The organism is Mesorhizobium sp. M0778 (assembly GCF_040320105.1).
In the GTDB taxonomy this organism is placed as follows: domain Bacteria; phylum Pseudomonadota; class Alphaproteobacteria; order Rhizobiales; family Rhizobiaceae; genus Mesorhizobium.
The window spans coordinates 1-54,771 of record NZ_JAMYPA010000023.1 but is presented as its reverse complement, the minus strand read 5'-3'; the positions used below and the strand labels follow the sequence as shown (position 1 = coordinate 54,771).

The following is a 54,771-nucleotide window of genomic DNA, read 5'->3' as shown; positions in this document are numbered from 1 at the left end:
AACTTCACCAGGCACGAGCCTTCCGCATGCTTGGAGACGCCGCGCTCGAAGGAGATGGGGCGCATTTCGTCGAACTGGCGTTTGGAAGGGCGCATTCAGGCTTCTTTCTTTCTTCGGGATCTTGGCCGGCTTGTAGCCGCACGGGGCGTGAGGCGCAAAGGAAAATGGACCGGTTGCGCCGACGCCGCGGAAGTCTATATCTTCGGGCCGGAGGTTTTTGGCTCGAAATGACCAAGGCAGTCGATCCCGGTTCGCAATCGCACGTGCTCCCGTCGCACGCGCTGCAATCGCCCGCGCTTCAATCGCTCGACATGCGTTCGCGCGACATCTTCCGGCGCATCGTCGATTCTTATCTGAGGGATGGCGAGCCGGTCGGCTCGCGCAGCCTGTCGCGCATCCTGCCGTCGTCGCTATCGCCGGCCACCATCCGCAACGTGATGAGCGACCTCGAGCATCTCGGCCTGATCTATGCGCCGCATATTTCGGCCGGCCGTCTGCCGACCCAGGCTGGCCTGCGCTTCTTCGTCGATGCGTTCATGGAACTCGGTGACCTCTCCGACGAGGAGCGCCGCACCATCGAGGCGCAGGTGCGCGCCTCCGGCTCGGGCGCGACGCTGGAGCATATGCTGACCGAGGCCAGCCAGATGCTGTCCGGCATGTCGCGCGGCGCCGGCCTTGTGCTCGCCGCCAAGAACGAGGTGGCGCTGAAGCACATCGAATTCATCCAGCTCGAGCCGACCAAGGCGTTGGCCGTGCTGGTCTCGCAGAACGGCGACGTCGAAAATCGCGTCGTCGATCTGCCCGCCGGCATCACCGTCTCGCAATTGCACGAAGCCTCCAATTTCCTCAACGCCCATATTCGCGGCCGCACCCTGGCCGAAGCGCGGGTCGAGATCGCCCGCATCAAGGAAGAGACCAGGGCAGCCCTCGATACGCTTTCACAGGATCTGGTCGAGAAGGGCCTGGCGGTCTGGGCAGGCGCCGAAAGCGGGGTGCCTGGGCGGCTTATCGTGCGCGGCCGCGCCAATCTCCTGGAAAACGTCACTGCCCAGGCCGACATCGAATTGCTGCGGCATCTCTTCGAGGATCTCGAAACCCAGGACGGACTGATCCAGCTCCTCGACCTCGCCGAGGAGGGCCCGGGCGTGCGCATCTTCATCGGTTCGGAAAACAAGCTGTTTTCTCTGTCGGGCTCATCACTGGTGGTGGCACCCTATCGCGACAAGGACGCCCGCGTCGTCGGTGCGCTCGGCGTCATCGGGCCGACGCGGCTGAATTATGCGCGCATAGTACCGATGGTCGACTATACCGCGCAGCTGATTTCGCGCATGCTGCGCTAGGAGCCGCCGCGGCCTGCCGCAAGGAGAAAAAGAATGGCGCTGGAATCGTTCAAGGCCCAGATCAGCCTGCTGCTCGAAGAAATGATCAACCAGCCAGAGGATCAGCACGAGGTGCAAGAGCAGTTGCGCGAGAAGCTGCAAGAGATGCGGGCCATGGGCTTGCCGCTGCCGGCCGATCTGGTCGCGCTGGAAAAGCGCCTCGACGACGATTTCTACGCCGCCGGCAAGTGAATCGGGGTTCGGCTTCAAATCCTCGTGTGCTGGACGGCCGCTTGGAACGACCAATGCCTCATCCCGTTTGCCCTTTTCGAGGCGAATCCCGGAGGACGTTGATGATCCGATCTGGCGGCTTTGCGGCCATTGCCGCTGCTCTCCTTGTTGCGACACCGGCAGCCGCCCAGCAGGCGGATCAGAAGGTGCTCAAAGGCGAAGCCGCTTTTGGCGATTGGCACGCCGACAGGCCTGGCACCCGCCGCCTGATCGGGGCGCAAGACATGCCGCCAGCCGATCCCGCCCAATCCGCTTCGAACGGCGCCGGCGTGGCGGAACGGCCCGAAAGCGCCAAGCCAGATTTGCCGCCGGGCTTTTCGGCCGAACTGATCGCATCCGGCATCGTCAATCCGCGCGTCGTGCGCGTCGCTCCGAATGGCGACCTGTTCGTTGCCAACAGCCATGCCGACCAGATACGTGTCTACCGTCTCGCCGAGGACAGCGCCAAGCCCATCGAGAAAGCGATCTTCGCCAAGGGGCTCAGTTATCCCTACGGCATCGCCTTCTATCCGCCAGGAGACAAGCCGCAATGGGTCTATGTCGCAAACAGCGACAGCATCGTCCGCTTTCCTTATCGCGACGGCGACCTGAAGGCATCCGGCAAACCAGAAACCATTGTCGCGGAAATCCCGTCGGGTGGTCACACGACCCGCGACATCGCCTTCTCGCCGGACGGCAAGACGCTTTATCTGTCGGTTGGCTCCGCGTCGAACGTCGGCGAGGACATGGAGGAGCCGGATGATGGCTTGGACGCCTGGGTGAACTCAAAGCCGCTCGGTGCGGCCTGGGGCTCCGAGGACGGCCGTGCCGATGTGCTCGCCTTCGACCCGGATGGGAAAAATCCCCGAACTGTCGCCACCGGCCTGCGCAACTGTACGGGCATGACCGTGCAGCCCGCCACCGGCGCATTGTGGTGCGTCGTCAATGAGCGCGACGAACTCGGCGACAATGTGCCGTTCGAATTTGCAACTGCAGTCAAGGACGGCGGATTCTATGGTTGGCCTTGGTACTACATCGGCAATCACGAGGATCCGCGCCATCAGGGCGAGCGGCCCGACCTCGCCGGCAAGGCCACTGTCCCCGACGTGCTGATGCAGGCGCATTCGGCGCCGATGAACATAGCCTTCTACGACGGCAACAACTTTCCGGCGGATTATCAGGGTGACGCCTTCGTCACCATGCATGGTTCGTGGAACCGTGGCGCCAGGACCGGCTACAAGGTGGTGAGGCTCAAATTCAGGGATGGCAAGCCGACCGGCGAATATGAGGACTTCATGACCGGCCTCGTTATCTCGAACGACGCCGTCTGGGGCCGCCCGGTCGGTATCGCCATCGCCAAGGACGGCTCGCTGATCGTCACCGAGGACGGCAACGGCACCATCTGGCGCGTTACCTACGAAGACGGCCGCTCTTGAACGGCGGTGTCGCCTGCTGCGCTGGCGCAATCGAATCCGGGCCGAGGGAATTCACCCAACTTCCACATTGTGCGACAAGCGCGAATCATGACGCTCACCGGGTTCCTCGCCTATAGTGCTGCCCTCGGCATCGCCGCAGCCATCCCCGGCCCCGGCGTCACCGCGCTCGTTGCGCGAGCGCTGGGTTCGGGCTTCCGCGCGTCGCTGGCCATGTCCTTCGGGCTGATGCTCGGCGACCTGACCTATCTCACGGCCGTGGTGCTCGGCCTGGCTTTCGTCGCACAGACCTTTGGCATGGTCTTTCTGGTCATCAAATGGCTGGGCGTCGCCTACCTCGCTTTTCTTGGCTGGCGTTTCTGGACGAGCGGCATCACGCCCGAAACGGTGGAGGCGAAGAAAGGCAAGGGCGGGTTGGCATCCAGCTTTGTAGCTGGTCTCGCCGTCACGCTCGGCAATCCGAAGACGATGATCTTCTACCTCGCCATCACCCCGACCATCGTCGATCTGAAGACGATCACGCTGGTCGATTACGGCATCCTTGTCGCGCTCACCATCGTCGTCCTGCTCGTGGTGCTGGTGCCTTATCTGGCGCTCGCGGCCAAGGCGCGCTGGTTCCTGAAGTCGCCGCGGGCGCTGAGGGCACTCAATCGCACCGCCGCCGGTTTCATGATCGGGGCAGCGGCAGCTATCGCCGCCCGCCAATAGACCTCTTTCGCCAAGCCGGCCAGGAATTGTCACACCTTTCCAAGGCGGGGTATTCGGCACGAACTTCACTCGGATATTTTCGATCGACAGCCTATCTTGCGCGGCGGATGGCTCTATCTTATGCCCGCCCGACTCTTGCCGCTTGACCTCTGGGAGGAAAATCAATGAACAAACCCGCCACCCCCACACACGTGCCCGGCCGCGGCCGCATCTATAATTCGATCACCGAGACGATCGGCGACACGCCGTTGGTGCGGCTCGACAAATTCGCCAGGGAGAAGGGTGTCGTCGCCAATCTGCTGGCCAAGCTCGAATTCTTCAACCCGATCGCTTCGGTCAAGGACCGCATCGGCGTGTCGATGATCGAGGCACTGGAGGCTTCTGGGAGGATTACGCCCGGCAAGACCACGCTTATCGAGCCGACCTCGGGCAATACCGGCATCGCGCTCGCCTTTGCCGCCGCCGCCAAAGGCTACAAGCTGATCCTGACGATGCCGGAAACCATGTCGGTCGAGCGCCGCAAAATGCTGGCGCTGCTCGGCGCCGAGCTGGTGCTGACCGAAGGGCCGAAAGGCATGAAGGGCGCCATCGCCAAGGCCGACGAGCTGGCCGCGACGCTGCCCGATGCCGTCATTCCGCAACAATTCGAGAACCCGGCCAATCCGGAAATCCATCGCCGCACCACAGCCGAGGAAATCTGGAACGACACCCATGGCGAAGTCGATATCTTCGTTGCCGGCATTGGAACCGGCGGCACCATCACCGGCGTCGGCCAGGTGCTGAAGAAGCGCAAGCCCTCGGTGCATGTCGTCGCCGTCGAGCCGGAGGCCTCGCCGGTACTGTCCGGCGGCCAACCCGGCCCGCACAAGATCCAGGGCATTGGCGCCGGCTTCGCACCAAAAATCCTCGACACGACGATCTACGACGAGATCGTCAAGGTCTCGAACGAGGATTCGGTCGCCAATGCACGGCTCGTCGCCCGTCTCGAAGGTGTACCGGTCGGCATCTCGTCGGGTGCCGCCCTGCAGGCGGCGATCGTCGTCGGCTCGCGGCCGGAGAACAAGGGCAAGAACCTCGTCGTCGTCATCCCCTCCTTCGCCGAGCGCTATCTCTCCACGATCCTATTCGAGGGATTGGGTGCTTAGAGTCTGGACAGGAGTTTTTGGCCGGTTCGTAGCGATCCTTCGCGCTGCCCCTCCGGCATAAAAAGTTCTGTTTCGACGCTTCGGCGTGGACTGCTGAAAAACCACCTGTGGCGGGCGTCGTTCGCTTGAGCGGCGAGTCACTTCCATATCAAATCGTCGCTGCACCGGCAGGTGGAGGACTTCATGTACAAGCTCTATACGCGTGCCAATACCGGCGGCTTTGTCGTCGAGGCGGCGCTTGCTTTAGCGGGAGTGCCTTTCGACCAGATCGATGTTCCAAAAGGCCGACCCAACCAGGCCTTCCTCGACATCAATCCCTTGAACCAGGTCCCGGTCCTGGTCTTGCCGGACGGGCATTCGATGACCGAGTCGGCGGCAATCTGCATCCTGCTCGCCGAACGCTATCCGGAAGCAGCTCTAGCGCCGGCAGCGAACACACCTGACCGTGCCGACTTCCTGCGCTGGATGTTTTTCATGTCCTCCGTCATCTATTCGGCTGACCTGCGGTTCTTCTACGCTCATCGCTACACGACAGGTCCCGGCGGCGTGGAAGCCGTCAAACAGGCGGCGGTCTCGGAAATGGATCGCGGCTTCGCCATTCTCGATGCCGCCCTCGAAGGCCGCGACTGGCTGGTCGGCGACCGGCTCTCGCTGGCCGACATCTATCTCGTCATGTTGGTGGCTTGGCATCCCGAGGTCGCGAAGATTCCAACCGCTTGGCCGAACATCGAACGCCTGTGGGCCAATTTGCGGGAACATCGGGTGATAAAGAGGCTGAATGCTTCCCACGACATGTGGCCGGCCTAAGCACTCCGCCTTGTCTCAGTGTCTTTCCGCGCGGTCGAGACCTGCCCGTCGTTCCTGCAGGAACCGGCGCACGGCCGGATCGCGTTCGAGGCCGATAGCCCGGTCATAGGCCTCGCTCGCTTGCGGAACTCTGCCGAGTCTTGCCAGCAGGCCCGCTCGGGCGGCCCAGTAAGGTTGATAGTCATACAGCCGCTTGTCGCCGCTGAGTTGATCAAGGGCGCCCAATCCTGCCGAAGCACCTTCGGCCTCGGCAATCGCCACCGCACGGTTGATCGACACCACCGGCGAGCCGGCAATCACCGACAGCGCGTCGTAGAGCTCCTTGATCGCGACCCAGTCGGTGCCGCCGGTCAGCCGCCTTGTCGCATGGGCTGACTGCACGGCGGCCTCGAGCTGGTAGCGGCCGACCACGCCCTTGGCCGCGGTGCGCCCGAGCAGCATCTCCGCTTCGTCGATCATTGTATCGTCCCACAGTGCAAGATCCTGCTCCGCTAGCGGCACATAGTCGCCTGCCGCATTGCGCCGCGCTGCGCGCCGCGCTTCGGCGAACAGCATCAGCGCCAGCAGGCCGAGTGCTTCCGGCTCATCCGGCAGCAGCGAGGCGACCAGCCGGCCGAGCCAGATGCCTTCGGTCGCGAGATTGCGCCGCTGCGCTTCGGTGCCGGCGGGGTCGGACCAGCCTTCGGCAAACGCCGCGTAGATCGCTTCCAGAACGGTGCCCAGCCGCTCGCCGAGTTCGGCCCGCTCCGGCACGCGGAACGGAATGCCGGTCTCGCGGATGCGGGCCTTGGCGCGCACCAGGCGCTGGCTCATCGTGGCCGGCGAGACAAGAAAGGCCGAGGCGATGGTCGCTGCGTCGAAGCCCAGAACCGTCTGCAGGATCATCGGCGCGCGGATACCGGCCTCGATCGCCGGATGAGCGCAAGCAAACATCAGCCTGAGCCGCTCGTCCGGCAGGTCTTCGTCGGCCATGCGTGCCTCCATCTCCTCCGCGATCAGCCTGAGGTGGTCGCGGCCCGCCTCGCTTGTCAGCCGCCGTCTGAGCGCGTCGACGCGGCGCCGGCGCGCCACCGCCAGCAGCCAGGCTTCCGGCTTGTTGGGCACGCCCGCCTGTGGCCAACGCTCGAGCGCCGCTGCAAAGGCATCGGCCAAGGCGTCCTCGGCAGCGGCCACGTCGCGCGTGCGTGCGGCGAGATAGGCGACCAGCTTGCCGTAGCTTTGCCGGGCGGCCGCTTCCGCCGCCGCCCGTGCGGTGTCGGGCAGTTCAGGCATCACATGGTGAGTTCCCAGATCGGCCGCACCTCTACCGTGCCGGTGCTGGCGCCCGGGCAGCGCGCCGCCCAGGCAATAGCCGCGTCGACGTCCTCCGCTTCGATCATATAGAAACCGGCAAGCTGCTCCTTGGTGTCGGCATAGGGGCCGTCGAGCACGTTGGTCTTGCCATTGGCCATCCGCACCGAGGTAGCGGATTGCGTCGGCTTCAGCCGGTCGCCGGCGAGCCAGGCGCCCGATTTCTTCAGCGCTTCGGTGTAGGCGACATAGGCGCTCGACATCTGTGTCACCGCATCTGCCGGCGCGGCCGCCATCCCCGCTTCGTTTCCGTAGATCAAAAGCATATATCGCATGGTCTTCTCCCGTTTCTCGAAGGCCGCATCGTTGCGAGCCGGACGTATGTCGCGCGGCCCTGCCCGATTTCGACAGGCGCTGGAAAAATCTTTCGGCCGCGATGCGATCTCGCGCAAGCGCCGATGTGTTACGGCATCGCCTAGCCGTTCGTCTAATCGCTGCTATTGCGGGTTGGCATTTCCCGCCCGCTGTCTAAACTCGCTTCGCTTCGTGCCGCTGAGGAGGGCACGGCGGCGCATTTTCAGGGAGGAAATCGCATGCTCAATTTCAGGACGAAATTTGTTGCAGCCGGCGCGCTGGCGCTGTCGCTTGGCCTTGGCGCGGTATCGGTCAAGGCACAGGAATTCATCAACGTGCTGACCGGCGGCACGTCGGGCGTCTACTATCCGCTCGGCGTAGCGCTGTCGGAGATCTATGGCAAGGGCATCGAAGGCGCGCGTACCCAGGTGCAGGCGACGAAAGCGTCGGTCGAAAACCTCAACCTGCTGCAACAGGGCAAGGGCGAGATCGCCTTTGCGCTCGGCGATTCCGTCAAGCTGGCCGCCGAGGGCAATACCGAAGCCGGCTTCCCAGGCAAGCTCGACAAGCTGCGCGGCATTGCCGCCATCTATCCCAACTACATCCAGATCGTCGCCAGCAAGGAGTCCGGCATCAAGACGCTCGCCGACCTCAAGGGCAAGAGCCTGTCGGTCGGCGCGCCGGCCTCGGGCACCGAGCTCAACGCCCGCACGATCTTCGCCGCTGCCGGGCTGAAATACGAAGACCTCGGGCGGATCGAATATCTGCCCTTCGCCGAATCGGTGGAGCTGATCAAGAACCGCCAGCTCGACGCTACGCTGCAATCGGCTGGCCTGGGCGTTGCCTCGATCCGCGACCTCGCCACCTCGGTCCCGGTCAACATCGTTGCCGTGCCGGCGGAGGACGTCGCCAAGATCGGCTCGCCCTATCTTTCCGTGGTCATCCCGAAAGGCACCTATGAGGGCCAGACCGATGATGTCGCGACCGCCGCCGTCGGTAATTTCCTGATCACCAGCGCCGATGTCTCCGACGAGACCGCCTACCAGATGACCAAGCTGCTGTTCGAGCATCTCGACCAGCTCACCGCTGCCCATGCCGCCGCCAAGGCGATCGACCCGGCCAAGGCGCTCGACGGCATGCCGGTGCCGCTGCATCCAGGCGCCGAGAGGTATTACAAGGAAAAGGGATTGGTGAAGTAAGGCGCCATCCCTCCCCCTTGAGGGGAGGGTGGCCCGCAGGGCCGGGAGGGGTCCTCGGCGACGCGCTCCATCGTTCAGGCAAAGGTCGAGGCAGTTGAGGTTACCCCACCCGTCCATCCGCCTTCGGCGGCTGTCCACCCTCCCCTCAAGGGAGAGGGACGCCCCCCAGGAACCCCGCCAATGACCGAAACCCCGACCGTTCTTTCCACCACAGCCGAAATCGCTGTCGAAGGCCTGCCACCGGGCTTCGGCGAAGGCATCGCCGGCAAGGCGGCTTTTTTTATCGCCGTCGCCTTCTCCATCTTCCAGATCTACATCGCCGCCTACGGCAGCCTGCCGAGCCAGGTCGTGCGCGCCATGCATGTCGGCTTCCTGCTGCTGCTCGGCTTTGCCCTGATCGCCAATCTGCGTGCCAAAGGCGTCCCGGCGAAAGCAGTCTTCTGGACTCTCGGCGTGCTCGGCTTCGCCACCGGTCTGTACAACTGGGTATTCTATGCCGACCTCATCCGCCGCTCTGGCTTCCTCACCACGCCTGACCTGATCGTCGGCGCGGTGCTGGTCGTGCTGGTCTTCGAGGCGGCGCGGCGGTTGATGGGACTGCCGCTTGCCGTTATTGCGTTCATCTTTCTCGCCTACGCATTTGCCGGCAATCATCTGCCACCGCCTTTCATCCATCGCGGCTATGATTTCGCCCAGCTCGTCGACACCTTCGCCTATGGCACCGAAGGCATCTACGGCACGCCGATCTATGTCTCGGCCGCCTACATCTTCATCTTCGTCGTCTTCGCCGCCTTTCTCGAACGCGCCGGCATGATCGCGCTGTTCAACGATTTTGCACTTGGCCTGGTCGGCTCATGGCGCGGCGGCCCGGCGCAGGTCTGCGTGCTGTCCTCGGCGCTGATGGGCACCATTTCCGGCTCCGGCGTCGCCAACGTGGTGGCCAGCGGCCAGTTCACCATCCCGCTGATGAAGCGCTTCGGCTTCCGCTCGGCCTTCGCCGGAGCCGTCGAGGCGACCTCGTCGATGGGCGGCCAGATCATGCCTCCGGTGATGGGTGCGGTTGCCTTCATCATGGCCGAGACGCTGACCATTCCCTATGCCGCGGTGGTCAAGGCGGCGATCATTCCGGCGCTGCTCTATTTTGGCGCCTGTTTCTGGCAGGTGCATTTGGAGGCCGGCAAGGCCGGCCTGCACGGCATGGCCAAGGCCGACCTGCCCAATCCGTGGGATGCGGTGAGACAACACTGGCCGCTGGTACTGCCGCTCGCAGCACTGATCTATCTGCTGTTTGCCGGCTACACACCGGTCTTCGCCGGCACCATGGGCCTGGCGTTGACCATTGTGCTTATCCTCGGCACGCCGCTGGCGGCATCGATCGGGCCGCTCGCCTTCCGCGTCGTCTTCTGGCTGGCGCTCGGGCTTGCCGCCGCTTCCTTCATGAAGTTCGGCGTCAACATCCTCAGCCTGGTCATCGCCGTGCTGGTCGTCGCCTGCCTCACCTTCAAGGGCGGGCGCGAGACACTGCGCATATGCGTCGATTCCCTTGCCGAGGGAGCAAAGAACGCGCTGCCGGTCGGCATTGCCTGCGCCATCGTCGGCATCGTCATCGGCACGCTGACGCTCACCGGCATCGCCTCGACCTTCATCGGCTGGATCATCTCGATCGGCGAGAACAATCTGTTCCTGTCGCTGCTTTTGACCATGCTCACCTGCCTGGTGCTCGGCATGGGCATCCCGACCATTCCCAATTACATCATCACCTCGTCGCTAGCCGGGCCGGCGCTTCTGTCGCTCGGCGTGCCGCTGGTGGTCAGCCATATGTTCGTCTTCTATTTCGGCATCATGGCTGATCTCACCCCGCCCGTGGCGCTGGCCGCCTTCGCCGCCGCACCCATGGCCAAGGAAAGCGGCCTCAAGATCGGCATCCAGGCCACCAAGCTTGCCATTGCTGGCTTCGTGGTGCCGTTCATGGCGGTCTATACCCCGGCGCTGATGCTGCAGGACCCCGGCCCGATCGCCGCCCAGTTCGGCTATCCCGTCGAGGTCGCCTACATCGTCATCAAAGCCTGCATGGGCATCGTCCTGTGGGGCGCCGCCGCCGTCGGCTTTCTCGCCCGGCGCATGGCCTGGTGGGAACGCCTCGTCGCCTTCGCCGCTGGCGTGCTGCTGGTTGCGGCGCTGCCGCTCACCGACGAGGCGGGCTGGGCGCTGTCTCTTGCCTGGATCGGGTGGCACTGCTGGCGCGCGCGGCAGGCGTCACTGGCCAATTCGGCATGAGCCTCTGCATCGTCGCGGCCGGCAAGACGATGACGCTCGCGGTCGCCGCCTTCACGCTCTCCTGGACGCATTCTGTGGAGAAGACCCAGTGGCAGGAAGACTGGAAGGTGCTGCCGTCCGGCCTGCAACTCGTCGAGGCACGAATCAAGGGCTCGGGCGCCGGCATGGAGCCGCCGCAAGGCTCGGCGCTGCGCGACGGCTGGTGGGTCTATGCGCTCCGGGTCGGGCCACAGCGGCGCCTGGTGCTCGCCGCCTCGGGCGCCACGGGTCAAGGCTGGACGCTGTGCACGGCTCAGGACTGCCGCGAATTTGGCAAGGTGGCAGGCGACACGATCTCGCTGGAGCCGTGCGGGTCGGAAGGCTCTAGCCAGCCACGGTAGCGGGCGATCATGCCGGCAAGCGGATGCGAGATATCGACATGGAAGCGGAAGCGGCCATCCTCCACCGTTTCGTAGGAAGTCGAGCGTGGACCGAGCCAGATCGGCAGCGGCAAGCCAAAAAAGCTCCAGCGGCGCAAGACCAGTGCCAGCCGGCCGTCCTCGGCAACCAGTGCCATCGCGAAGGTCAGCGGGCCGAAGCGTTCGCACAGCAGGCGCTGCGATCGACCCCGGCCTGCGAACTGTAGGCTCGAAAAACTGTGCTTGCCGAATGTCCGCGTCCAGGTCTCGCCGCCCTTGTCGGTGTCGAAGCGGACATGAACCGGGATGTCCTCGCTTGCTCCGGGGAAGCCGACCATCCAGGCCATTAGCCGGCCAAGAACATTGTGCCCGCGTTCTACGCTAGCGCGGCCTGCGGCCGTGATCGTACGGTCATGCATTGACCGAATTGCCTCGGGAAGGCCTTGCCAGGCGGCACCGAGCAGCTCGGTATAGAGCGGCTTGTCCTCGTCCGCGGCCCCGTTCCTGAAGCCGGTGTAGATCGTCCGCCCGGCGAACAGGGCCTCATAGTCCCGGAGCTCTAAATCGCGCACCGCCGCCCGTGCGCCCGGCGCGGGCTGATGTCCGGCCAGCACTTTGCGGACCAGCGCTTCAACCGCCATCGACGGGATCAGCGGCCCATCGTTGCCCTCGGCCAAGAGATGCCACGAGCGCTTGCCGGTGGCGCCCGCGCGGTCCGATCCCTCCACCTCGACGAACATGCCGCCGCGATGCTCGCCCCAGCGCAGCCGGTTCGTCGCCTGATGCATCAGCGGCGCCAGCGGCGAAAGCGAACCGATCAACCCGGCGCGCACCAGCCAGGCGAGGCCGATCAGGGCGCGGTGCAGCACCTCGGGTACCGGCCCGGCTCCCATCCAGATGGTCCTCGCCTCCGGCCAAAGCTCGGCCAGAGCACGCAGGTCCGGAACGTCGACCAGCGAGAACAGCGTGTTTCGAAGCGGCAGCTGGCCCGGCGGCGCGATAGTATAGCGCAGCTGCTCGGTAAACGGACAGCCTTGTTCGGGACGGCCATTACGAACAAGGCGCACCGGCTGACCGGTGTAACCGGCGATAGCGCGAATGACGTTTCCGCCGACACCGGCGAAGGGCGACGGCGCGATGCCGCCGCGAATTCCGTCGACCCGCGTCAGGTCCGAAGACAGGCGGCGCACAACCGCCGCCGTCAGCACCGGAAAGCTCGAGACTCCGGATAGCACGAAGACGCCGGCGTTTCGCGCCGCCTCGTCGAACGCAGAGACACCGGCGACGAAATCCGAGCCGTCGGCAAGATCGAGATAGTTGACGCGCCGGGCGATGCATGCCTCGATCAGGCCATAGCATCCCTCGCCATAGGCCTGGAACGGACCGCTCGCGTCGACCACAATATCAGGCTCAAATGCAGCGAGTTGCACGGCGAGATCGCCGTCACGGTCGAACAGTGCCGGCACTAGTTGCGCTGCGGTCGGGGCGCGCTTCTTGCAATACGCGTCAGCCTTGGCGAGCGAGCGCCCGGCGACGAACAGGATCAGATGGGGCTCGCCCTCCAAAAGCTCGACGGTGCGACCGCCAAAGGTGCCATAACCGCCGACGACAAGAACCTTCATCCGCAGTTCCCCCAAAATGCCCCGCGCCGCTCCCGGCCACGGCGATGAGCCTAGCCGATCAATCTTGCCCTCACCTCGGCGGAAGGGATTTCACAATTGTCCTTCTTGCCGAACAGGGCGTAGCGGTTCTTTGCGATGCGATCGTAGAGCCAGTCGCGAAGCGGGCGCGGCAACAACAGCAGGATCCGCGCCGCTCGCCATGGCCAGCCGAGTTCGGCCATGACGGCAACGAAACTGTCCAGGCGTGTGAAAGCCGCGCCATCGACGATGACGAGATTGGTCTCGTAGCGATCCGTCTGCAGCCCGTATTTCTTGAACAGCATCTCGCCGAGCGGCGATTGCGCCGTTACGAAATGGAAGTGGCCCTTGCGGTCGAGCTTTACCACCGTCCGCACAAAACCCGAGCACAACACGCAGACGCCGTCGAATACGATCAACGGGCGACTTGATTCGAATTCTGGCGGCTCAGGAGAATGGTTCGGCTTGACGATCACGTGGCGCCCGGCAGCTGGTGTCAGGCGACACTAAGCCTGCCGGCGGCTGGATCAAAGCCCGGAATGTTAGAGGCTTGGCGTTGTCGCCCGCCGTCTGTCGGTCAGCGCAGGGCGCTCGGCGCGATAGGTCGTTGACCGGTTGTCGGCGTCGGGCCGGCAGATACGGCTGTCGTGACGGCTTTCCCTGGTCATCATCAGTGCACGCTGATCCCAAGCGTGTTGCCACGGCGCGCGCAGGCGGGGCCTGGGCCGCGCATGTAATAGCGCTCGGGCCGATAGGTCGGCGCGACGAATTCGCGAATGGCGGCGGCATAGCCGGCGATTTGATTCCAGAAGCTCATTTTACTCGGTCCCTGTCCCGTTTCGGATGTCCCTTCCGAATTGCGGGGATCATAGCGTCCAGGCGTGAATAGTCGGTGAACGCGATGTTAATCTCTGGTCGAAAATGCCTTTGTTCATGGCTGCAATGCGGCTGATTCGCGGTGTTTCCGTGCTGTCCGTCGGCATTTCGCCCAGTGTGACTTTTGCATCACATATGTTTCGCCTGAATGTCGCCGAGGCGCGCGTTTGTTTCACTTTTGCTGCCACGGCGAAATTTCCGTGCACGTGGTCGAAAAACCAGGAACCCGCCCGTCAGCCGCACGTTGATTTCCCAGTGCCGGGACGAACCGGCTGCGCGGGCTGCAGCTTCCGGCTGGAGCCGCAGCCAAAAATCCGAAACAGCAAGAGCAATGGAAAGGCAAAGGCCATGGGCTTCTTTTCGAAGGACATCAAAACACTCGACGATCTCTTCGTGCACACGCTGCGCGACATTTATTACGCCGAGAAACAGATCGAGAAATCGCTGCCGAAGATGATCGACAAGGCGAGTGATCCGCAGTTGAAAGCCGGCTTTGAGAAGCATCTCGCCCAGACCAAGGGTCATATTCAGCGTGTCGAGCAGGTGTTCGAGCTGCACGGCGTGAAGGCCAAGGAAGTCGACTGCCCGGCCATCGATGGCATTCTCGAAGAGGCCGATGAGGTCAGCGGCGACATCGCCGACAAGGAGGTCCTCGACGCTGCACTGATCGCGTCCGCCCAGGCGGTCGAGCATTATGAGATGACCCGTTACGGCACCTTGATTGCCTGGGCCAAGCAACTGGGCCGCAGCGACTGCGCCAATGTGTTGGCCAACAACCTCAAGGAGGAACAGGCAACCGACCGCAAGCTTACCGAGATGGCGGAAAGCAAGATCAACCTGCAAGCCGCCGAGTAGGGCCGCGATCGAGAATGGAGTTCAGGCAAGGCTGGGCCGAAAGCCCGGACTTGCCTTTTGCGCCGCCGGAACCGGAACGGACTTTGCCCGTTCTCGGTTGAACGTTGTCGCGCAGGGAGTTTGTCATGGCGCCGCGCCCCGCCTGGAGAGGGTACCTCAAGCTTTCGCTGGTCACCTGCGCGGTCGAAGTGACCAATGTCGTCACCCAGGCCGAAAAAGTTTCGTTCCGCGTGCTCAACCGCAAGACTGGCAACACTGTCAGGCGCGTCTATGTCGATTCGGCAAGCGGCAAGCCGCTCGATGAAGGCGACGAGATCAAGGGCTACGAGATCGGCGACGGCGATTTCGTCCAAATCGAGGAGGAGGAGATCGAAGCCGTCCAGATCGAATCCTCGCATACGATGAGCCTCGACGGGTTCATCGAAAAATCTTCGATCCAGCAGATCTATCTCGACACGCCCTATTATATGACGCCTGCGGACGATGTCTCGGAAGAGGCTTTTGCCGTCATCCGCGACGCCATGGCCGCCAAGAAGACGGCGGGCCTTGCCCGCATCGTGCTCTACCGCCGCGAGCGTCCGGTGGTCATCGAGCCGCTGGAGAAGGGCCTGCTGCTGACGACGCTGCGCTATGGCGATACGGTTCGCAGGCCGGAGATGGTGTTCGGCGACATCAAGCCGGTGAAGACCGACGCCGAGATGATCAGGCTGGCCGAACACATTGTCGATGAGAAACAGGCGAAGTTCGATCCTTCCGAATTCGAGGACAAATACGAAAACGCGCTGATCGAGCTGGTCCGCGCCAAGAAGGCCGGCAAGAAGGCACCGAAGACCAAGGCAGAACCGCGGCCCTCCAACGTCGTCAATCTCTTCGATGCACTGAAGAAGAGCCTTTCGTCGGAGGCCAGCCCGCCGGCAAAGGCCAGACGCCCGGCAAAAGCCGCCAAGCCCAAAGCCGCCCGGCGCAAATCGGCTTAGGATCAGACCATGGCCGGCCTCGAGCAATATCACGCCAAGCGCGATTTCAAGAAGACCGCCGAACCGGCCGGTAAGCTCGCGCGCGGCAAGAAAGCCGTGCCGGGTGGCATTTTCGTCATCCACAAGCATGCCGCCACCAGGCTTCACTACGACCTTCGCCTTGAGCATGGCGGCGTGCTGTGGAGCTGGGCGGTGACGCGAGGCCCGAGCCTCGACCCGCATGAGAAGCGGCTCGCCGTGCATGTCGAGGACCACCCGATCGACTATGCGCCGTTCGAAGGCACCATCCCCAAGGGCCAATATGGCGGCGGCTCGGTCATTGTCTGGGACGAAGGCACGTGGGTCCCCGAAGGCGACCCTGCCAAAGGGATGAAGAAAGGCCATATCAATTTCGAACTGCATGGCCACAAATTGCATGGCGCCTGGCATCTGGTGCGGCTGAAGCCGCGGCCCGGCGAAAAACGCGACAACTGGCTGCTGATCAAGTCCGACGATGCCGCCGCGCGTCCCGGTGAGGACATTTTGCAGGAGGCGCCGCAATCGGTGAAATCCGGCCTGACCATCGAGGAGGTCGGCGAAGGCAAGACCGCCGACGGCAAGAAGCCAAGCGTCTGGCAGTCCGACAGGCCGGCCGCCGGCAAAGCGAAGGCTGTCGCGGCAAGGCGGCTCGAATTCGTCGAGCCGGCGCTCGCCACGCTGGAGCGGGACGCCCCGCCCGGTAAGGACTGGCTGCATGAGGTGAAGTTCGACGGCTATCGCATGCAGGCGCAGCTTGCCGGTACCGAGGTGCGGCTTTTGACACGCACCGGCCTCGACTGGACCCACAAATTTGGTGGCTCAATTATCGCGGCACTTGGCGGCCTGAAATGTACCGATGCCGTCATCGACGGCGAAATCGTCGTGCTGGCGGATAATGGCGTGTCGTCCTTTTCGCTGCTTCAGCAAGATCTGTCGGCGGGCCGTACGGACCGTTTCATCTACTATGTCTTCGACCTGTTGCAGCTCAATGGTCAAGACATCCGTTCCGAGCCGCTGGTCGAGCGCAAGGAAAGGCTGCGCAGCCTGCTCGCCGGACAGACCGAAGAGCAGGCCGTGCGCTTCAGCGACCACTTTGCCGAGCCCGGCAAGATCATGCTGGAGCATGCTTGCCGCCTGGGCCTCGAAGGCGTCGTCTCCAAGCGTGCCGATGCGCCCTACCGCAGCGGGCGTGTTCCCTCGTGGGTGAAGTCGAAATGCACGGCGCGCCAGGAATTCGTCATCGGCGGCTACATGCCGTCGGACAAGACCGGGCGTGGCCTGCGCTCGCTGCTGGTCGGCTATCACGAGGGCGGCAAGCTGCGCTATGCCGGCCGCGTCGGCACCGGCTTCACGGCCAAAAGCACCAACGAGTTGAAGAAAAGGCTTGATGCGCTGAAGACGACAACCTCGCCCTTCGACAGCGCGGTGCCAAGGGGCAAGGGGCTGGTCTGGGTCAAGCCCGAACTTGTCGGCGAAGTGGAGTTTCGCAGTTGGACGTCGGACCGTATAATACGCCATGCGTCCTTCCAGGGATTGCGCGAGGACAAGCCGGCGGAGGAAGTCGTGCAGGAGAAACCGAAAGCACGCTCAGCCACGGCAGAGCCGAAGCCAAAGCCCACCAAAACCGCAGGCGCGGCGAAAACCTCGGTTACGCTGTCCCGCCCTGACAAGCTTCTGTGGCCCGAGGAGAACGTATCGAAGCAGGATCTGGTCGATCACTACGCGCTGGTCTGGCCGCGCATGAAGCAGTTCGTCATCAATCGGCCGCTCAGCCTCGTGCGGGCGCCGGACGGCGTCGGCGGCCAACGCTTCTTCCAGAAGCATGCCTCGGCCGGCATGCACGACAAGATCGCCGTGATGAAGGATCCGACCGACGGCGAGGAGATATTGTTCATCCGCGATTTCGACGGTCTCGTGGCACTGGTGCAACTGGGCGTCGTCGAGATCCATATTTGGGGCTCGACCACCGACGAGCTGGAAAAGCCCGACCAGATCATCTTCGATCTCGATCCCGACGAGGGCGTCGACGTGAAGGCGGTGCGCGCGGCGGCACTCGACATCCGCGGCCGGCTCGACGAACTGTCCCTGCCGAATTTCGTCAAGACCTCGGGCGGCAAGGGCTACCACGTCGTCGTGCCGCTGAAGCCGTCGGCGGATTGGGACGAGGTCAAGGGCTTCGCCCATGAGTTCGCCCGAGCGCTCGAACAGGCCGCACCCGACCGCTACACGGCGACGCTGTCGAAGAAGGCACGCACGGGCAGGATTTTCGTCGATTATCTGCGCAACGGCCGCGGCGCCACCACCGTCGCCCCCTATTCGTCGCGCGCCAAAAAGGGCGCCACGGTATCGATGCCGGTGACCTGGGCGGAGATCGAGGCCGGATTGCCGCCCAACGCCTTTCCGATCGGCGACAAGACGACGCTGAAGCGGCTCGGGCAAGCCGACCCCTGGGCGGATTTTTTCAAGCAGGCCAAGCTGCTCAAGCGCGACTAGTGCATGTCGCGCAAAAGTGTGCAGCGGTTTTGCGATAACGACATGCATCAAAACAAGGACCTAAAGCGCATCGCATGAGGCCGGTCGAACGCGACGCGCTTTAAAGCAATTCCAGGAAAAGTATGAAAAGGTTTTCCGCCCGGAATTGCGTCAAAACAAAAAGACAGAGCGGTTCGGCGTTTCCGTGAAACGACGAATGCGTACTAGCGCGTCGAAGCGATCTGTCAGGCGAGAAACGTGTTCTCGAAGGCCTGCTTGCCTGCCGGTGAAAAGATCACGGCACGGCTGTCCTTCTCGCGCCGCGCCCATTTCTCGGCGAGGATCTTGTCGAGAATGGCGGCGCCCAGCGTGCCGGCAAGGTGCGAACGCCGCACGCTCCAGTCGAGGCACGCCCGGCACACCGGTCGCCGCGCTTTGGTATGGATGTCGATGCCGATCGCGGCGAAATGCGAGGCGGCCGACGGCCCAAGCTGGATCTCCTTGTCGTCGCGCAGGAGCACTTGTCGAGCGACAAGACGGTCCAGCATCGCCACCGCCTGCTCGCCGGCGAGGTGGTCGTAGCAGACCCGCGCCACGCGCATGGCCGCGTCGCGAGGGCCGGGTCGCACCCTCTGCGGCCCGACAGCAGCAGCGACGCCGGTGATGGCTTCGATCATTCCTGCCACCTGCGGGCCGGCGAGGCCGTAATAGCGGTGCCGTCCCTGGCTCGCCAGCGTCAGCAGCCCGCCTTCCATCAGCTTCGATAGATGGGAGCTCGCTGTCGGAAGCGACACGCCGGCTTCGAGTGCCAGTTCGCTCGCCGTCAGTGCTGTGCCGCCCATCAGTGCGGACAGCATGTTTGCCCGCGCCGGATCGCCGACCAGGCTGGCAATGCGGGCTATGTCAGGGCCTTCGCGCATAGTTCGTTCCTCATCGAAGCATCCTCGTCAGACAAGCATTAATCTCGATGCAAATCAAGGAGACGACGATGCCTGCAAGGACCATTTTCAGCGCCGCGCCTGCTCGCCGGCCGTTCCCGTTAATTGTCTTGCGCCGCTTGCGGCTGTGGCTCCTGAAGCGGTGGTACGACCGTCATTCGCAGCGCCTCGATCTCGCCGAAATCGACGATCATCTGCTGCGTGACCTTGGCCTGACACCCGAAGACGTCCGTCGCGAATACGCGAAATCCTTCTGGCAGGCATGATCAGCGAGGGATTGCCTAGCATATCGATCTTCGGAACGTTTCGACCCGGCTCGAACTGTGGTCGCAAGAAACATCCACCCGCCAAGGAGGCGAAAATGACCATTACCTGCTTCATCCGCTACGAGATCGATCCGTTCGGCAAGGCGGCGTTCGAGGAATATGCCCGCAATTGGGGGCAGGCGATCCCGCGCTGCGGCGCCGATCTGATCGGCTATTTCGCGCCGCACGAAGGCTCGGCCACCACGGCTTATGCCGCCTACAACATCGACAGTCTTGCGGCCTACGAAGTCTACCGCGCCCGGCTCGCCGCCGATCCCGCCGGCAAGGCGAATTACGAGTTCGCCCGGCGGGAAAAATTCATCCTGAAGGAGGATCGCATCTTCCTCAAGCTGGCCTCCGCGCCGCATGGTCCTTTGGTGAAGCCATGATCGCCGTCATCTTCGAGGTCGAGCCGGCGGCGGGCAAGCGCGAAGCCTACCTCGGCATCGCCGCCGACCTGCGGCCGCTGCTCGACGGCATCGACGGTTTCCTGTCGATCGAGCGCTTCCAGAGCCTTGCCGATCCGAACCGCATCCTGTCGCTGTCCTTCTGGCGCGACGAGGAAGCGGTGAAGGCCTGGCGCAACACGCAGGAACATCGGCAGGCCCAGAAAGCCGGGCGCGGCGGTATCTTTGCCGACTATTGTTTGCGCATCGCCCACGTCGTGCGCGACTACGGCCTGACCGAACGCGCCGAGGCGCCAGCAGACAGCCGGGTGGTGAACGGATAGGGGCTGCTATGCATTCCCGATCAGCACCCCTGCCGCAAACACCAGCGCGCCACCCAGCACCACCTGGAAGGCGGCGCGCCAGAATGGCGTCTGCATATAGCGGTTCTGCACGAAGGCGATCGCCCACAGCTCGAAGAAAACCACCACGGCGGCGACAATGGTCGCCGTCCAGAAAAGCGGGATGAGATAGGGCAGCGCATGGCCGAGCCCGCCCAGCGTTGTCATGACGCCGACGGTCAGACCGCGTTTTGCCGGCGAGCCGCGGCCCGACAACTTACCGTCGTCGGAGGCCACTTCGGTGAAACCCATCGAGATGCCGGCGCCGATCGAGGCAGCAAGCCCGACCAGAAAGGTCTGGAACGTGTCGTGCGTGGCAAAGGCGGCGGCAAAGATCGGCGCCAGTGTTGACACCGACCCATCCATCAGCCCCGCCAGCCCCGGTTGTACGTAGGTCAGGATGAACTGGCGCTGCTCGGCCGCCGCCTCTTCGTCCTTGACCGCGCCCGGCACATGCTTTTGTTCGAGCCGCTGCGCCAGTGTCTCGTGGCCCTGTTCTGCGATCGCCAGATCGTCGAGCAGCTTTCGCGTCGACGCATCGCCTGTGCGCTTGGCCGCCTCGACATAGAACAGGTAGGCCTGCCGCTCCATGGCCTCGGCTTGGCTGCGCACATGATCGACGCCGAGCGGCCTCACCAGCCAGTCCGGTTTGCGCTCGTAATAACCCTTCACATGTTCGCGCCGGATCAGCGGTATCCGCTCGCCGAAACGCTTGCGGTAAAGCTCGATCAGTGAATCGCGATGGCCGTCCTCTTCCTCCGCCATCTCTTCGAACACTTTGGCCGATTGCGGAAAGCTTTCCGCCAGCCCGTCGGCATAGGCGCGATAGATGCGCCCGTCATCCTCCTCGGAGGAGATGGCGAGCGCCAGGATCTCCTGTTCCGAGAGCGATTCAAAGGAACGGCGGCCGAGGCCGAAAACGCGGGAAAGCATGAGAAATTCACCCTAGTTTAGAATAGTTCTAAACTATGACCTTGCACGTCGCCGGTCAATCGTGCGTGCTCCACTCATGCTCAAAAGCTACAGATTTCGAAACCCCGAGCAGGTCGTCGTTTGCTATCGGTGAACGTTCACTTATATAACCGAATCTGAACCAAGAGAAAGGAACCCGCAGATGCCGGAAAAACAGCAGCCGTTTGATCCCAAACCAGTCCTCGACCTGATCGCCAACATCGAGGCGGATCTGCAGCGCCTGAAAGGCCTGGTCGAGCAGCAGGTCGAAAAATTCGATCCCGCCAATCCGCACAACAAGGCTCCCGATGGCAAGTTGACTGAGGAGGGTGTCGAGTGCTGCTATCGCCTGTTCGACGAGGGCAAGTCGCGCTATTCGGTCGCCCAGCAGATGAAGATCTCCTTCGCCGCCGCCACCCACCGCTTCAACACCTGGCGTAAGATGGGCGGTCCCAAACGGCAAAAGACGCTGTTGGGGTGAGGAGCGGCGGCCAAGCCGGTCAATCGGCAACGATTTGTCGATTGAAGCGACGACCGCATGGCGGAGAGACGAGGAGGCGGCAGGTGGCAGGCACGCTCCTCTCCTGCCTGCAAGACGAATTGTAACCGTCACATTTTTTCATTGGTGCGCGGCCTCCCTTTCCGTGCACCATAGGCGGTCTCATTTCTTGCAGGACCTCGCCATGATCACCCCTCCCGGCATCGCCGATATCCGCAGCGCAGCAGCGCGATTGTCCGGCCTGATCGTCGAAACGCCGCTGATCGAATCGCCGGAGTTGAACAAGCGCTTCGGCGCCAGGATCCTGTTCAAGCCCGAGACGTTGCAGCGCACCGGCTCCTTCAAGTTCCGCGGCGCGTATAACAAACTGTCTTCACTGAGCAACGAAGAGCGCAGTCGTGGCGTCGTCGCCTTCTCGTCGGGTAATCACGCGCAAGGCGTCGCTGCCTCGGCGGCGATGTTCGGCGTCAAGGCCGTCATCGCCATGCCCACCGATGCGCCGGCGATGAAGGTCGGCAATGTCAGGAAGATGGGCGCGGAAGTGATCACCTTCGACCGGGTCCGCGACGATCGCACTGCCGTCGTCCGTTCTTACGTGGAAAAGGGCATGGTCCTGGTGCCGCCTTACGACGATCCGGCCATCGTCGCCGGCCAAGGCACGATCGGCCTCGAATTGATGCGCCAAGCAAGCGCGCTTGGCGTCAGCCTCGATGCGGTGGTGGTCCCCTGCGGCGGCGGCGGGTTGAGCAGCGGCATTTCGATAGCGGTCAAGGACGCCTCACCGGGCACCGCCGTCTGGGCCGTGGAACCCGAGCATTTCGATGACACACGCCGCTCGCTGATCAAAGGCGCCAGGGTGTCGAACGCGCCCAGCCACACCTCGATCTGCGATGCCCTTCTCGTCGCTGAGCCGGGCGCGATCACTTTCGAGATCAACCGCAAGAATCTCGCCGGCGCCATCGCCGTTTCCGACAAGGCGGTGGCACAGGCGATGCGCGATGCGATGGCTTGCCTGAAGCTGGTGGTCGAACCTGGCGGTTGCGTCGGCTTGGCCGCGCTGTCATCAGGCGAAATCGACCTTGCCGGGAAATGCATTGCCGTAGTGCTCTCCGGTGGCAATGTCGATCTCAGCACCTATGCCGAGATCATTGCTGCCGGCTAGGATAGCAACCAGTTCCAGGTCATGTGCCGATTCGAGGTGCTTGAGTGTCCGTTGCGCCCGGTCGAACCGGTACCCTTCAAAGACTGAGATCAATGAAACTGTTTTTCAGCCGCAATCCCAATCCTCGCCTCGCGGTCGCGGTGGCACGGTATCTCAAAGCCAAGGTCGAGTTCGAATTCGCCTCTCCCTTCGCTCCGGGGCAGGCCGAGCGCTTTCGGCCGCTCAATCCAAATCTTTCATTGCCTATCCTTGTGGGCTTGGGAAAAAGCCTCTGGGAGGCCGACGCCATAGCCTGCCGGTTTTCACGCGACACGCATTCGGATTTCTGGCGCGCTGGCGACGACGAGCCCGAGATGATCCGATGGCTGAGTTGGGGGAAAGAGAACTTCGCAAGAGCCTGCGATGTCGTGCATTTCGAACGCGGAACCAAACAGCGCTATGGGATCGGCCCGATCGATCAGGCGCGGGTTGAGGAAGGTCTGAGCGACTTCAGCACCGCCGCCGCAATACTTGATGCCGAGCTTTCCCAGCGAGACTGGCTGGTCGGAAATTCGGTTTCCTATGCCGACTTTCGAATGGCGACGTTTCTGCCTTTCAACGATGTCGCCAGATTGCCGCTCGATGATTATCCTTCTGTCGGCCGCTGGTATCGGCAGCTTGAAGAAATCGACGCTTGGCGCGATCCGTTCGAAGGCCTCAATGCGCCTGAATTGACGCCGGTCCCGGGTCAGGCCAAGTCGGTGTGAATCTCGGTCATTTGCACAAGCGGACCGAGTTCGACCCTAATCCAGCGTCCGGCGGAACCGCACCAGCGCCACGCCGGCGAACAGCGCCACGAACACCACCAGCCAGCCGATCTCCGTTGCCACCGCCGGCAGCTCGGCGCCCTTCAGCATCACCGCGCGGATGATGCGCAGGAAATGCGTCAGCGGCAGCACCTCGCCGAAAATCTGCGCCCAGTCCGGCATGCCGCGATAGGGGAACATGAAACCGGACAGCATGATCGACGGCAGGAAGAAGAAGAAGGTGAGCTGCAGTGCCTGCATCTGCGTGCGGGCAATCGTCGAGATCGTGTAGCCGAGCAGCACCAGCGCCAGCACGAAGATCAGGACGGCCGTCAACAGCAGAGACATCGATCCGGTGAAGGGGATGGCGAACAGAAGCTTCGAGGCTGCCAGCACCACCAGCACCTGCACGGCGCCGACCGCCAGATAGGGCAGCACCTTGCCCAGCATGATCTCGAGCGGGCTGGACGGCATCGCCAGAAGGTTCTCCATCGTGCCGCGCTCGGTCTCACGCGTCAGCGCGATCGAGGTCATCATTACCATCGTCATCTGCAGGATGACGCCGAGCAGGCCGGGCACGATGTTGTATTGCGATACGGCTTCCGGATTGTAGCGCCGGTGCACTACGACCTGGAGCTGGCCCCGGGCAGCTTCGGCCGCTGTCTCCTGCATGCCGCGCGCCCTGAGCAGCGCCTGGTTGGCAACGGTGCCGAGCGTCGAGATGGCGCCGCTGGCGACGGCCGGGTCGGTCGCATCCGCCTCGATCAGGATCTGCGGGCTGTCGCCACGCTCGACCCGTCGGGCGAAATCGGCGGGAATGGTGACGACGAAGGCAACGTCGCCGCGCGCCATCAGGAATTCGGCTTCGGCGGCACTTTGCGCGACATGGTCGAAGCGGTAATAGCCGGTGGTCTGCAGCGCCGAAACCATGGCTCGCGTGTAAGGATCGCTGCTCATCGCCACCAGCGCTGCCGGCAGGCTCTTCGGATCGTTGTTGATGGCATAGCCGAACAGCACCAGCTGCATCAGCGGCACGCCCAGCATCATGGCGAAGGTGATGCGGTCGCGCCGCATCTGGATGAACTCCTTGATCAGCAGCGCACCGAGCCTGGCGAAGGAAAAGACGCTGTTTATCCCGTTCTTCATCCCATATTGTCCTTCGAACCGGACATGAACTGGATGAACACATCCTCCAGGCTGGTCTCGCCGGGCGAGACCCTGACGCCCTTGTGGTCTTTCTCGACGTCGGCGAGCGCTGCCTGAAGCGCCGTCCTGTCGGAGCCGACTACATGCAGCGTCGCGCCGAACGGCGCCACCTGGTCGACGCCTGGGCGGCCATGAAGTGCGGCAGCGACCTGATCGAGCCGCGGCCCTTGCAGGACGAAGGTGGTCAGCCCGGCATTCCTCACCACGTCCTCAACCGTGCCGGTGGCCAGCATCTTGCCATAGGAGATGTAGCTGATGCGGTGGCAGCGCTCGGCCTCGTCCATGTAATGGGTGGAGACCAGCACGGTCAGCCCGCCGCTCGCCAGCCGGTGGATCTCGTCCCAGAATTCGCGCCGCGCCTTCGGGTCGACGCCAGCCGTCGGTTCGTCGAGCAGCAGCAGTTTCGGCTTGTGCATGATGCAGGCGGCCAGCGCCAGCCGCTGCTTCCAGCCGCCGGACAAGGTGCCGGCCAGTTGGTTTCTGCGTGATGTCAGGCCGAGCTCCTCAAGCGTCTTGGCCACATGTTCGTCGAGCGGCTTCAGCCGGTAGAGCCGTGCCACGAATTCGAGATTCTCGCCGATGGTGAGGTCTTCGTAGAACGAGAATCTCTGCGTCATGTAGCCGACTTCGCGCTTGATCCGCAGGCTGTCGGTGCGGATGTTGAAGCCCAGAACCGTGCCTTCACCCTCATCGGGCGTCAGCAAGCCGCACATGATGCGGATGGTCGTCGTTTTGCCCGAGCCGTTCGGCCCGAGGAAGCCGACGATCTCGCCCTCGGCCACGGTCATCGTCACATGGTCGACGACAGTCTTGTCGCCGAAGCGTTTGACCAGGCCGTGCACGTCGATGACGTTCATTTTCCGATGTCCGCCAGATCGACGTCGACGATCTGCCCGGGCTGCAATGCGCTGGCGTCGCCTTCCGGCCGCGCTTCGACCAGATAGACCAGCTTTTGCCGGGTCTCGAGCGAGTAGATCACCGGCGGCGTGAATTCCGGATCCGGCGACACATAGCTGACGCGTGCCTTCACGCCCGATCCGCAACCATCGCAATGGACGTTGAGCAGCGTGCCGACCTCGACCGAGGAGAACGCGCTTTCCGGCACATAGACGCTGAGCTTCACTGCGCCGTCCGGCAGTATGGAGATGACCGGCGCGGTCGGCCCGGCTGTATCGCCGGGATAGCGGATGACATCGTTGACCCTGCCGGGCGAGGGCGCCGTGAGCACACGCTTCGACAGTCGCCATTGCGCTTGCTCCAGCGCCGATTGCGCCTGCCTGACCTGATTGTCGGCGGCCTTGATCGTCTCCGGCCGTGCCGGCAGGCCGCCGACAGCGAGATTGGCTTCCGCCTGGCCGACCTGCGCGTTGGCCGTCTCCAGCGCCGCGGAAGCCGTATCATAATCGGCCTGCGTGCCGGTGCCGCGTTTGAACAGATCGCTGGCGCGGCTGTATCTGCGTTTGGCGTCGGCGGCCTGCGCTTTGGCCATGTCGACCTGCGCCCTGAGCACTGCAATCTCTTCCGGCCGCTTGCCGACCTGCAGGTCGGCAAGTTGCGCCTGGGCCTGCGCGAGGGCCGCCTCGGCCTGCGCGATGGCGATCTTGGCGTCGGCGTTTTCCAGCGTCACCACCGGCGTGCCGGGCGCTACGCGGTCGCCGCGCTTGACCGCAATCGTCTCGACCTGGGCCACCTCGATCGGCGCCAGCAGCACATAATCGCCCTCGACGTAGCCGACGGCGAGCGGTGCTGCCGGCGCGCAGGCGCTGAAAAGCTGGGCGGCAAGCGGCAAAGAACAGAGCAGGCTCATGATCCACGATCCTTCCGGACAGCCAAATCGCGCCGAGCTAAAATCGCGCTGAGATTGTCGGTTACTGTTGCCGCGATCTTGCCGGCCTCGTCATCGCCGATCTCGCGCCAGCCCATCCGGCGCATAACCGCCTCGCGGCCGATGCGGAAATAGACGACCTGGCCAATCAGCGTGAATACGGTGAGTTTAGTGCGCTCGCTCTCGGCCGGCTCGCCCGTCGACTGTTCCCAGATCAGGCAGAGCCGGTGATGCGCCGGTTCGAACACGCCGTCATAGATACGGTCGAGCGCGGCGGTTGGATGCGACAGCTCACGCAGGACGAACTGTACAATCTCGCCGGCTTCCGGCCTTGCCGCGATGAAGGCGACCATCCGCTCCAGTGCGACGGCTAAATGTGCCCGCGCGGCCTCGGTGTCCGCCAATGCCGCGGGCGGCGCTTGCAGATTGCCGATCGCCTGGCCCGCAATGGTCTGGATGGTGTCTACGATGTAGTCGGCCGCCGCGTTGCGGAGCCCTTCCTTGCCGCCGAAATGATAGGCGATCGAGCCGATATTGGCCTTGGCCTCAGCCGCGATCTGGCGCGTCGACGTGCCGTCGAAACCCTGGCGTCCGAACAGCTTCAGCGCCGCGCGCACGAGGGCCGTCCGCGTCATATCCGCGGCAGTCTTGGGCGCTTCATGAGGAAGGCCGCTGGCACTGGGCGATTTGATCATGGTCTATACTTTAATCAATCGAATGATTAAAGTCAACTGCGGTCAAGCGGCTTGCCAACTCTGGCCGTGCGCGCTTTAGTGCCTCGCCATGGGCAAGGAAATCGAGCGTAAATTCCTGGTCTCAGGTGAGGAATGGCGGGGAATGGTCAAGGCGGACATTCATATCCGTCAATTCTATCTTGTCGCCGAGCCTACCCGCACGGTGCGTGTGCGCATCAGCAATGATGCCGCTGCCAAGCTGACGCTCAAGTTCGGCAGCCAGGCCCGCGAGCGCGATGAATTCGAATATCCGGTGCCTTTGGCGGAGGCGCAAGAGATGCAGGCCTTTGCCATCGGACGTGTCATCGAGAAGACACGCCACCATGTTAGACACCGCGGCTATCTCTACGAAGTCGATGTCTTCGGCGGGACGCTTGCGGGGTTGGTGATCGCCGAGCTCGAGACGCAGGAGGATGTACCGGACGAAATGCTGCCAGATTGGCTCGGCCGCGAAGTCACCGGCGAGCCGAGATTTTACAACGCGTCGCTCGCCCTTGGGGGGATTCCGGAGATCGTCGCATGAGCTTTCGTATCGATCCGCGCATGTCGCTGACCGGCGAGGTCAGGCGCATCCTCGCCGAGGAGATCGGCAGGGCGCTCGTTCATCTGGACGCGGCGCATGACAGGCCCGAACAGGCGCTGCACAAGTGCCGCAAGCGGTTGAAAAACGTCCGCGCTTTACTGCGCCTAGTTCGTTCCGGGGACGAAACATTCTGCGTGACCGAGAATCAGTGCTACCGCCAGGTGGCGGCCCTGCTTGCCGGTCCGCGTGAGGCGACTGCGCTGGTCGAAACAATCGACCGGCTGGCGGCAAGCTTTCCCGAGCAAAGTGCCGGCGGCGGTCTCGGTGCCGTCCGCGACAGGCTCGTCGCGCGCCAGCATGAGCTGCATGTCGGAGCGGGCCTCGACGCTGCGATAGGCGCGGCGGTTGCCGCTTGCGAGGAAGGTGTCGTCCGCATCGACAAGCTCGCTTTGCCCGACCAGCCGGAGCAGGCTGCCGACGTGCTCGCCGAAGGCGCGCGCATCACTTTGCGCCGCGCCAGGAAAGCGCTGGACAAGGCCGCTTCGCGCGGCGCGGCCGATGATTTTCACGATCTGCGCAAGGCGGCCAAGACGCATGGCATGCATCTGTCGCTGCTCGGCAGGCTGTGGCCGACGCCGATCAAGACGCGGCGCAAGGCCGTCGACGAACTGGGCGAGCGGCTCGGCGAACTGCACGATGTGCTCGTCATGCGCGCGCTTCTCGATGCCGAGGACCAGCCGCTTGGCCCCGCTGAGGAGACGCGGTTGCTTGGCAAGCTGCTGAAGCGCTCGGAAAAGGGCCTGAAAAAAACCTGCCTCGCCGAGGCGGCCGAGCTTTTCGGCGACAGTCCGAAGCGCTCGACGAGGAAGCTCGCCCGTAAGGTGCGCGAGGATCTCATAGCGGTACCGCACGAAGACGCCGGCGCGCCTGGCGTGGGCTGATCATGGTCTAATTTGTCGCCCTGTGGTAATCGCCGTCTGGCATGACCGAGCCCGGCGACACGCTTCTGGACCGACTTGGCCGCTGGCTTGCCGGCCGGCTGCAAGAGGAATCGTCCGGCTACGAGCCGTACACGCCGTCCGACGCCGAAACGCTGCGCCGCACGCTCGAGCCGGGCGACATCCTGCTCATCGAAGGCAACCAGAAGATCTCGGCGGCGATCAAATACCTCACCCAGTCGACCTGGTCGCATGCCGCCTTTTATGTCGGCGATGCATTGCCGGAGCCCGAGGACGGGTCGGAGCGGCGGCGCCTGATCGAGGTCACGCTCGGCGATGGCTGCATCGCCGTGCCGCTGTCCCGCTACCGCAGCTACAACACCCGCATCTGCCGGGCGAGCGGCCTGGCTCCCGACGATCGCGAAGCGGTCGTCGCCTTCATGATCGGCAGGCTGGGTCTCAGATACGATCTCAAGAACATATTCGACATGCTGCGCTACTTCTTGCCGACGCCGCCGGTGCCGGTGCGCTGGCGCCGCCGCATGCTGGCTTTCGGTTCCGGCGACCCGACGCGCGCCATCTGCTCTTCGCTGATTGCCGAGGCCTATGGCCGGATCCGCTACCCGATCCTGCCGGAGATTACCCGCGCGCCCGGCCGTGCCTCGGCCCAGTCGAGCTATTCGCGCAAGGAAATCCTGCACATCCGCCATCACTCGCTCTACACGCCGCGCGACTTCGACCTGTCGCCCTATTTCCGCATCGTCAAGCCGACGCTGGAATACGGCTTCGACTACCGGCAGATGGTCTGGGATGACAAGGCGGTCGCGGCCGCTCCGGAGACGAAGACCGCCGGATAGCCGCTCGATCTTGTGGTTTGAGCATGGGGCCCTCCGAGAACCGGTTTTGCGGCCGATACTCTGGGGTAAGAAGCTCAGTCAGACTGGCTGCCCCCGAAGCGGCTTCAGCATCAATACAGGCAGTTCGTGCGAACCAACAGCGTGAAAGGATCGAGCTCAAATTCCTTCAGAAGGTCGCTGCCGAACAAGGCAAGCCACCGCTCTTGCGCCTCAAAGGCCGCCTTCTCGCGTTCTTCCGCGCATGCAAACTTCAGCCCGGCCACGGTTTGGACGTGATGGACCAACTCATGCACAAGTACCGACAGCTCCGCCGGGGTGCCGCCTGTCCAGCCCTCCGGCAAGAAGATAGTCCGTGCTTCGTCATCGTAGATAGCAATAACAGTGGGCTGCTTGCCAACATTGTCCGGACTGGCAAAATTGGGGCTGCTGTTCCAGCGATCCGCCGCCACGTCGCGAAACCGCAAACCTGCCATCCTGCGCGCAGGTACGAAGCTTACCGCCGGGGGCTCTTCGATCGACGGAAGGCCGAGTTCAGACGAAAGCCATACCGCTATTGCCATTAGCGCGGCCGGCTGCGAGCGGTCAGACATCTTCATGGGAGCAAGAGCACCAGGTGCGCCGGGCAATTGGATGCCGGGCCGGGCGGGATCGGGTCCCATAAGCTCCGAGTCGCCCGCGGGCGCGGCAAGCGTCGCTGATGCTACTACACCGGGTGCGCTGAGCAATTCGATATAAGGCAGGACCAACGGCGGCAATCCTGAGCCTGGATCGGCATTGGGTCCTCTAAGCTCCGGCTCGTCCGCGGACGCGGCAAGTGTCGCCGCCAGGATCACGCTTAGGACGCAAGGCAAGCATGCCCTTAAGAGCGCGCTCATGGTCACGACCTCCTTGATCGGCAGCGCCATCAATTTGGGAGACACCGCCGTGATGAAGAAACAACGCCACGAAAGAGCGTTCAGGTTTGCATTGCGGTCAACGAATGCGACGGCTTCGCGACGTGCTCCCGTAACCTGCGAAGCGATGCATAAATTACTGGCCGGTGTCCCGTGCGCACCTCCTGACGCCGGCCCCGGACTGCAAAGCAGCCGGGATAATCACAGGCTCACCCTACGCAAGCCGATGTCCATGCACATCGGTACGGTCACCCAATTTATAGGCGCCGCTTGCCTAGTTTTCGGCGCGCCTGCCTAGTCTTCGCGGCTTACAAGGCGTCTGTGGAGGACAGCAGCCTAAACCCAAGAATCCGACCTCAGTCGTTCCGTGATTTGACCTAGGCCGGCAGACGTCGTCCGTTTGCGGCGGCCGCAACTCGATTGTCCGTCCGCGCGCCTGCGTCGCGCGGATGTGGCCCGATCGGCATGATCACCGGGAACGGCGTTGCGCCGAACGCAAACGTCCATTTGTAGCCGACCAGCCCGTCTTCGGGCGTCGTGTGCTGGTCGTGATGAGCAAGCAATTTGGCGCGCTCCGCCAATTCCTCCGCCTCGCGCCTGACCATTTCCGCCGTTTCCGGCCGCATCCGCCTGGAGAAGCTGACGAATGTCGCCTCGCGCTCAAGATGGGTGATGGCCCAGCCGATGAAATTCTTGTTGGTCATCTCGAACAGCGGCCGCAATGGCCCGTCGAAATTCCACTGGATCGGCGCCTCGACCAGCAGCCTTGCCGACAGGCCGCCACCGAGTGCGATCAGGCCGAGTTCCTCGAGGTCGCGCAGATAGAGGAACATCGAAGCCTCGCTCAACCCTTGTGAGCGCATGATGCCTTCGGGCGTGAATTTCTCGGAAAGCATGACGAAGACGAACAGCAGTGCCGGCCGCCCGGCGAGCCTGCGCTCGATCTCCGGCGCGATCCGGTTGGCAGGTCCCGGTCCCCTGTTCATCGAGCCGAGCACGTTCTCCAACTCCACGCCGGCGGCATCGCAGATCTCGATCAGCCGGTCGAGCTTGCAGTTGCGCTCATGGAAGATGCGCTTCACCGTCGGCTCGGAAACGCCCATCCGCTCGGCAAGGACACGGTAGGTCACGCCCTTGGCCTTAAGCGTCCGCTTCAGCGCTTCGAAGATCGGGCCGTTCATGGGATGCACCTCTTTTACGCGATTTGGTATCAGCCTTCGGTACTAGTCCCGATACATCTTCCCGAAAAGTATCGAAAGGCCTAGCTCTCCCCCATTCCATTACAGGAGACTAGCCATGAAGAGCCTCTTCACCTCGATACTTCTCGCCCTGGTCGGCATCGCCGCCGCGCCGGCAGTTCAGGCGGCCGAACTCTGGCGCGCTACCGGGCTTGAGCAACCGGAATCGGCGCTGTTCGATGCCGCCGGCAAACGCATCATCATCTCCAATATCGTTGGCAATCCCGGCGACGCCGACGGCAATGGATACCTGTCGGTCCTGTCTGTGGACGGCAAGATGGTTACGCAACATTGGACCGACGGCATGGACGCGCCCAAGGGCATGGCGATTGCCGACGGCAAACTCTACGTCGCCGACCTCACCCATGTGCGCGTCGTCGATCTCGCAAGCGGCAAGCTAACATCGACGATCGACGTGCCGAACGCGGTCTTCCTCAACGACGTGACCGCCGACGCGTCCGGCAAGGTCTACGTCACTGATATGCTTGCCGATACGATCTATCGCATCGACGGCGACCGGCCCGAACTGTTCGTCAGGGATGCGGCGCTTGCTTCGCCGAATGGCATCTTCGCCGATGGCGGCCGGCTGATCGTCGCTTCGTGGGGCAAGGGCATCAAGCCCGATTTCAGCACCGCGGAGCCGGGCGGCCTGCTCTCGGTCGATCTCGCCACCAAGGCAATTGCGTCACTGCCCGGCGCAGAAAAGTTCGCTAACCTCGATGGCGTCGTCGCCATCGGCGGCAGCGTTTACGCCACCGCGTATATGACCGGCACGCTCTACAGCTACAAAGCCGGCGGCACGCCGCAAGCGGTTGCGACGTTCAAGCCGGGCAGCGCCGACATCGGCACCGACGGCAAGTCGACAATCTTCGTGCCGCTGATGAACGACGGAGAGATCGCGGCATTAGGCCTCGACTAAGCCAGCCATCGGCTCAGGCGGCGGGCGCGGCTTTCTTCAGCTGCGCCCGCGCATCCGTGATCGAGGCGGCATAAGTCACCAGCGGCCGCTTGACGCCGTGGTTGATCAGCATGCGGCGTGTCTGCGGTGAAGCGCCTGAGATAATGAAGCGAACGCCGGCGCGCTTGGCCTTGTGGGCCGCGCCCTCAATAACATTGGCCGCCGTCGAATCGAAGAACGGCACCGCCGAACAGTCGAGGATGAAGTTCCTGCGCTGGTCGGCGATGCGGTCCAGCACCGTGCCGACGGTCGAGGCGGCGCCGAAGAAAAAGGCGCCCGATATCCGGTAGACGACGGTATCGGCATCGCTCGCCTCGCTGGAATCATAAGCGCTGGCGCGGTCGGCAACGTCTTCCTGGACCAAGGATTGATGGTCCGCCTCCACCGCGATGCTCTTGGCCATGCGGTCGATGAACAGCATCGAGCCCAGCGCAAAACCGACGACGATGCCTTCGGTCAGGTCGCGGAAGATGACGATCAGGAACGTCGCCAGCAGTACCAGCGCATCGCCGCGCGAGGCGCGCAGCAAGGTGGCGAAGGCCTGTTTCTCGAACATGTTCCAGCACACCACCGCCAGCACGCCGGCAAGTGCCGCAAGCGGGATATAGCTGGCCAGCGGTGCCGCCACCAGCATCAGGGCAAGCAGGATGGCCGAGTGCATCATGCCTGAGACCGGTCCATGCGCGCCGGCCCGTACATTGGTCGCGGTGCGGGCAATGGTGCCGGTGGTGCAGATACCGCCGAACAAGGCGGAGGCGATATTGGCGAAGCCCTGCGCCACCAACTCGCAATTGGAGCGATGCCGCCTTCCGGTCATGCCGTCAGCGACGACGGCCGACAGCAGCGATTCGATCGCCCCGAGCAGCGCAAAGGCGATGGCGTCCGGCAGCACGTCGATTATCCTGTCGAGGCTGAGCGGCGGGAAGGCCGGCCATTGCAGGCTGCGCGGGATGCCGCCGAAGCGCGTGCCGATCGTTTCGGCCGGCATGGCGAGCAATGCCACGACGAGTGATGCCAGCCCGATGGCAATCAGCATGGCCGGCCACTTCGGCCGAAACCGCTTCAACAGCGCAATGGTGATGATGGTCAGTGCCGCCACCGCGGTTGCGGCGAGGTTGATCGTTCCGGCCGCCTCGCCGATGGCCATCAGCTTGGGCACCAGCGGCCCCGGTTCCTTGCCGGCGAGCTTCAGCCCGAAGAGTTCGACGATCTGGCCGGAGAAGATGATGACGGCGATGCCGGCGGTGAAGCCGACGGTCACCGGATAGGGGATGAACTTGATGTAGGTGCCAAGCCCGAGATAGCCGATGGCAAGCAGGAACAGGCCGGCCATCATCGTCGCCAGCAGCAAGCCGTCGACGCCAATTCGCGCCACCGTCGCAGCCACCAGCACAATGAAGGCGCCGGCCGGGCCGCCGATCTGGAAACGGCTGCCGCCAAGCGCCGAGACCAGGAAGCCGCCAATGATCGAGGTGTAGAGCCCGCGCTCCGGCGTCACGCCTGAAGCAATGGCAATTGCCATCGACAGCGGCAGCGCCACGATGGCGACAGTCAGCCCGGCGATGGCATCCGCCTTGAAGTGCGCGAGCGTATAGCCCTCGCGCAGCACCGTCACCAGCTTCGGCGTGAACAGTTCGGAAAATGTCGGCCGTGCCGGTTGATGCACTGCCCGCCGGGTCTGATCCATCGAGTGCCTTCCCCATGAAACCAAGGAGGCGGCGGGATCGTCGGCAGGACTGTCGGCGGTCGCCGTCGCGACTTGGAGCGGCGTGCGTCCAAATCGACGCACAGGTACGCTCCAACACTTTTGAACCGCGCATTGGACTATCCGAAAATCGATTTCGATTTTCGGCGATGCGGCAGTACCGTCAGCCTTGCGGGTTCTGCGGCGTGACAGGCTTGAGGCGAACGCCCCTGCCGCCACGCTCGCTCGCCTGGTTGTCGCCGATCAGCTCGACCCCGGCCTCTTCAAGGGCCTGGATGACCTTCATCAGCGTATCGACCACGCCCCGGACCACGCCGTCGCTCGCTTCCATGCGCTGAATGGTTGGAAGCGAAACCCCGGCGCGCTCGGCGAGCGTCTTCTGATCGATGCCGGCCAGCGCCCTCGCGGCACGCATCTGCGCGGCAGTGATCATCGGCCATAACCCCCGTCTGAGTCTGCGATATCACGTGTAATACCTTCATTATGATGGTTCAAGCATCATCTTGCATATGTGAAACATGCAGCACTCTTTGCCAGCCGATGCGCTAGCATGCTACAATTCGGCATCGTTTGGCGGGACATCCATTGCGATCCCGATTTCACAGACAACGACTCAAAAAGGATGAGCAGGTGAAGATATTCAATGCGTTGGCGACCTCGACAGCCTTGCTGTCGATGGTTTTCCTGCTGGCAGGCTGCGGTCATGGCCTGATCAACAGGCTGATTTGACCGCAAATCGACTGACATGAGTCAGGTGCCGCCGGCCCGCCCGAGCCATCGCTGCAGGAACCGGGCCGCAAGCCAGCACAGCATCGCCCAGGCAAAGCCGGCGCACCAGCCGGCCAATACGTCGGAGGGCCAGTGGACGCCGAGATAGATGCGGCTGATGCCGACCACCACCGTCGTCAGCACCGCCAGACCGAGCACATAGATCTTCGTTGTCCGCCCGGGCAAAAACCGCGCCGCCATGCTGCCCAGCGTCAAATATGTCACCGCCGACAGCATGGCGTGGCCGCTCGGAAACGAAAGTGATGCCACATCGGCGAGATGCGAGACCAGATCGGGGCGCGGCCGATCTATATCGAACTTGAGCACGCTTGACAGGACCTGGCCGCCCGCTACCGCGATGAACATGAGAAGCGCCGCGCCTGGCCTGCGGATGAGGAGCAGATAGACGATCATTGCTGCCGTGATCAGCACCAACACGCTGGCGCTGCCGAGGCTGGTGATGTCGCGCATCGCTCCTTCCAGCCACGCCGGTCCGATCGGATTGTCGGGTTGGCCGGCCTTGCGGAAGGCAAGCAGGATTTCGGTATCGAAGGCATGCGGCGTAGTGGCCCGCGCCATCTCCATTAGCTCCTCGAACCCCCACAGCCCGCCGGCAATGATCAGCCCGGCCAGCAGAACCGGGAACTCCAGCCAGTTGCGCAGTCTGCTTGCGGTCTTCTTCATCGGCCCGATCGCAGTTACAGCCTTTGCAGATAGGGTCCGAGCGTGATCAGCGCCACAGCTGCGATGGCAAGCACGATGCCGGTCGCCTGCAAGGCATTGACGCGCTCGCCGAAGAAGACCAGCGCCACCACATTCACCGACACCAGCTGGATCACCGCTGACAGGCTGAACGACACCGACATGCCGAATTCACGGATCAGCCTCAGCATGATCAGATTGCCGAGCGAATAGAGCGCCAACGTCAGCACGATCTTGCCAAAGCTCGGCGCCAGTCCCCATTGCTTCGCCGCCGTCGCCGCAAGCAGGAAGATCACTGTCGAAATGCAGAGCTGCCCAAGTCCCCAGAAACTCACTTTTTGCTCCTCCCGATGCGATCCTTGCGCGGCTGCCGCAGCTCTTGTTTCCGAAGCGCCGGTCGCGGTCAAGCGGGGCTGATGTTGGGCACGAAATCGCAGGTGGCAATTAGCCGGCATGTCATCAAACTGTGACCTGCCGGCGATACCGGATTGGCCAGGCAAAACGCTCCAGCAATCCATCCAGCCAGAGGCAGGCCCTATGACCGAACATCGCACCCCTGACGCTCATTTCCGCACCAGCCTGCTCGAGGAAAACGATGGGCCAGGAGCCAATCCCAGCGACAACCGCACCATGGGTGAGATCATCGCCGCGCGGTTCTCGCGCCGCGGCTTCCTCAAGGGCTCGCTTGCCGTCTCGGCCATAGCCGCTACCGTCAGCCCGCTGGCGCTGATCACCGCCGACAACGCCCGCGCCGCCGAAGGCTCCGCCTTCGCTTTCGACGAGATCGAGGCCGGCATCGACGACAAGCATCACGTCGCACCCGGCTATGACGCCGACGTGCTGCTGCGCTGGGGCGATCCGCTGTTCGCCGATTCGCCGGAATTCGATCCGACAAAACAGTCGGCGGAAGCCCAGGCCAGACAATTCGGCTACAACAATGACTATGTCGGTTATATCCCGATCGACGGCTCGGCCGAGCACGGCCTGCTGGTCGTCAACCACGAATACACCAATCCGCACCTGATGTTTCCGGGCCTCGTCACCATCGTCGATGGCAAAGCCAAGCAGGCGCCTCTCAGCAAGGAACAAGTCGACGTCGAGATGGCCGCGCATGGCGGCACCATTGTCGAGATCCGCAAGGAAGCCGGCAAATGGCAGGTCGTTCGCGACGGCAAGCTCAACCGCCGCATCACCTCCAACACCGAGATCGCGCTGTCCGGCCCCGTCGCCGGCCATGACCGAGTCAAGACCAGCGCCGACCCGAGCGGCACGAAAGTTGTCGGCACCGTCAACAACTGCGCCGGCGGCGTCACGCCGTGGGGCACCTATGTCATGGCCGAGGAGAACATCCACGGCTATTTCTCGGGCGAGCTGCCGCAAGGCCACAAGGAAGCCGCCAATTACAAGCGCCTCGGCATTCCCGAAGGTGCTTATGAATGGGCAGCGCATTACGACCGTTTCGACATCGGCAAGGAGCCGAACGAGCCGAACCGCTTTGGCTGGATCGTCGAGGTCGACGTCCAGGATCCGACTTCGGTGCCGAAGAAGCGCACCGCAATGGGCCGCTTCAAGCATGAGGGCGCCGAATCGATCGTCGCCAAGGATGGCCGTGTCGTCTTCTACCTCGGCGACGACGAGCGCTTCGACTATGTCTATAAGTTCGTCACCACAGGCAAGTTCAATCCGGACGACCGCGCCGCCAATATGGATTTGCTCGACGACGGCACCTTGCATGTCGCCAAGTTTGCCGACGACGGTTCGGTCGAATGGCTGCCGATCGTCTTCGGCCAAGGGCCGCTGACGGCGGAGAACGGCTTTGCCAGCCAGGCCGACGTGCTGATCGAGACGCGCCGCGCCGCCGACCTGCTCGGCGCCACCAAGATGGACCGCCCTGAAGACATCCAGCCCAATGCCGCCAACGGCAAGGTCTATGTCATGCTGACCAACAATTCGAAGCGCAAGGCCGATCAGGTCGACGCCGCCAACCCGCGTGCCGAAAATGCCTTTGGCCACATCATCGAGATCGTCGAGGACGGCGGCGATTTTGCCGCCACCAAGGGCAAGTGGGAGGTGCTCTTGAAATGCGGTGATCCCTCGGTTGCGGCAGTCGGCGCCACCTTCTCGACCGCAACCACGGCCAATGGCTGGTTCGGCATGCCGGACAATTGCGCGGTTGATTCGACCGGCCGCCTCTGGGTCGCCACCGACGGTCAGGGTCCGAAGGCCACTGGCCGCACCGACGGTCTGTGGGCGGTCGATACGGAAGGGCCGGCGCGGGCGACCTCAAAACTGTTCTTCCGCGTGCCGATCGGCGCCGAAATGTGTGGTCCCCTGTTTGCGCCGGACGACCAGACCGCTTTCGTTGCCGTCCAGCATCCAGGCGACGGTGGCGAGGACTGGGAGGCTTTCGGCCGTCCGTCCTACTATGAGGATTTGTCGACCCGCTGGCCCGACTTCAAGCCGGACATGCCGGTGCGGCCGGCGGTCGTTGCCATCACCAGGCAAGGTGGTGGCAAGATCGCGGTCTGACACGCAGCAAGGTCTTGCAGTCTCAAGGAAGGATTTCGGCGATACGAAATCCTTCCTTTCCCGATGCGGGATGCATCCATGCTACGCATTATGCGCCGACGAATCATTCGGTGCGCTGAACCACGGCCACATTCATTGTGCTTCGCAACCTGAAGCCAATGGACTCGTAAAGTCTAATGGCCGTGGCGTTGCTGGCATAAGCGTGGAGATAGGGAATTTCGTCGCGCGCCACTATCCGGTTTGCCACGAATATGGACAACAGCTTGCCCAGGCCACCGCCGCGAAATTTCGGATGTGAGCACACTCCGCTGAGTTCGGTATAGCCAGGTTGCTTCATGCGCTCGCCGGCCATTGCTGCAAGTCTGCCCTCGATTTTCACACCCCAAAAATCGCCCAGGCTCAAGGCTTCGAGCGTGAATGGGCCAGGCTTGGTGACCAACGCCAGAGCCAGCATCTCAGCGGCGTCGTCTCGCGTCAGACGTTGCACGCGCCCGTCGGACACGATCTGCAATGGCTGCTCGGCAATCATCTGAACCCCGGCCGCGGTCGAAGTCGCGGAAAGCCCCGTGGGCAGAGCAATGGCGTCCGCTTGAAGCAGGATCACACTCTCGCCCGGGGAGACAAGCTTTTCGAGCGCCCGCAGGCTTTCCGCGTCGTCCGCGCCAGTGGCGGCGAAAGGAACAATCGACGGCCGATGTCGCCTGGCGAGGTTGCCACCTTGCGCGAAGGCCTGATGTCGCGTCTGAAGCGCGCTCCAGATCGGGCGGTCAAGCAGGTGTTTCATTGCACGGCATCTCTCGGTTTTGGTGCACGACGGTCGAGAGGAGCCGCGGCGAGGCCGTCCTCGATGGCGGCCAACTGATCGAGAAGCGGCCCCGAAAGATCCGCGCACAGATCCGCGACGGCGTTCTCGATGCGCGGCCAGACCTCGCGCTTTGCGACATCGACCAGCCGCCGGCCGTCCCTGGTGAGGGAGACGATCCTGCGCCGCTGGTCATCGATCGACGGACTGACCTCGAGCAATCCCAACTCGGCGAGAAGCGAGACGCTTCGCGTTACGCCTGGCTGCGCGATGCCAAGGGATTGCGCCAGTTCCCCGACAGGCAGGGGGCCTAGCCTGTCGAGCGCGGCCAGCAGTGGGTACTGGCTCGCCTGAACCGGAACATCCAGCCGGTCGAGAAGGCGCTGCGCCTCCGCTTGCAGTTGCTCGCCTATACGCTTCATCCTGCTGCCCAGGCACAGGAAGCCAAGCGATCGTATGACGTCTTCCATAGGCCAATCCGCCTCGCGATAAATCATAACATGATATATAACAAAACATGAAGGTCAAGGGGCTATCGTTGCAGGGGCTGCACTCAGTGCTGTTTCCGTTGATCGATAAGGCTGCTTTGCTTGGCAAGGCCAATCGATCAGTTGCGCAGCCGGTAGCCGGTTCTGAAGATCCAGGCGACGATCGCTATGCAGACAAGCAGGAAGAACCACCGTCATGCCGAGGCTGACGCCGACCGAAACGTCGGATTTGCCGTAGAAGCTCCAGCGGAAGCCGCTAACCAGGTAGACCACCGGGTTGAACAGCGTCACCGTGCGCCAGATGCCGGGCAGCATGTTGATCGAATAGAAGCTGCCGCCGAGGAAGGTCAGCGGTGTGATGATCAGCAGCGGCACCAGCTGCAGTTGCTCGAAGCTTCTTGCCCAGATGCCGATGATGAAGCCGAACAGGCTGAAGGTCACGGCCGTCAGCACCAGGAAAGCGAGCATCCAGAACGGATGCTCGATCGTCAGCGGCACGAACAGCGAGGCCGTCGCCAAAATGATCAGGCCAAGCACGATCGACTTTGTCGCCGCACCTCCGACATAGGCGATGACGATCTCCAGATAGGACACCGGCGCCGACAGCAATTCGTAGATCGAGCCGACGAATTTCGGAAAGTAGATGGCGAAGGAGGCGTTGGAGATCGACTGCGTCAGCAGCGACAGCATGATCAGCCCCGGCACGATGAAGGCGCCGTAGCTGATGCCGTCGATCTCGGTGATGCGCGAGCCGATGGCCGAGCCGAAGACGACGAAATAGAGCGACGTCGAAATGACCGGCGAAACGATGCTCTGCAGCACAGTGCGAAGGGCGCGCGCCATCTCCACCCGATAAATCGCCCATACCGCATGAAGGTTCATGGCCGCGCGCGGGTTCATGCCTGTTTCCTCACCAGATTGACGAAGATCTCCTCGAGCGAGCTGTTTTCCGTATCGATGTCGCGGAACTGGATGCCGGCCGCCTCGAGCTCGCGGATCAGCGAGGCGACGCCCGGCCGTTCGCTCTGGTTGTCATAGGTATAGGTCAGCTGCCCGCCATCGGGCGAAAGCTCCAGCGCGTAGTGCGAAAAAACATCGGGAACGGTGGCCAACGGGCTGCGCAGTTCCAGCACAAGCCGTTTGCGGCCAAGCTTGCGCATCAGCTCGGCCTTGTCCTCGACCAGCACGATCTCGCCGCGGTTGATGACGCCGACGCGATCGGCCATCGCCTCGGCTTCTTCGATGTAGTGCGTGGTCAGGATGATGGTGACGCCGTCTTCGCGCAGCCGGCGCACCATCGCCCACATGTCCTGGCGCAGCTCGACATCGACGCCGGCGGTCGGTTCGTCGAGGAACAGGATTCGCGGCTCGTGCGACAACGCCTTGGCGATCATCAGCCGGCGTTTCATGCCGCCGGACAGCGTGATCGCCTTGGCGTCCTTCTTGTCCCAGAGCGACAGGTCGCGCAGCACTTTTTCGACGAACGCCTTGTCCGCCGGCTTGCCGAACAGGCCGCGGCTGTAATTGACCGTCGCCCACACGCTCTCGAAGGCATCGATGGTCAGTTCCTGCGGCACCAGCCCGATCAGGCCGCGCGCAGCGCGGTAGTCGCGGTTGATGTCATGGCCGTCGACCGTGACGGTGCCCGACGAGCGGTTGACGATGCCGCAGACGATCGAGATCAGCGTCGTCTTGCCGGCGCCGTTCGGCCCCAGCAGCGCAAATATCTCGCCGCGCACGATATCGAGATTGATCTCCTTCAACGCCTTGAAGCCGGTGGCGTAGGTCTTCGTGACCCCGGAAATCGAGATGATCGGCTGCATGGCTGAAAACGGCTGCTTGAAACAGAGTTGTTGATTTAATCCGCTGAATGTCGGTGCGCAAATCCGGATGTCAATGGCGCTCCTGACAGTTCTGGACATCGAGGTTCGCCGGAATAGGCAACACCCGCCTGGTCGTCCAGCAAAATTCCACGCAAAAGCAGATTAACCGGCACTGCGGCGTTCCGCCTCGCGGCGGGACGCCGCTTTGACCGCCCGGCGCATGAAGCCTATCCTTGTACAAACAAGCAGCAGCTGGAGCCGCCATGGACCCGCTCATCCTGTCGCGCATACAGTTCGGCGCGAACATCTCGTTCCACATCCTGTTCCCGGCGATCACCATCGCGCTCGGCTGGGTGCTGCTGTTCTTCAAGCTCCGCTACAACGCGACAGGCGACTCCGCCTGGATGCGCGCTTATTTCACCTGGGTTAAGGTATTCGCGCTGTCCTTCGCCATGGGCGTGGTTTCCGGCGTCACCATGAGTTTTCAGTTCGGCACCAACTGGCCGGGCTATATGGAGACGGTCGGCAACATCGCCGGCCCGCTGCTGGCTTACGAGATCCTGACGGCCTTTTTCCTCGAGGCGGCGTTCCTCGGCATCATGCTGTTCGGCTTCCGCCGCGTCTCAAACCGCGTCCACACGCTGGCGACGGTGCTGGTAGCCGGCGGCACCACTCTGTCCGCCTTCTGGATCATCGCCCTCAATTCGTGGATGCAGACGCCGGCCGGCTTCGAAATTCGCGATGGTGTTGCGCACGCCACCGACTGGTGGGCCGTTGTCTTCAATCCGTCCATGCCCTACCGGCTCGTTCATATGCTGCTTGCTTCGGGGCTGACCGTCTCGTTCCTGATCGCTGGCCTGTCGGCGCTGCGCTATCTCTACGGCGATCGCTCGGAATCGATGTGGAAGGCGCTGCGCACCGGTGTCTTCGCCGCCGCGATCCTGATCCCGATCCAGATCTTTGCCGGCGACCAGCACGGCCTCAACACGCTTGAACATCAGCCGCAGAAGATCGCCGCCATGGAGGCCAACTGGAACACCGGTCCCAACGTGCCGCTGGTGCTGTTTGCGCTTCCCGACGAAGCGGCCAAGGAGAACAGGTTCGAGCTCACCATTCCCGACGGCGCCAGCCTCATCCTCAGGCACAGCGCCGGCGGCATCGTACCGGGGCTGAACGATTATGCCGGCAACCATCCTCCGGTGTTTCCGGTGTTCTGGGGCTTTCGCATCATGGTCGGCACCGGCCTGTTGATGCTCGTCGTCTCCTGGTCGGCGGCCTTCTTCCTCAAGCGTCGCCACAGCCTGCCTAAGCCGCTGGCGCTGGTCATGGTGCCGATGGCACTGTCCGGCTGGCTGGCGACGCTGGCCGGCTGGTACACCACCGAGATCGGCCGCCAGCCCTGGCTGGTCACCGGCGTGCTGCGTACCGCCGATGCTGTCGGCCCGGTCGCCGGCAGCCATGTCGCGCTGTCGCTCGCGGTCTATCTCATCCTCTACGTGCTGCTGCTGATCGCCTATCTCGGCGTGTTGGTGCATCTGGCATTGAAGGCGGCGAAGGATGGTGACACCTCGCCGCTGCCGGGCGTCATGAACAGGCCGCTGTCGCAGCCGGTTGCGCAACCGGGAGAAACATCATGAGCTTCGACTGGCCGACCCTGTTGCCTCTGATCTTCGCCGGCCTGATGGGCCTAGCCATCCTGATCTACGTCATCCTCGACGGCTTCGATCTCGGCATCGGCATCCTGTTCGCCGCAGCCGAAGACACCGAACAGGATACGATGATCGCCGCCATCGGCCCGTTCTGGGACGCCAACGAGACCTGGCTGGTGCTGGCGGTCGGCCTGCTGCTGGTCGCCTTCCCATTGGCGCACGGCACCATCCTGACCGCGCTCTACATTCCGGTTTTCGTGCTGCTGGTCGGCTTGATCCTGCGCGGCGTCGCCTTCGATTTCCGCGCCAAAGTGCCGGCCGGCAGGAAGCACCGCTGGAACCGCATCTTCTTCCTCGGTTCGGTCATCGCGTCGCTGGCGCAGGGCTATATGCTCGGCGTCTATGTGCTCGGCCTCGACGTCGGCCCTGGCGGCATGGCTTTCGGGGCGCTGGTGGCGCTCTGCCTTGCCGCCGCCTACGCGGCGATGGGCGCGGCCTGGGTCATCTACAAGACGGAAGGCGACTTGCAGAAGAAAGCGGTGCTGTGGCTGCGCACGGCACTGGTGCTGACCGCGCTCGGCATGGTTGCAGTATCACTGGCCACGCCCTTTGCCAGCGCGCGCATCTTCGACAAATGGTTCGTCTGGCCGGCCATGCTCTATTTGTCGCCGTTGCCGATCCTGTCGGCAGTGCTGTTCCTGTGGCTGTGGCGCCAGACCTTTCATCTGCCGAAGCCCGACGATCGCCACGCGCTGCTCCCGTTCCTGACATTGGCCGCGATCTTCACGCTTGGCTTTGCCGGGCTCGCCTGGTCGTTCTACCCCTTCGTCGTGCCCGACCGGCTGACCATCTGGCAGGCTGCTTCGGCACCCGAAAGCCTGGCCGTCATCCTGGTCGGGACAGTCGTCGTGCTGCCGATCATCATCTTCTATTCGTTCTTTGCCTACCGCGTGTTCGGCGGCAAGGCGACGGATCTGACCTATGACTGACCGGCTTCGCCGGCGCCGGCCGAAACAGAATATTCATCTTCAAGCGGAATAACCTTCTCTGGCCGGCCCAGCAGAATCGCCGGCAGAAGAAGGGCAACAGAATGACCCCCTTTTTTGCGGCGAGACAGGATCGGCTGTTGCTGATGCTGATCCGGACGGTCGCGCTGGTCGGCGCACTCGCGCTTGCAGGCCTGCTGCCGGCCATGCCGCAGGCGCATGCGCAGGACGCGGCCAGCTGGACCGGCGTGTGGGACACGAAATGGCGCGGCGGCGGCGCCCAGATCAAGTTCGAGCAGACCGGCGCCGACGTAAAGGGCGTCTACCCGCTTTACAGCGGCCGTATCGAGGCGAAGGCCGAAGGCGACAAGCTTGTCGGCCACTGGTTCGAAGGCGACCGCCAGGGCGCCTTCACCTTCGTCCAGTCGCCTGACGGCGAAAGCTTCATGGGCCGTTTCGATGTCGCCACCGCCGAATGGTGGACAGGCGTGCGCGTCAGCGCCGTCGAGGACGTCCGTGTCGACCAGTCGAGCCCGATGAGCACCATGCGCTCGTTCCTGCAGACGATGAACGAGAGCGGCGCCGACAACGTGCCGCGCGCGACCGGCGGCGGCATGGGTCTTGCCGGTCTGGCAGCGGGCCTCGTCGACGTCACCGAGGCCGACCGCGGCGGCCTCAACATGCCCGATTACACCAAGCTCCTGTTCACCGTCATCGACAACGCGACGTTCCGCCTGTGGAGCCTGCCGCATGATACGATTGCCGGCGACGAGGTGACGGCGACGCTCCCGCAATACGGCACCAGGGTTTCCTTCGATCTCACCTTTCGCCGCAAGAATGGCGAGTGGTCTATCGTCGGGCCGCCACTTGGCCAGCTTCAGGCCAAGCTCGCCGAATTCCAGGAAGCGCGTGGCGAAGCCGTCGACATGGTCGACGATCCGAGCAGGCTCGCCTCGCCACGCGATACGTTCAAGGTACTGTTGAGCGGCCTCACCGAGGCCGGCGATCCGGCACAGGCGGCGCTCGACCTGCGCAACTACAGTCAGGCGGTGCGCGGCGACGAGGCGTTCCTGCTCGAGCGCTATCTCAAAAAGGTCATCGACCGCATCGGCTATGTCTACTGGCAGGAGATCCCCGACGACCCGAAGAGCAACACCCCCTTCATCTATTTCGAGCATCCCGCCGGCAACATCGTCATCGGCCCGGTCGAGACCGAGAAGGGCAAGATCTGGCAGTTCACGCCCGAGACGCTCGCCCACATCCGCGCGCTCTACGCCGACGTGGAAGACGTGCCGGTGGCGCCGGAGTTCGCTGCCTTCGCCAGCACCGACCCGTTCTTCATCGCCCGTGGCCTCGCCCGCGAGATCAGCCCCGGCCTGCTCACCCGCGCCGGACCGATGGAGCACTGGCAGTGGTGGATGCTCGGCCTTGCCGCAGTGGCCGGCATCGTTTTCGGCTTCATCGCCAATGCGCTGATTTCCTTGATTGTGCGAAGGACGGACAGCTCGGCCTTCTTCCGCATCGTCGAATGGGCGGTGCGTTCGATCGTGCTTGGGTTCTTCCTGCTGTTGACGCTGCGCCCGCTCGGTCTGCCGCAAGTGGTCGCCGCCCCGGTCAAGGCAATCGCCTGGAGCCTGATCGTGATCGGTGCCGTGCCGGTGGTCTGGCACCTGATCGGCAAGGTCGCCGAACACTATCGTGGACTGTGGCAAGTGCCCGGCTACCACGACACGCTGATTTCGCTGTCCACCGGCGTCGCGCGCGTCGCCGTGCTGGTCGTCGCCTTCCTGCTGTTGGCCGAAGTGCTCGCCATTCCCTACGAAGGCGTCATTGCTGGTCTCGGCATCGGCGGTCTGGCGGTGGCGCTGGCGGCGCAGCCGACGCTGCAGAACTTCCTCTCCGGCCTGACGCTCTATGCCGATCGGCCGGTCAGCGTCGGCGACTTCTGCAAGTTCGGCGACCAGTCCGGCACGATCGAGCATATCGGCATGCGCTCGACACGCATCCGGTCGCTCGACCGCACGATAATCTCGGTGCCGAATTCGGATTTCGCCGGCATGCAGATCGAGAACTACGCGCATCGCGACCGCACCCGGTTCGCGACGACGCTGCAGCTGCGCTACGAGACGACGCCCGATCAGCTGCGTTACGTCCTGGCCGAGTTGCGCAAGCTGCTGATCGCCCATCCGCGCGTCATCGACGAGCCATGCCGCGTGCGCTTTGCCGGCTTCGGCGCCTATTCGCTCGACATCGACGTGTTCACCTACGTCAAAACCGCCGACGTGGCCGAATTCCAAGCCATCCGCGAGGACATCCTGTTGTCCATGATCAACATCATGGATGATGCCGGCGCGCAGTTCGCCTTCCCTTCGTCACTGGAATACAGAGCCACCGATCTTGCGGTCGACGACGAAAAACGCATCGCCGCGGAGAAAAGGGTCAGCGATTGGCGCGAGGCGGAAAACCTGCCTTTCCCCGAGTTCAGCCAGATCGACAAATTTGCCCTCAACAACACGCTTGCCTACCCGCCTCGGGGCTCGGCGCATTATCGTGAGACAGAGCCCGACCCGGACTCGGCCGAGGCAAAGGCGACACTGGAGAAAGTGCGTTGGAGCCTGCCCTGGAAAAAGGGGAGGTAGTTTCGAGACGTTGGCGGGACAGCACCCCCCTCTGGCCTGCCGGCCATCTCCCCCGCAAGGGGGGAGATTAGCAGTTTCAGCGCTCCGCTCGTCCTGAACGTTGGAGATTTGGCGAAGGTCGAGGTGATAGCCGATCTCCCCCTTGCGGGGGAGATGTCCGGCAGGACAGAGGGGGGTGCGAAGGATCGCCGACGCTTATTCTCCGTCGCGCCCGCCGGCGCAAAAAATCAGCTCTTGTTGGCGGCCAGCACCAGCACCGGCTTTTCGCTGTAGAGATTGGGGAACAGCCGCTCCAGATTCTCGACCTTGGGCAGATCATTGTAGACGATATAGGGATAGGTCGGGTTGAGCGTCAGGAAGTCCTGGTGATAGTCCTCGGCCGGATAGAAGGTCTTGGCGGTCTCCAGCGTCGTCACGATCGGCTTTGCAAACACCTTGGCCCTGTCGAGCTGGGCGATGTAGCTTTCGGCGATCTTTTTCTGCGTGTCGTTTTCGGCAAAAATCGTCGAGCGGTACTGGGTGCCGCTGTCCGGCCCCTGGTAGTTCAGTTGCGTCGGATTGTGCGCGACCGAGAAATACACTTGCAGCAGCTGGCCATAGGTGACTTTGGACGGCTGATAGGTGATCTCGACGGATTCGGCGTGGCCCGTCCGGCTGGTACCGACCATTTCATAGACGGCCGTGTCCTTGTCGCCGCCGGCATAGCCGGAGACCGCGCTGGTTACGCCGTTGACGTGCTGGAACACGCCTTGGACGCCCCAGAAGCAGCCGCCGGCGAAGACCGCCTTTTCGGTCCCGGCGGTGGCCTTCTCGTCCATTGCCGGCGGCGGGATCACCACCGCGTCTTCGGCCGAGACTGCCGGCGTCTGCCAGAACACGGCAGCGGCGGCCGTGAGAATGAGCGCGGCAAGTGCTGTTTTTGCGAAAATCGACGATCGTTTCAGGGCTCCGGTCATGTCTGATCTCCCATGATGCTGGTGTGGATTATACGACGGATAGATCCGCCGGGCTCTCACATTGCTGTGCGCATCGCCTATTTGGCCGGAGCCATGGCATCGCAGGCCTTGGTCGCCTCTGCCTTCTTCATGGCGTCCGTCTCGGCGGCGGCCTTGTCCATGCAGTCGGCCCTCATCGGATCGCCCGCCTTCATCGCAGTTGTGGCCATTGCATCAGGCGCCATGGCGCCGGCCGGCTTCATGGCATCGGTTGCCGGCTTCATGGCGTTTGTCGCCATGGCGTTCGCCGGCTTCATCGCATCTTCGGCCCGCGCCGCGCCTCCGGCGAACAGCGCCGTCGAGCAAAGTGCGAGGGCGAGTGCCGCCAGGGTCAGGTGATTGGTCATGGTGGTCTCCTTGGGTTATGGCAGGGTTGATCGCATGCGGCGGCGCCGCTGCGGCATTGCGCAAATTTCGGAACGGGTTCTAATTCGCAGCGGCACCGAGGATCGGCCCGCCGCCCGGCACCTGGACCAGCACCGCGGTGCTGAGGCCGCCCGTCGTCGCCGGCAGCGGCAGCGCGGTGGCGTCGCCGGTCCAACTGCCCAGCCTGGTCAGCGAATGCACGACATTGGCGTGCGGCAGCGTGCGGCCGGTGTTTTCGCCGCGCGCCACCGGCACCTCGATGACGCCCTTGCCGTAACGCACCAGCCAGACATCGGCCTTGCCGCCGGGCACCGGACCGGCGCCGATGCTGACCTTTCCACCGGCGAGCGACAGCGAAGGTCCATCGGCGTGGCCGCCGCTCGAAATCAGCTGCTCGATCTCGCCCGGCCTGGCGCCGACCGCATCGGCCTTGCCGTTGACCACCACTTGCGGCGTGAACGGGCCGGAACGGCCGAGCGACGGTTCATAGCGGACCTGGCGCTGCGTGAATTCTTCTTTGCCGAATGTGTCCTTCCAACCGAGATAATCCCAGTAGGTGACGTTGAAGGACAGCGCCAGCACGCCGGGCCGGTCCTTGACCTTGATCAGATTGGCGTTGGCCGGCGGGCAGGACGAGCAGCCCTGGCTGGTGAACAGCTCGACGACGGTCAGCGTCTGGCCGGCAGCCGCGCTGGTTGCCGAAAACCCGATTGCCGAAAACAGTGCCAGGGAAAGCCCGACAAGGGCCGTGCTGCGTTTCGATCCGGTCATCGCTGTCCTCATGTGCGGTTCCATGTCCAAACTTCGCCGCCGACGCACGGTTCGTTACAGCATCACCGCTTCGTGATTGAGGAGAAGTCCAAGTTTTTTCGTCTTAGGGATTGGCGAGAGCCGAGGCGACATCCGATCTCCCCCCTTGTGGGGGAGATGTCCGGCAGGACAGAGGGGGGCGCCACCGAGCGTCATCCTACGTGGACGCCGAGTAACGCCAACTCGATGCTAGGATGGGCCAAGCGGATTGGAGGTTGCCAGATTTGCAAATTACGAGAGCCGCGGGACAGCGCCCCCTCTGGCCTGCCGGCCATCTCCCCCACACGGGGGGAGATCGGCACTTGGCCCGGCTATTGTGTAAGCACGGTCTCCGAAGGCCGCTTGTTGAAGGCGCACTTGCCGGTCACCGTGTAGAAGAAGTCGGCATTCGAAATGGCTGCCGGTACGGGATTGCCGCCATCTTCCCAAGCCTGTTTGCTGCTCTGGCCGCATGGCACGAGCGTGAAGATATCGACGGTTTCTCCGTTCGCAATTTCGACGCCGTCGGCGTAAAGCCGGTTCGATGTCGCCGGATCGTTCGATTTGAGCACGGATGGATTGCCGGACGGCACATCCATCCGCAGGTACAGCTGGTCCATCTGGCTGACGTCGATCACCGCACCAGCACTCGTCGCGGGATACATCGTGCTGACGCAGGTGGTTGCGTATTTCCTGCCGTATGAGTCGGTCTGGGTGATCGTGGTGCTGGGCAAGCCGTAGAAGCTGAGCACCGTGGCGGTCGTGCATACTTGCTGCTGGACCAGCGTGGTCGTCGTTCCGTTGATCGTATACACGCTGGCTGTGCCGTAGCCCTTAGGGTCGCCATAACCGTTGTATGTGTAGTCGATCTTCATCAGCTTGTTAGCCAGCGTGTCACCAAACTTGGTGCCATAGAGCGTCATCGTTTTGTTCCAATAGCCCGAGATCTTATCGACTTTGAACGTGGCCTCCACCAATGCCGGCCGCTTTGTCACCGCGGACGCGACGCCGACCTGCACCGTGTTGATCTTGACGATCTGCATGAAACTCGTCGGCATGGCGAAGCCAGCCGAAGCCTTGATGCTGGCAGCGCCGTCGGTAGCGACGACGAAGCTGTCGAGCTTGGCCGTGCCTTGCCCGCCATTGGCCAGGTATGCCTCCTGCAGCTTCACCTGGCGGTCCGCCAACGTCGTGGTCGTCTCCAGCGTCGTGATCGACAGCGACGCGGCATCGAGCGCGTTCTGCATCGAGGCCCTGGTTGAAACCGCCGAGGTATAGTCGATGGAAAAACCCAATGCGGCAACCATCGGCATCAGCAAGATGGCGAGCATTGGCGCGAACGAGCCGCTCACCGATTTGAGAAATTTGCGTGCTGACAGCGGCATTCCGACCCCCCAAACGGCGATAGGCCAGTGGGGCTATCACGCCGGGCGCAAACTATGCTCTAATCTCATGGATCAAAGTTTAACGACTTTGCCGTCCCGCCGCCCCGTCCGCGCCCCGCCGCTTGCCGATGCACCGTGCCCCTGCTAAAGCGCGCCGCATGACCACGCCGATCAAAAACATCCGCAACTTCTCCATCGTTGCCCATATCGACCATGGCAAATCCACGCTTGCCGACCGGCTGATCCAGTCGACCGGCGGGCTGGAGCTGCGCGACATGAAGGAGCAGGTGCTGGACTCGATGGACATCGAGCGCGAGCGCGGCATCACCATCAAGGCGCAGACGGTGCGGCTGAAGTACCGCGCCAACAATGGGCAGGACTATATCCTCAACCTGATCGACACGCCCGGCCATGTCGACTTCGCCTATGAAGTGTCGCGCTCGCTGGCCGCCTGCGAGGGCTCGCTGCTGGTCGTCGACGCCTCGCAAGGCGTCGAAGCGCAGACGCTGGCCAATGTCTACCAGGCGATCGACAACAACCACGAGATTGTCGTGGTGCTGAACAAGGTCGACCTGCCCGCCGCCGAGCCCGAGCGCATCCGCGAGCAGGTCGAGGAGGTGATCGGCATCGACGCCTCCAACGCCGTGCTGATCTCGGCCAAGACCGGGCTCGGCATTCCCGACGTGCTCGAAGCCATCGTCAACGATCTGCCGCCGCCGCGCGAGGGCGACATCGCGGCTCCATTGAAGGCGATGCTGGTCGATAGCTGGTACGACGCCTATCTCGGCGTCATCGTGCTGGTCCGCATCATCGACGGCGTACTGAAGAAGGGCCAGACCATCCGCATGATGGGCACCGGCGCCAGATACCTGGTCGAGCGCACCGGCGTCTTCACGCCCGCCCGCATCAATGTCGACGAGCTCGGCCCCGGCGAGTTCGGTTTCTTCACCGGCTCGATCAAGGAAGTCGCCGACACCCGCGTCGGCGACACCATCACCGAGGACAAGCGCCCGACGGCACAAGCCCTGCCCGGCTTCAAGCCGGCGCAGCCGGTGGTGTTCTGCGGCCTGTTCCCGGTCGACGCAGCCGATTTCGAGGATCTGCGCGCCGCGGTCGGCAAGCTGCGCCTCAACGACGCGTCCTTCTCCTTCGAAATGGAAACCAGCGCGGCACTCGGCTTCGGCTATCGCTGCGGCTTCCTCGGCCTTTTGCATCTCGAAATCATCCAGGAGCGGCTGGAGCGCGAGTTCAACCTCGACCTCATCGCCACCGCGCCGAGCGTCGTCTACCGCCTGCTGCTGAACGACGGCACGGTCAAGGAACTGCACAACCCGGCCGATATGCCCGACGTGGTCAAGATTTCGGCCATCGAGGAGCCATGGATCCGCGCCACCATCCTCACCCCCGACGACTATCTCGGCGGCATCCTGAAGCTCTGCCAGGACCGGCGCGGCATCCAGGCCGACCTGTCCTATGTCGGCAAGCGCGCCATGCTGATCTACGATTTGCCGCTCAACGAGGTGGTCTTCGACTTCTACGACCGGCTGAAGTCGATCTCCAAGGGCTACGCCTCCTTCGACTATCACCTGACCGACTACAAGGAAGGCGACTTGGTCAAGATGTCGATCCTGGTCAACGAGGAGCCGGTCGACGCGCTGTCGATGCTGGTCCACCGCACGGCGGCGGAAAAGCGCGGCCGCCAGATGTGCGAGAAGCTGAAGGAGCTGATCCCGCACCATCTGTTCAAGATCCCGATCCAGGCGGCGATCGGCGGCAAGGTCATCGCCCGCGAAACGATCTCGGCGCTGCGCAAGGACGTCACCGCCAAATGCTACGGCGGCGACGTCTCGCGCAAGCGCAAGCTGCTCGACAAGCAGAAAGAGGGCAAGAAGCGGATGCGCCAGTTCGGCAAGGTGGATATCCCGCAGGAGGCGTTTATCCAGGCGCTGAAGATGGGCGATTGAACGGGGTTACGCCCATTTCCCCCGTGGCCGGGCTGTTCCCAATTTCGAGCTGACCGAACCGCCTCCCGATGCGATTAAATATGCGCCGGCCAATGCCCTTCGCTTTAGGCAGCGGGCCGCCATTGGAGAAGGTCCCGTCTTGAAGTATCCTTGAGCTTGGAAGGGAGGTCCCGATGCGTCCCGCCAGCCCTGCTATCTCTGACACGATCGCCGCGATCGGCCTTGCCATCGGCGGCGCGATGGGCCTCGTCGGCACCTTCGTCGAGAGCGCGTCCCTTCGCGAAACACTCTGGACGATCGACGGCGTCGCACTGGTGGTAGCAACCGCGCTGCTGACGATGAAATATCAGCGGCTGGGCAATGACTGCGTGGCGGCCGGATTTCTGACCTTTCTCGCCGGCGAGAGCCTGCTGCTCGCCGGCAATGCGGCGGGGCTTGAGGCCAGCGTGCCCTCCTATGTCGGCGGTATCTCGCTCTGGGCGGCGGCGCTGGTCATGGTCAGCGCGCCGAAAACCTTCGCCCTGTGGATGCGGCTCACCGCTGTCGTGGCGGCTGTGCTGTTCGTCGTCTCAGTGGGCCTGATCCTCTGGGGCGCGCCTTTGCTGCCGACCTCGGCGCCGCTGCCCGCTGCCGGATATCCCTTCGTGGTGCTCACATTCATCGGCTGGATATGGACCCTGCTGAAGCCCGATCGTTGAGCCCGTCGGACCGCCCCTCTCCGGCAGCTTCGCGGCCACCTCTCCCCCACCATGTGGGGGCGAGGAACCCAGGTCTTGTGAGGCTTCGGCGATTGGCGGTTTCCTCGCCCCACGAAGTGGGGAGAGGTGGTTTGCGAAGCAAACCGGAGAGGGGTCTTCCTTGGCAGCCTCGCGCGTCTTGCGACGCAAATGCCGCAATCACCTCTTCCACCCTTCAACCCGCCATGCCATGTTCCCCCGCGCGGCCGAGCAGGCCGTTTCATTCCGGGGGGAATCATCATGTTGTCTTACGCTTTCGCGCGCCGCGTTGCCGCTGCGCTGTTCATCGTCGGATTGTTTGCGCCCGTCGCGCATGCCGGCGATGTCACGTTCGAGATCAAGAACAGCCATCCCAACGCCATGCGCGTCGAACTGTACAGCCAGGACCGCGACCACGTCTGGCCGGGCAACAATCAGGATTATTATCTCAACGACGGCGAGACCAAGTCGATCCCGCTGTCCTGCAATGACGGCGAATCGATCTGCTACGGCGCCTGGGTCGATGGTGACGAGAATACCTATTGGGGTGTCGGCCCGGCCAACGCGGAAAAATGCGACGATTGCTGCTACACCTGCAGTGGCGGCGAGACCGAGGAAATCGATCTGGTTCCGTGAACTGTCTCCCTTTTGTTCGAGGGCTATTGCACACCGGCAAGCGCCCCCTCACCCGGATTGCCAACCGAATTGCGAAGGGAATTCGGGGCAATCCGACCTCTCCCCGAGGGGAGAGGAGTCGCCTGCACTGGCGCCAGCCTCTTCTCCCCTCGGGGAGAAGGTGGCCGCGAAGCGGCCGGATGAGGGGGACTCCTGTATGCGATTGCCTCACCCTTGTGGGCCAGGTGGTCGTACAGAGGCCATAGCAGCGGAGCGCTGTCCCGCCAACGTCGGCCGGCAACGCCGGAATTCAAAGCTGAAACAAAAAACCCGCCTCGGTGGGGCGGGTCGTTGGAGCCAATTGGCACCACAGTCAAATTAGTAGCATAGCTGCCGGCACAAAGCAAGAACAAAATGTAGTGCTGCGAGCAAAAAATGCGAATTCCCTTCCCGCCGCGCCCGAGGTCGGCCCTCACGAGGTGGAGAATGCTGCCTTGACGTCGTCCTGGCCGTCGCCATAGCGTAGTCCGAGAGGAGATCCCACCCATGGCAGTGGTCGAAGGCGAAAACATAGAGATCGGCTTTTCGGGAAAACGTTGCATCCATTCGCGCAACTGCGTGCTTGGCGATCCGCGTGTCTTCGTGCCCAATGCGCCCGACCAGTGGATCCACCCCGAGGCGGCCAGCGTCGAGAAGATCGTGGCGCTCGCCGAAGGCTGCCCGTCCGGCGCCATCACCTATGTCCGCAAGGATGGCGGGCCGCAGGAACAGCCGCCGGTGGTCAACATTGTGCGCATAAGGGAAAACGGCCCGCTGGCCGTGCATGCCGAGATCGTGCTGGGCGGCGAAACATTTTACCGCGCCACGCTCTGCCGCTGCGGCGCCTCGGAAAACAAGCCGTTCTGCGATGGCAGCCACGCCAAGGCGGGCTTCACCGCCACCGGCGAGCCGGCGCTGAAAGACACGCCGGCATTGGAAGCGCGCGATGGCCCGCTCACCGTCACGCCGACCACCAACGGCCCGCTCAAGCTCGAAGGCAATCTCGAAATCGTCACCGGCACCGGCCACACGGTCGACCGCACGCAACGCACCTTCCTCTGCCGCTGCGGCCACTCCGCCAACAAGCCGTTCTGCGATGGCAGCCACAAGCGCGTGGGGTTTGTCGGGTAATTGCCAAGGTTGCGATCCGTCACACCCCCCTCTGTCCTGCCGG

At 63.3% G+C, this 54,771-nt stretch carries 55 protein-coding genes and 1 pseudogene (1 of these 56 only partly in view); 30 read left to right on the top strand and 26 right to left on the bottom strand.

Annotated elements, in window-relative coordinates; genetic code table 11:
- Positions 1-95, bottom strand: partial view of a ribonuclease PH gene (rph, locus tag NKI22_RS25705; protein WP_023718839.1) — the 5' end (the start) only. The gene continues 622 nt to the left of window position 1, outside the view; 95 of the gene's 717 nt are visible here — the first part of the coding sequence; its start codon is at positions 93-95; the stop codon falls past the left edge of the window.
- 132 nt (positions 96-227) lie between these two features.
- Here rph and hrcA point away from each other — a divergent pair, with 132 nt between their 5' ends.
- From hrcA to NKI22_RS25675, 6 genes are all read left to right on the top strand, one after another.
- Positions 228-1,340, top strand: a complete 1,113-nt coding sequence (gene hrcA, locus NKI22_RS25700; protein ID WP_352481369.1) for a heat-inducible transcriptional repressor HrcA — start codon at positions 228-230, stop codon at positions 1,338-1,340.
- A gap of 33 nt (positions 1,341-1,373) precedes the next feature.
- The gene (locus NKI22_RS25695; protein ID WP_023718841.1) at positions 1,374-1,571 is read left to right on the top strand and encodes a hypothetical protein; all 198 of its coding nucleotides are present in this window, start codon (positions 1,374-1,376) and stop codon (positions 1,569-1,571) included.
- A 101-nt stretch (positions 1,572-1,672) separates the two neighbouring features.
- Entirely contained in the window at positions 1,673-3,025 is a 1,353-nt protein-coding gene (locus NKI22_RS25690) for a PQQ-dependent sugar dehydrogenase (protein WP_352592301.1), read from the top strand.
- Between the two features lie 87 nt (positions 3,026-3,112).
- Complete coding sequence (locus tag NKI22_RS25685) at positions 3,113-3,730, top strand: LysE family translocator (protein WP_352495441.1); 618 nt, start codon at positions 3,113-3,115, stop codon at positions 3,728-3,730.
- Positions 3,731-3,894: 164 nt separating this feature from the next.
- Positions 3,895-4,875, top strand: coding sequence for a cysteine synthase A (gene cysK, locus NKI22_RS25680; protein ID WP_023718844.1), 981 nt, complete (start codon positions 3,895-3,897; stop codon positions 4,873-4,875).
- 183 nt (positions 4,876-5,058) lie between these two features.
- Complete coding sequence (locus NKI22_RS25675) at positions 5,059-5,682, top strand: glutathione S-transferase family protein (RefSeq protein ID WP_352815883.1); 624 nt, start codon at positions 5,059-5,061, stop codon at positions 5,680-5,682.
- 15 nt (positions 5,683-5,697) lie between these two features.
- On the opposite strand, the gene NKI22_RS25670 is transcribed toward NKI22_RS25675, so the two are convergent.
- On the bottom strand, positions 5,698-6,954 hold the full coding sequence (locus NKI22_RS25670) for an RNA polymerase sigma factor (protein WP_352939243.1): 1,257 nt from the start codon (positions 6,952-6,954) through the stop codon (positions 5,698-5,700).
- Complete coding sequence (locus NKI22_RS25665) at positions 6,954-7,307, bottom strand: YciI family protein (RefSeq protein WP_023718846.1); 354 nt, start codon at positions 7,305-7,307, stop codon at positions 6,954-6,956. The genes NKI22_RS25670 and NKI22_RS25665 overlap by 1 nt, the downstream gene beginning before the upstream one ends.
- A 258-nt stretch (positions 7,308-7,565) precedes the next feature.
- Here NKI22_RS25665 and NKI22_RS25660 point away from each other — a divergent pair, with 258 nt between their 5' ends.
- The 3 genes from NKI22_RS25660 (at position 7,566) to NKI22_RS25650 (ending at position 11,182) form a co-directional block, all read left to right on the top strand.
- Positions 7,566-8,525, top strand: coding sequence for a TAXI family TRAP transporter solute-binding subunit (locus tag NKI22_RS25660; protein ID WP_352481372.1), 960 nt, complete (start codon positions 7,566-7,568; stop codon positions 8,523-8,525).
- A gap of 180 nt (positions 8,526-8,705) precedes the next feature.
- A complete protein-coding gene (locus tag NKI22_RS25655) occupies positions 8,706-10,802 on the top strand; it encodes a TRAP transporter permease (protein ID WP_352939240.1) in 2,097 nt (698 codons plus the stop codon).
- Positions 10,799-11,182, top strand: coding sequence for a DUF1850 domain-containing protein (locus tag NKI22_RS25650; RefSeq protein WP_023718849.1), 384 nt, complete (start codon positions 10,799-10,801; stop codon positions 11,180-11,182). The genes NKI22_RS25655 and NKI22_RS25650 overlap by 4 nt, the downstream gene beginning before the upstream one ends.
- Here the strand turns inward: NKI22_RS25650 and NKI22_RS25645 are convergent.
- The 3 genes from NKI22_RS25645 to NKI22_RS25635 all read right to left on the bottom strand — a co-directional run bounded on the left by NKI22_RS25645 (position 11,095) and on the right by NKI22_RS25635 (position 13,657).
- The gene (locus tag NKI22_RS25645; RefSeq protein WP_352815879.1) at positions 11,095-12,822 is read right to left on the bottom strand and encodes a saccharopine dehydrogenase family protein; all 1,728 of its coding nucleotides are present in this window, start codon (positions 12,820-12,822) and stop codon (positions 11,095-11,097) included. The genes NKI22_RS25650 and NKI22_RS25645 overlap by 88 nt on opposite strands.
- Before the next feature lie 50 nt (positions 12,823-12,872).
- Positions 12,873-13,259: a thiol-disulfide oxidoreductase DCC family protein gene (locus NKI22_RS25640; RefSeq protein WP_352481375.1), complete on the bottom strand. Its 387-nt coding sequence runs from the start codon at positions 13,257-13,259 to the stop codon at positions 12,873-12,875.
- A gap of 251 nt (positions 13,260-13,510) precedes the next feature.
- On the bottom strand, positions 13,511-13,657 hold the full coding sequence (locus tag NKI22_RS25635) for a hypothetical protein (protein WP_023718851.1): 147 nt from the start codon (positions 13,655-13,657) through the stop codon (positions 13,511-13,513).
- A 407-nt stretch (positions 13,658-14,064) separates the two neighbouring features.
- On the opposite strand from NKI22_RS25635, the gene NKI22_RS25630 reads away from it, so the two are divergent.
- The 3 genes from NKI22_RS25630 to ligD all read left to right on the top strand — a co-directional run bounded on the left by NKI22_RS25630 (position 14,065) and on the right by ligD (position 18,059).
- Complete coding sequence (locus tag NKI22_RS25630) at positions 14,065-14,571, top strand: YciE/YciF ferroxidase family protein (RefSeq protein ID WP_023718852.1); 507 nt, start codon at positions 14,065-14,067, stop codon at positions 14,569-14,571.
- Positions 14,572-14,696: 125 nt separating this feature from the next.
- On the top strand, positions 14,697-15,548 hold the full coding sequence (gene ku / locus NKI22_RS25625; RefSeq protein WP_352592321.1) for a non-homologous end joining protein Ku: 852 nt from the start codon (positions 14,697-14,699) through the stop codon (positions 15,546-15,548).
- Between the two features lie 9 nt (positions 15,549-15,557).
- Positions 15,558-18,059 (top strand): DNA ligase D, encoded by a 2,502-nt coding sequence (gene ligD, locus NKI22_RS25620; protein WP_352592324.1) that lies wholly within the window; start codon positions 15,558-15,560, stop codon positions 18,057-18,059.
- A 224-nt stretch (positions 18,060-18,283) separates the two neighbouring features.
- Here ligD and NKI22_RS25615 read toward each other — a convergent pair whose 3' ends face one another.
- Positions 18,284-18,958 carry an ArsR/SmtB family transcription factor gene (locus tag NKI22_RS25615; protein ID WP_352481377.1) on the bottom strand — a complete coding sequence of 225 codons (675 nt, stop codon included), beginning with the start codon at positions 18,956-18,958 and terminating at the stop codon, positions 18,284-18,286.
- 68 nt (positions 18,959-19,026) lie between these two features.
- Here NKI22_RS25615 and NKI22_RS25610 point away from each other — a divergent pair, with 68 nt between their 5' ends.
- From NKI22_RS25610 to NKI22_RS25600, 3 genes are all read left to right on the top strand, one after another.
- On the top strand, positions 19,027-19,242 hold the full coding sequence (locus NKI22_RS25610; RefSeq protein WP_352939235.1) for a DUF1127 domain-containing protein: 216 nt from the start codon (positions 19,027-19,029) through the stop codon (positions 19,240-19,242).
- Positions 19,243-19,337: 95 nt separating this feature from the next.
- Positions 19,338-19,670 carry an NIPSNAP family protein gene (locus tag NKI22_RS25605; RefSeq protein WP_023718857.1) on the top strand — a complete coding sequence of 111 codons (333 nt, stop codon included), beginning with the start codon at positions 19,338-19,340 and terminating at the stop codon, positions 19,668-19,670.
- Positions 19,667-20,011, top strand: coding sequence for an antibiotic biosynthesis monooxygenase family protein (locus NKI22_RS25600; RefSeq protein WP_352592326.1), 345 nt, complete (start codon positions 19,667-19,669; stop codon positions 20,009-20,011). Before NKI22_RS25605 ends, NKI22_RS25600 begins: the two co-directional genes overlap by 4 nt.
- 6 nt (positions 20,012-20,017) lie before the next feature.
- Here NKI22_RS25600 and mbfA read toward each other — a convergent pair whose 3' ends face one another.
- Positions 20,018-21,001, bottom strand: a complete 984-nt coding sequence (gene mbfA, locus NKI22_RS25595) for an iron exporter MbfA (protein WP_023718859.1) — start codon at positions 20,999-21,001, stop codon at positions 20,018-20,020.
- A 181-nt stretch (positions 21,002-21,182) separates the two neighbouring features.
- On the opposite strand from mbfA, the gene NKI22_RS25590 reads away from it, so the two are divergent.
- From NKI22_RS25590 to NKI22_RS25580, 3 genes are all read left to right on the top strand, one after another.
- Positions 21,183-21,500 (top strand): hypothetical protein, encoded by a 318-nt coding sequence (locus NKI22_RS25590; protein WP_023718860.1) that lies wholly within the window; start codon positions 21,183-21,185, stop codon positions 21,498-21,500.
- Positions 21,501-21,702: 202 nt separating this feature from the next.
- Positions 21,703-22,680, top strand: coding sequence for a threonine/serine dehydratase family protein (locus tag NKI22_RS25585; RefSeq protein WP_352815873.1), 978 nt, complete (start codon positions 21,703-21,705; stop codon positions 22,678-22,680).
- Positions 22,681-22,772: 92 nt separating this feature from the next.
- Entirely contained in the window at positions 22,773-23,426 is a 654-nt protein-coding gene (locus NKI22_RS25580) for a glutathione S-transferase family protein (RefSeq protein ID WP_023718862.1), read from the top strand.
- 36 nt (positions 23,427-23,462) lie between these two features.
- Here the strand turns inward: NKI22_RS25580 and NKI22_RS25575 are convergent, their stop codons facing one another.
- Genes NKI22_RS25575 through NKI22_RS25560 form a run of 4 tightly spaced genes read right to left on the bottom strand, consistent with a single transcriptional unit; the run spans position 23,463 to position 27,191 of the window.
- The gene (locus NKI22_RS25575; RefSeq protein ID WP_023718863.1) at positions 23,463-24,599 is read right to left on the bottom strand and encodes an ABC transporter permease; all 1,137 of its coding nucleotides are present in this window, start codon (positions 24,597-24,599) and stop codon (positions 23,463-23,465) included.
- An 8-nt stretch (positions 24,600-24,607) separates the two neighbouring features.
- Positions 24,608-25,528 carry an ABC transporter ATP-binding protein gene (locus tag NKI22_RS25570; RefSeq protein ID WP_023718864.1) on the bottom strand — a complete coding sequence of 307 codons (921 nt, stop codon included), beginning with the start codon at positions 25,526-25,528 and terminating at the stop codon, positions 24,608-24,610.
- Positions 25,525-26,478: an HlyD family secretion protein gene (locus NKI22_RS25565; protein WP_023718865.1), complete on the bottom strand. Its 954-nt coding sequence runs from the start codon at positions 26,476-26,478 to the stop codon at positions 25,525-25,527. The genes NKI22_RS25570 and NKI22_RS25565 overlap by 4 nt, the downstream gene beginning before the upstream one ends.
- On the bottom strand, positions 26,475-27,191 hold the full coding sequence (locus NKI22_RS25560; RefSeq protein ID WP_023718866.1) for a CerR family C-terminal domain-containing protein: 717 nt from the start codon (positions 27,189-27,191) through the stop codon (positions 26,475-26,477). Before NKI22_RS25560 ends, NKI22_RS25565 begins: the two co-directional genes overlap by 4 nt.
- 88 nt (positions 27,192-27,279) lie before the next feature.
- Between NKI22_RS25560 and NKI22_RS25555 the strand changes: the two genes are divergently transcribed.
- From NKI22_RS25555 to NKI22_RS25545, 3 genes are read left to right on the top strand one after another with little or no spacing between them, the layout of a single operon-like run.
- Complete coding sequence (locus tag NKI22_RS25555; protein ID WP_023718867.1) at positions 27,280-27,753, top strand: CYTH domain-containing protein; 474 nt, start codon at positions 27,280-27,282, stop codon at positions 27,751-27,753.
- Positions 27,750-28,694, top strand: coding sequence for a CHAD domain-containing protein (locus NKI22_RS25550; protein WP_023718868.1), 945 nt, complete (start codon positions 27,750-27,752; stop codon positions 28,692-28,694). The genes NKI22_RS25555 and NKI22_RS25550 overlap by 4 nt, the downstream gene beginning before the upstream one ends.
- Positions 28,695-28,735: 41 nt before the next feature.
- Complete coding sequence (locus tag NKI22_RS25545; protein WP_352789088.1) at positions 28,736-29,548, top strand: C40 family peptidase; 813 nt, start codon at positions 28,736-28,738, stop codon at positions 29,546-29,548.
- Between the two features lie 110 nt (positions 29,549-29,658).
- Here NKI22_RS25545 and NKI22_RS25540 read toward each other — a convergent pair whose 3' ends face one another.
- The gene (locus NKI22_RS25540; RefSeq protein WP_156948065.1) at positions 29,659-30,453 is read right to left on the bottom strand and encodes a DUF6647 family protein; all 795 of its coding nucleotides are present in this window, start codon (positions 30,451-30,453) and stop codon (positions 29,659-29,661) included.
- Positions 30,454-30,818: 365 nt separating this feature from the next.
- Positions 30,819-31,622: a helix-turn-helix domain-containing protein gene (locus tag NKI22_RS25535; protein ID WP_352851346.1), complete on the bottom strand. Its 804-nt coding sequence runs from the start codon at positions 31,620-31,622 to the stop codon at positions 30,819-30,821.
- Positions 31,623-31,737: 115 nt separating this feature from the next.
- On the opposite strand from NKI22_RS25535, the gene NKI22_RS25530 reads away from it, so the two are divergent.
- Complete coding sequence (locus NKI22_RS25530) at positions 31,738-32,598, top strand: SMP-30/gluconolactonase/LRE family protein (protein WP_352851348.1); 861 nt, start codon at positions 31,738-31,740, stop codon at positions 32,596-32,598.
- A 13-nt stretch (positions 32,599-32,611) separates the two neighbouring features.
- Here the strand turns inward: NKI22_RS25530 and NKI22_RS25525 are convergent, their stop codons facing one another.
- The 4 genes from NKI22_RS25525 to NKI22_RS25510 form a co-directional block, all read right to left on the bottom strand.
- Positions 32,612-34,324, bottom strand: a complete 1,713-nt coding sequence (locus NKI22_RS25525; RefSeq protein WP_352939222.1) for a SulP family inorganic anion transporter — start codon at positions 34,322-34,324, stop codon at positions 32,612-32,614.
- A gap of 181 nt (positions 34,325-34,505) precedes the next feature.
- Positions 34,506-34,775, bottom strand: a complete 270-nt coding sequence (locus NKI22_RS25520) for a helix-turn-helix domain-containing protein (RefSeq protein WP_023718875.1) — start codon at positions 34,773-34,775, stop codon at positions 34,506-34,508.
- 317 nt (positions 34,776-35,092) lie between these two features.
- Positions 35,093-35,794 (bottom strand): phosphatase PAP2 family protein, encoded by a 702-nt coding sequence (locus NKI22_RS25515; RefSeq protein ID WP_023718877.1) that lies wholly within the window; start codon positions 35,792-35,794, stop codon positions 35,093-35,095.
- Between the two features lie 14 nt (positions 35,795-35,808).
- Positions 35,809-36,147, bottom strand: coding sequence for a hypothetical protein (locus NKI22_RS25510; protein WP_023718878.1), 339 nt, complete (start codon positions 36,145-36,147; stop codon positions 35,809-35,811).
- Positions 36,148-36,349: 202 nt separating this feature from the next.
- On the opposite strand from NKI22_RS25510, the gene NKI22_RS25505 reads away from it, so the two are divergent.
- Positions 36,350-38,341 (top strand): PhoX family protein, encoded by a 1,992-nt coding sequence (locus NKI22_RS25505; protein ID WP_023718879.1) that lies wholly within the window; start codon positions 36,350-36,352, stop codon positions 38,339-38,341.
- 103 nt (positions 38,342-38,444) lie between these two features.
- Here NKI22_RS25505 and NKI22_RS25500 read toward each other — a convergent pair whose 3' ends face one another.
- The 4 genes and pseudogenes from NKI22_RS25500 to NKI22_RS25485 form a co-directional block, all read right to left on the bottom strand.
- On the bottom strand, positions 38,445-39,125 hold the full coding sequence (locus tag NKI22_RS25500; RefSeq protein WP_352640364.1) for a GNAT family N-acetyltransferase: 681 nt from the start codon (positions 39,123-39,125) through the stop codon (positions 38,445-38,447).
- On the bottom strand, positions 39,122-39,613 hold the full coding sequence (locus tag NKI22_RS25495; protein ID WP_023718881.1) for a MarR family winged helix-turn-helix transcriptional regulator: 492 nt from the start codon (positions 39,611-39,613) through the stop codon (positions 39,122-39,124). Before NKI22_RS25495 ends, NKI22_RS25500 begins: the two co-directional genes overlap by 4 nt.
- A 137-nt stretch (positions 39,614-39,750) precedes the next feature.
- Positions 39,751-40,513: pseudogene (locus NKI22_RS25490) on the bottom strand (ABC transporter permease).
- Between the two features lie 14 nt (positions 40,514-40,527).
- Positions 40,528-41,454, bottom strand: coding sequence for an ABC transporter ATP-binding protein (locus NKI22_RS25485; RefSeq protein ID WP_352640363.1), 927 nt, complete (start codon positions 41,452-41,454; stop codon positions 40,528-40,530).
- Between the two features lie 263 nt (positions 41,455-41,717).
- On the opposite strand from NKI22_RS25485, the gene NKI22_RS25480 reads away from it, so the two are divergent.
- From NKI22_RS25480 to NKI22_RS25470, 3 genes are all read left to right on the top strand, one after another.
- A complete protein-coding gene (locus tag NKI22_RS25480; RefSeq protein WP_023718884.1) occupies positions 41,718-43,091 on the top strand; it encodes a cytochrome ubiquinol oxidase subunit I in 1,374 nt (457 codons plus the stop codon).
- On the top strand, positions 43,088-44,092 hold the full coding sequence (locus tag NKI22_RS25475) for a cytochrome d ubiquinol oxidase subunit II (protein WP_352481386.1): 1,005 nt from the start codon (positions 43,088-43,090) through the stop codon (positions 44,090-44,092). Before NKI22_RS25480 ends, NKI22_RS25475 begins: the two co-directional genes overlap by 4 nt.
- A 101-nt stretch (positions 44,093-44,193) precedes the next feature.
- The gene (locus tag NKI22_RS25470) at positions 44,194-46,728 is read left to right on the top strand and encodes a mechanosensitive ion channel family protein (RefSeq protein ID WP_352815865.1); all 2,535 of its coding nucleotides are present in this window, start codon (positions 44,194-44,196) and stop codon (positions 46,726-46,728) included.
- Positions 46,729-46,955: 227 nt separating this feature from the next.
- Here the strand turns inward: NKI22_RS25470 and msrA are convergent, their stop codons facing one another.
- The 4 genes from msrA to NKI22_RS25450 form a co-directional block, all read right to left on the bottom strand.
- Positions 46,956-47,684 (bottom strand): peptide-methionine (S)-S-oxide reductase MsrA, encoded by a 729-nt coding sequence (gene msrA / locus NKI22_RS25465; protein ID WP_352959139.1) that lies wholly within the window; start codon positions 47,682-47,684, stop codon positions 46,956-46,958.
- 77 nt (positions 47,685-47,761) lie between these two features.
- Positions 47,762-48,070 (bottom strand): hypothetical protein, encoded by a 309-nt coding sequence (locus tag NKI22_RS25460; protein WP_352640359.1) that lies wholly within the window; start codon positions 48,068-48,070, stop codon positions 47,762-47,764.
- 79 nt (positions 48,071-48,149) lie between these two features.
- A complete protein-coding gene (locus NKI22_RS25455) occupies positions 48,150-48,860 on the bottom strand; it encodes a DUF1223 domain-containing protein (RefSeq protein ID WP_352640358.1) in 711 nt (236 codons plus the stop codon).
- A 350-nt stretch (positions 48,861-49,210) separates the two neighbouring features.
- On the bottom strand, positions 49,211-50,263 hold the full coding sequence (locus tag NKI22_RS25450; protein ID WP_352815863.1) for a TadE/TadG family type IV pilus assembly protein: 1,053 nt from the start codon (positions 50,261-50,263) through the stop codon (positions 49,211-49,213).
- 158 nt (positions 50,264-50,421) lie between these two features.
- Between NKI22_RS25450 and lepA the strand changes: the two genes are divergently transcribed.
- The 4 genes from lepA (at position 50,422) to NKI22_RS25430 (ending at position 54,728) form a co-directional block, all read left to right on the top strand.
- Positions 50,422-52,227 (top strand): translation elongation factor 4, encoded by a 1,806-nt coding sequence (gene lepA / locus NKI22_RS25445; protein WP_023718891.1) that lies wholly within the window; start codon positions 50,422-50,424, stop codon positions 52,225-52,227.
- A 173-nt stretch (positions 52,228-52,400) separates the two neighbouring features.
- Positions 52,401-52,925, top strand: coding sequence for a hypothetical protein (locus NKI22_RS25440; protein WP_352815861.1), 525 nt, complete (start codon positions 52,401-52,403; stop codon positions 52,923-52,925).
- A gap of 279 nt (positions 52,926-53,204) precedes the next feature.
- A complete protein-coding gene (locus tag NKI22_RS25435; RefSeq protein WP_502896353.1) occupies positions 53,205-53,579 on the top strand; it encodes a hypothetical protein in 375 nt (124 codons plus the stop codon).
- 525 nt (positions 53,580-54,104) lie between these two features.
- Positions 54,105-54,728 carry a CDGSH iron-sulfur domain-containing protein gene (locus tag NKI22_RS25430; protein ID WP_023718894.1) on the top strand — a complete coding sequence of 208 codons (624 nt, stop codon included), beginning with the start codon at positions 54,105-54,107 and terminating at the stop codon, positions 54,726-54,728.
- The last annotated feature ends 43 nt before the right edge of the window (positions 54,729-54,771 follow it).

Excerpts from the sequence above, each read along its gene's own strand:
- NKI22_RS25505 (WP_023718879.1), top strand. The coding sequence starts at position 36,350 with ATGACCGAACATCGCACCCCTGACGCTCATTTCCGCACCAGCCTGCTC.
- NKI22_RS25690 (WP_352592301.1), top strand. The coding sequence starts at position 1,673 with ATGATCCGATCTGGCGGCTTTGCGGCCATTGCCGCTGCTCTCCTTGTT.
- NKI22_RS25480 (WP_023718884.1), top strand. The coding sequence starts at position 41,718 with ATGGACCCGCTCATCCTGTCGCGCATACAGTTCGGCGCGAACATCTCG.
- NKI22_RS25670 (WP_352939243.1), bottom strand. The coding sequence starts at position 6,954 with ATGCCTGAACTGCCCGACACCGCACGGGCGGCGGCGGAAGCGGCCGCC.
- NKI22_RS25635 (WP_023718851.1), bottom strand. The coding sequence starts at position 13,657 with ATGAGCTTCTGGAATCAAATCGCCGGCTATGCCGCCGCCATTCGCGAA.
- NKI22_RS25545 (WP_352789088.1), top strand. The coding sequence starts at position 28,736 with ATGACCGAGCCCGGCGACACGCTTCTGGACCGACTTGGCCGCTGGCTT.
- NKI22_RS25610 (WP_352939235.1), top strand. The coding sequence starts at position 19,027 with ATGCCTGCAAGGACCATTTTCAGCGCCGCGCCTGCTCGCCGGCCGTTC.
- NKI22_RS25665 (WP_023718846.1), bottom strand. The coding sequence starts at position 7,307 with ATGCGATATATGCTTTTGATCTACGGAAACGAAGCGGGGATGGCGGCC.
- NKI22_RS25530 (WP_352851348.1), top strand. The coding sequence starts at position 31,738 with ATGAAGAGCCTCTTCACCTCGATACTTCTCGCCCTGGTCGGCATCGCC.
- NKI22_RS25630 (WP_023718852.1), top strand. The coding sequence starts at position 14,065 with ATGGGCTTCTTTTCGAAGGACATCAAAACACTCGACGATCTCTTCGTG.
- NKI22_RS25590 (WP_023718860.1), top strand. The coding sequence starts at position 21,183 with ATGCCGGAAAAACAGCAGCCGTTTGATCCCAAACCAGTCCTCGACCTG.
- NKI22_RS25645 (WP_352815879.1), bottom strand. The coding sequence starts at position 12,822 with ATGAAGGTTCTTGTCGTCGGCGGTTATGGCACCTTTGGCGGTCGCACC.
- NKI22_RS25520 (WP_023718875.1), bottom strand. The coding sequence starts at position 34,775 with ATGATCACTGCCGCGCAGATGCGTGCCGCGAGGGCGCTGGCCGGCATC.
- NKI22_RS25475 (WP_352481386.1), top strand. The coding sequence starts at position 43,088 with ATGAGCTTCGACTGGCCGACCCTGTTGCCTCTGATCTTCGCCGGCCTG.
- NKI22_RS25460 (WP_352640359.1), bottom strand. The coding sequence starts at position 48,070 with ATGACCAATCACCTGACCCTGGCGGCACTCGCCCTCGCACTTTGCTCG.
- mbfA (WP_023718859.1), bottom strand. The coding sequence starts at position 21,001 with ATGCTTTCCCGCGTTTTCGGCCTCGGCCGCCGTTCCTTTGAATCGCTC.
- NKI22_RS25525 (WP_352939222.1), bottom strand. The coding sequence starts at position 34,324 with ATGGATCAGACCCGGCGGGCAGTGCATCAACCGGCACGGCCGACATTT.
- NKI22_RS25685 (WP_352495441.1), top strand. The coding sequence starts at position 3,113 with ATGACGCTCACCGGGTTCCTCGCCTATAGTGCTGCCCTCGGCATCGCC.
- NKI22_RS25570 (WP_023718864.1), bottom strand. The coding sequence starts at position 25,528 with ATGAACGTCATCGACGTGCACGGCCTGGTCAAACGCTTCGGCGACAAG.
- NKI22_RS25580 (WP_023718862.1), top strand. The coding sequence starts at position 22,773 with ATGAAACTGTTTTTCAGCCGCAATCCCAATCCTCGCCTCGCGGTCGCG.
- NKI22_RS25650 (WP_023718849.1), top strand. The coding sequence starts at position 10,799 with ATGAGCCTCTGCATCGTCGCGGCCGGCAAGACGATGACGCTCGCGGTC.
- NKI22_RS25440 (WP_352815861.1), top strand. The coding sequence starts at position 52,401 with ATGCGTCCCGCCAGCCCTGCTATCTCTGACACGATCGCCGCGATCGGC.
- cysK (WP_023718844.1), top strand. The coding sequence starts at position 3,895 with ATGAACAAACCCGCCACCCCCACACACGTGCCCGGCCGCGGCCGCATC.
- lepA (WP_023718891.1), top strand. The coding sequence starts at position 50,422 with ATGACCACGCCGATCAAAAACATCCGCAACTTCTCCATCGTTGCCCAT.
- hrcA (WP_352481369.1), top strand. The coding sequence starts at position 228 with ATGACCAAGGCAGTCGATCCCGGTTCGCAATCGCACGTGCTCCCGTCG.
- NKI22_RS25430 (WP_023718894.1), top strand. The coding sequence starts at position 54,105 with ATGGCAGTGGTCGAAGGCGAAAACATAGAGATCGGCTTTTCGGGAAAA.
- ku (WP_352592321.1), top strand. The coding sequence starts at position 14,697 with ATGGCGCCGCGCCCCGCCTGGAGAGGGTACCTCAAGCTTTCGCTGGTC.
- NKI22_RS25450 (WP_352815863.1), bottom strand. The coding sequence starts at position 50,263 with ATGCCGCTGTCAGCACGCAAATTTCTCAAATCGGTGAGCGGCTCGTTC.
- NKI22_RS25495 (WP_023718881.1), bottom strand. The coding sequence starts at position 39,613 with ATGGAAGACGTCATACGATCGCTTGGCTTCCTGTGCCTGGGCAGCAGG.
- NKI22_RS25455 (WP_352640358.1), bottom strand. The coding sequence starts at position 48,860 with ATGACCGGATCGAAACGCAGCACGGCCCTTGTCGGGCTTTCCCTGGCA.
- NKI22_RS25470 (WP_352815865.1), top strand. The coding sequence starts at position 44,194 with ATGACCCCCTTTTTTGCGGCGAGACAGGATCGGCTGTTGCTGATGCTG.
- NKI22_RS25560 (WP_023718866.1), bottom strand. The coding sequence starts at position 27,191 with ATGATCAAATCGCCCAGTGCCAGCGGCCTTCCTCATGAAGCGCCCAAG.
- NKI22_RS25565 (WP_023718865.1), bottom strand. The coding sequence starts at position 26,478 with ATGAGCCTGCTCTGTTCTTTGCCGCTTGCCGCCCAGCTTTTCAGCGCC.
- NKI22_RS25615 (WP_352481377.1), bottom strand. The coding sequence starts at position 18,958 with ATGCGCGAAGGCCCTGACATAGCCCGCATTGCCAGCCTGGTCGGCGAT.
- NKI22_RS25585 (WP_352815873.1), top strand. The coding sequence starts at position 21,703 with ATGATCACCCCTCCCGGCATCGCCGATATCCGCAGCGCAGCAGCGCGA.
- NKI22_RS25555 (WP_023718867.1), top strand. The coding sequence starts at position 27,280 with ATGGGCAAGGAAATCGAGCGTAAATTCCTGGTCTCAGGTGAGGAATGG.
- NKI22_RS25605 (WP_023718857.1), top strand. The coding sequence starts at position 19,338 with ATGACCATTACCTGCTTCATCCGCTACGAGATCGATCCGTTCGGCAAG.
- NKI22_RS25485 (WP_352640363.1), bottom strand. The coding sequence starts at position 41,454 with ATGCAGCCGATCATCTCGATTTCCGGGGTCACGAAGACCTACGCCACC.
- ligD (WP_352592324.1), top strand. The coding sequence starts at position 15,558 with ATGGCCGGCCTCGAGCAATATCACGCCAAGCGCGATTTCAAGAAGACC.
- NKI22_RS25535 (WP_352851346.1), bottom strand. The coding sequence starts at position 31,622 with ATGAACGGCCCGATCTTCGAAGCGCTGAAGCGGACGCTTAAGGCCAAG.
- NKI22_RS25695 (WP_023718841.1), top strand. The coding sequence starts at position 1,374 with ATGGCGCTGGAATCGTTCAAGGCCCAGATCAGCCTGCTGCTCGAAGAA.
- msrA (WP_352959139.1), bottom strand. The coding sequence starts at position 47,684 with ATGACCGGAGCCCTGAAACGATCGTCGATTTTCGCAAAAACAGCACTT.
- NKI22_RS25550 (WP_023718868.1), top strand. The coding sequence starts at position 27,750 with ATGAGCTTTCGTATCGATCCGCGCATGTCGCTGACCGGCGAGGTCAGG.
- NKI22_RS25675 (WP_352815883.1), top strand. The coding sequence starts at position 5,059 with ATGTACAAGCTCTATACGCGTGCCAATACCGGCGGCTTTGTCGTCGAG.
- NKI22_RS25655 (WP_352939240.1), top strand. The coding sequence starts at position 8,706 with ATGACCGAAACCCCGACCGTTCTTTCCACCACAGCCGAAATCGCTGTC.
- NKI22_RS25600 (WP_352592326.1), top strand. The coding sequence starts at position 19,667 with ATGATCGCCGTCATCTTCGAGGTCGAGCCGGCGGCGGGCAAGCGCGAA.
- NKI22_RS25660 (WP_352481372.1), top strand. The coding sequence starts at position 7,566 with ATGCTCAATTTCAGGACGAAATTTGTTGCAGCCGGCGCGCTGGCGCTG.
- NKI22_RS25435 (WP_502896353.1), top strand. The coding sequence starts at position 53,205 with ATGTTGTCTTACGCTTTCGCGCGCCGCGTTGCCGCTGCGCTGTTCATC.
- NKI22_RS25500 (WP_352640364.1), bottom strand. The coding sequence starts at position 39,125 with ATGAAACACCTGCTTGACCGCCCGATCTGGAGCGCGCTTCAGACGCGA.
- NKI22_RS25540 (WP_156948065.1), bottom strand. The coding sequence starts at position 30,453 with ATGGCGCTGCCGATCAAGGAGGTCGTGACCATGAGCGCGCTCTTAAGG.
- NKI22_RS25515 (WP_023718877.1), bottom strand. The coding sequence starts at position 35,794 with ATGAAGAAGACCGCAAGCAGACTGCGCAACTGGCTGGAGTTCCCGGTT.